General features: G+C 57.3%; 50 protein-coding genes (1 of these 50 only partly in view). 26 read left to right on the forward strand and 24 right to left on the reverse strand.

Features of this window, described 5'->3' with window-relative positions:
- The first annotated feature begins 70 nt into the window (after positions 1-70).
- From Q1K07_RS08800 to uxuA, 4 genes are read left to right on the forward strand one after another with little or no spacing between them, the layout of a single operon-like run.
- Positions 71-640: a TRAP transporter small permease gene (locus tag Q1K07_RS08800; RefSeq protein WP_300309888.1), complete on the forward strand. Its 570-nt coding sequence runs from the start codon at positions 71-73 to the stop codon at positions 638-640.
- Positions 640-1920, forward strand: coding sequence for a TRAP transporter large permease (locus Q1K07_RS08805; RefSeq protein WP_300309890.1), 1281 nt, complete (start codon positions 640-642; stop codon positions 1918-1920). The genes Q1K07_RS08800 and Q1K07_RS08805 overlap by 1 nt, the downstream gene beginning before the upstream one ends.
- A gap of 5 nt (positions 1921-1925) precedes the next feature.
- Positions 1926-3386 carry a mannitol dehydrogenase family protein gene (locus Q1K07_RS08810; RefSeq protein WP_300309892.1) on the forward strand — a complete coding sequence of 487 codons (1461 nt, stop codon included), beginning with the start codon at positions 1926-1928 and terminating at the stop codon, positions 3384-3386.
- 27 nt (positions 3387-3413) lie between these two features.
- Entirely contained in the window at positions 3414-4592 is a 1179-nt protein-coding gene (gene uxuA / locus Q1K07_RS08815; RefSeq protein WP_300309894.1) for a mannonate dehydratase, read from the forward strand.
- Positions 4593-4743: 151 nt separating this feature from the next.
- Here the strand turns inward: uxuA and betT are convergent, their stop codons facing one another.
- The gene (gene betT / locus Q1K07_RS08820) at positions 4744-6798 is read right to left on the reverse strand and encodes a choline BCCT transporter BetT (RefSeq protein ID WP_300309896.1); all 2055 of its coding nucleotides are present in this window, start codon (positions 6796-6798) and stop codon (positions 4744-4746) included.
- Between the two features lie 336 nt (positions 6799-7134).
- Positions 7135-7791, reverse strand: coding sequence for a hypothetical protein (locus Q1K07_RS08825; RefSeq protein ID WP_300309898.1), 657 nt, complete (start codon positions 7789-7791; stop codon positions 7135-7137).
- Between the two features lie 217 nt (positions 7792-8008).
- Here Q1K07_RS08825 and Q1K07_RS08830 point away from each other — a divergent pair, with 217 nt between their 5' ends.
- Positions 8009-8602 carry a LysE family translocator gene (locus Q1K07_RS08830; protein ID WP_300309900.1) on the forward strand — a complete coding sequence of 198 codons (594 nt, stop codon included), beginning with the start codon at positions 8009-8011 and terminating at the stop codon, positions 8600-8602.
- Positions 8603-8640: 38 nt separating this feature from the next.
- Here the strand turns inward: Q1K07_RS08830 and Q1K07_RS08835 are convergent, their stop codons facing one another.
- The 6 genes from Q1K07_RS08835 to Q1K07_RS08860 form a co-directional block, all read right to left on the reverse strand.
- Positions 8641-9477: an AraC family transcriptional regulator gene (locus Q1K07_RS08835; protein ID WP_300309902.1), complete on the reverse strand. Its 837-nt coding sequence runs from the start codon at positions 9475-9477 to the stop codon at positions 8641-8643.
- 11 nt (positions 9478-9488) lie between these two features.
- The gene (locus Q1K07_RS08840) at positions 9489-10193 is read right to left on the reverse strand and encodes a response regulator (protein ID WP_300309904.1); all 705 of its coding nucleotides are present in this window, start codon (positions 10191-10193) and stop codon (positions 9489-9491) included.
- Positions 10190-11623, reverse strand: coding sequence for an ATP-binding protein (locus Q1K07_RS08845; RefSeq protein WP_300309906.1), 1434 nt, complete (start codon positions 11621-11623; stop codon positions 10190-10192). Before Q1K07_RS08845 ends, Q1K07_RS08840 begins: the two co-directional genes overlap by 4 nt.
- Before the next feature lie 117 nt (positions 11624-11740).
- On the reverse strand, positions 11741-12796 hold the full coding sequence (locus Q1K07_RS08850) for a substrate-binding domain-containing protein (RefSeq protein WP_300309908.1): 1056 nt from the start codon (positions 12794-12796) through the stop codon (positions 11741-11743).
- A 96-nt stretch (positions 12797-12892) separates the two neighbouring features.
- Positions 12893-13825 carry a lysine exporter LysO family protein gene (locus Q1K07_RS08855; RefSeq protein ID WP_300309909.1) on the reverse strand — a complete coding sequence of 311 codons (933 nt, stop codon included), beginning with the start codon at positions 13823-13825 and terminating at the stop codon, positions 12893-12895.
- A gap of 226 nt (positions 13826-14051) precedes the next feature.
- On the reverse strand, positions 14052-14681 hold the full coding sequence (locus Q1K07_RS08860) for a hypothetical protein (RefSeq protein ID WP_300309911.1): 630 nt from the start codon (positions 14679-14681) through the stop codon (positions 14052-14054).
- Between the two features lie 257 nt (positions 14682-14938).
- Between Q1K07_RS08860 and Q1K07_RS08865 the strand changes: the two genes are divergently transcribed.
- The 3 genes from Q1K07_RS08865 to yghU all read left to right on the forward strand — a co-directional run bounded on the left by Q1K07_RS08865 (position 14939) and on the right by yghU (position 17135).
- A complete protein-coding gene (locus Q1K07_RS08865) occupies positions 14939-15496 on the forward strand; it encodes a DJ-1/PfpI family protein (RefSeq protein WP_300309913.1) in 558 nt (185 codons plus the stop codon).
- 123 nt (positions 15497-15619) lie between these two features.
- Positions 15620-16204 carry a TetR/AcrR family transcriptional regulator gene (locus Q1K07_RS08870; RefSeq protein WP_300309915.1) on the forward strand — a complete coding sequence of 195 codons (585 nt, stop codon included), beginning with the start codon at positions 15620-15622 and terminating at the stop codon, positions 16202-16204.
- Positions 16205-16262: 58 nt separating this feature from the next.
- Entirely contained in the window at positions 16263-17135 is an 873-nt protein-coding gene (gene yghU, locus Q1K07_RS08875) for a glutathione-dependent disulfide-bond oxidoreductase (RefSeq protein WP_300309917.1), read from the forward strand.
- Between the two features lie 84 nt (positions 17136-17219).
- Here yghU and Q1K07_RS08880 read toward each other — a convergent pair whose 3' ends face one another.
- Genes Q1K07_RS08880 through Q1K07_RS08890 form a run of 3 tightly spaced genes read right to left on the reverse strand, consistent with a single transcriptional unit; the run spans position 17220 to position 20667 of the window.
- Complete coding sequence (locus Q1K07_RS08880; protein ID WP_366945055.1) at positions 17220-18203, reverse strand: 2-hydroxyacid dehydrogenase; 984 nt, start codon at positions 18201-18203, stop codon at positions 17220-17222.
- Between the two features lie 26 nt (positions 18204-18229).
- Positions 18230-19183, reverse strand: coding sequence for a glyoxylate/hydroxypyruvate reductase A (locus tag Q1K07_RS08885; protein ID WP_300309919.1), 954 nt, complete (start codon positions 19181-19183; stop codon positions 18230-18232).
- Between the two features lie 38 nt (positions 19184-19221).
- Complete coding sequence (locus Q1K07_RS08890) at positions 19222-20667, reverse strand: PLP-dependent aminotransferase family protein (RefSeq protein ID WP_300309921.1); 1446 nt, start codon at positions 20665-20667, stop codon at positions 19222-19224.
- Between the two features lie 257 nt (positions 20668-20924).
- Here Q1K07_RS08890 and doeA point away from each other — a divergent pair, with 257 nt between their 5' ends.
- The 7 genes from doeA to Q1K07_RS08925 all read left to right on the forward strand — a co-directional run bounded on the left by doeA (position 20925) and on the right by Q1K07_RS08925 (position 29113).
- The gene (doeA, locus tag Q1K07_RS08895) at positions 20925-22124 is read left to right on the forward strand and encodes an ectoine hydrolase DoeA (protein WP_300309923.1); all 1200 of its coding nucleotides are present in this window, start codon (positions 20925-20927) and stop codon (positions 22122-22124) included.
- Between the two features lie 10 nt (positions 22125-22134).
- Positions 22135-23145 (forward strand): N(2)-acetyl-L-2,4-diaminobutanoate deacetylase DoeB, encoded by a 1011-nt coding sequence (doeB, locus tag Q1K07_RS08900; RefSeq protein WP_300309925.1) that lies wholly within the window; start codon positions 22135-22137, stop codon positions 23143-23145.
- Between the two features lie 7 nt (positions 23146-23152).
- On the forward strand, positions 23153-23644 hold the full coding sequence (locus tag Q1K07_RS08905; protein ID WP_300309927.1) for an Lrp/AsnC family transcriptional regulator: 492 nt from the start codon (positions 23153-23155) through the stop codon (positions 23642-23644).
- A gap of 262 nt (positions 23645-23906) precedes the next feature.
- Positions 23907-25376 (forward strand): NAD-dependent succinate-semialdehyde dehydrogenase, encoded by a 1470-nt coding sequence (locus Q1K07_RS08910; protein ID WP_300309929.1) that lies wholly within the window; start codon positions 23907-23909, stop codon positions 25374-25376.
- Positions 25377-25596: 220 nt separating this feature from the next.
- On the forward strand, positions 25597-27009 hold the full coding sequence (locus Q1K07_RS08915) for an aminotransferase (RefSeq protein ID WP_300309931.1): 1413 nt from the start codon (positions 25597-25599) through the stop codon (positions 27007-27009).
- Between the two features lie 86 nt (positions 27010-27095).
- Positions 27096-28109, forward strand: coding sequence for a hydroxyectoine utilization dehydratase EutB (eutB, locus tag Q1K07_RS08920; protein ID WP_300309933.1), 1014 nt, complete (start codon positions 27096-27098; stop codon positions 28107-28109).
- A 44-nt stretch (positions 28110-28153) separates the two neighbouring features.
- Positions 28154-29113: a cyclodeaminase gene (locus tag Q1K07_RS08925; RefSeq protein WP_300309935.1), complete on the forward strand. Its 960-nt coding sequence runs from the start codon at positions 28154-28156 to the stop codon at positions 29111-29113.
- 63 nt (positions 29114-29176) lie between these two features.
- On the opposite strand, the gene Q1K07_RS08930 is transcribed toward Q1K07_RS08925, so the two are convergent.
- The gene (locus Q1K07_RS08930) at positions 29177-30079 is read right to left on the reverse strand and encodes a DMT family transporter (protein ID WP_300309937.1); all 903 of its coding nucleotides are present in this window, start codon (positions 30077-30079) and stop codon (positions 29177-29179) included.
- 519 nt (positions 30080-30598) lie between these two features.
- Here Q1K07_RS08930 and Q1K07_RS08935 point away from each other — a divergent pair.
- The 4 genes from Q1K07_RS08935 (at position 30599) to Q1K07_RS08950 (ending at position 34924) form a co-directional block, all read left to right on the forward strand.
- The gene (locus Q1K07_RS08935) at positions 30599-31321 is read left to right on the forward strand and encodes a DUF4168 domain-containing protein (protein WP_300309939.1); all 723 of its coding nucleotides are present in this window, start codon (positions 30599-30601) and stop codon (positions 31319-31321) included.
- Between the two features lie 388 nt (positions 31322-31709).
- Positions 31710-32093 (forward strand): DUF4168 domain-containing protein, encoded by a 384-nt coding sequence (locus tag Q1K07_RS08940; protein ID WP_300309941.1) that lies wholly within the window; start codon positions 31710-31712, stop codon positions 32091-32093.
- Between the two features lie 208 nt (positions 32094-32301).
- The gene (locus tag Q1K07_RS08945; protein ID WP_300309943.1) at positions 32302-34197 is read left to right on the forward strand and encodes a DUF294 nucleotidyltransferase-like domain-containing protein; all 1896 of its coding nucleotides are present in this window, start codon (positions 32302-32304) and stop codon (positions 34195-34197) included.
- Between the two features lie 10 nt (positions 34198-34207).
- Positions 34208-34924 carry a 3'-5' exonuclease gene (locus Q1K07_RS08950; RefSeq protein ID WP_300309946.1) on the forward strand — a complete coding sequence of 239 codons (717 nt, stop codon included), beginning with the start codon at positions 34208-34210 and terminating at the stop codon, positions 34922-34924.
- Positions 34925-35030: 106 nt separating this feature from the next.
- Here the strand turns inward: Q1K07_RS08950 and Q1K07_RS08955 are convergent, their stop codons facing one another.
- From Q1K07_RS08955 to Q1K07_RS08990, 8 genes are all read right to left on the reverse strand, one after another.
- Entirely contained in the window at positions 35031-36698 is a 1668-nt protein-coding gene (locus tag Q1K07_RS08955; protein ID WP_300309948.1) for a BCCT family transporter, read from the reverse strand.
- A 200-nt stretch (positions 36699-36898) separates the two neighbouring features.
- Positions 36899-37168 carry a HepT-like ribonuclease domain-containing protein gene (locus tag Q1K07_RS08960; protein ID WP_300309951.1) on the reverse strand — a complete coding sequence of 90 codons (270 nt, stop codon included), beginning with the start codon at positions 37166-37168 and terminating at the stop codon, positions 36899-36901.
- A 6-nt stretch (positions 37169-37174) separates the two neighbouring features.
- Positions 37175-38338 (reverse strand): PQQ-dependent sugar dehydrogenase, encoded by a 1164-nt coding sequence (locus Q1K07_RS08965; RefSeq protein WP_300309952.1) that lies wholly within the window; start codon positions 38336-38338, stop codon positions 37175-37177.
- Positions 38339-38455: 117 nt separating this feature from the next.
- The gene (locus tag Q1K07_RS08970; RefSeq protein WP_300309954.1) at positions 38456-39337 is read right to left on the reverse strand and encodes an AEC family transporter; all 882 of its coding nucleotides are present in this window, start codon (positions 39335-39337) and stop codon (positions 38456-38458) included.
- Positions 39338-41440 carry an FUSC family protein gene (locus Q1K07_RS08975; RefSeq protein ID WP_300309956.1) on the reverse strand — a complete coding sequence of 701 codons (2103 nt, stop codon included), beginning with the start codon at positions 41438-41440 and terminating at the stop codon, positions 39338-39340.
- A 6-nt stretch (positions 41441-41446) separates the two neighbouring features.
- Positions 41447-42325 (reverse strand): HlyD family secretion protein, encoded by an 879-nt coding sequence (locus Q1K07_RS08980; RefSeq protein ID WP_300309958.1) that lies wholly within the window; start codon positions 42323-42325, stop codon positions 41447-41449.
- Positions 42326-42544, reverse strand: coding sequence for a DUF1656 domain-containing protein (locus Q1K07_RS08985; protein WP_149285871.1), 219 nt, complete (start codon positions 42542-42544; stop codon positions 42326-42328).
- Between the two features lie 211 nt (positions 42545-42755).
- The gene (locus Q1K07_RS08990; RefSeq protein ID WP_300309961.1) at positions 42756-43706 is read right to left on the reverse strand and encodes a LysR family transcriptional regulator; all 951 of its coding nucleotides are present in this window, start codon (positions 43704-43706) and stop codon (positions 42756-42758) included.
- A gap of 397 nt (positions 43707-44103) precedes the next feature.
- Between Q1K07_RS08990 and Q1K07_RS08995 the strand changes: the two genes are divergently transcribed.
- The 5 genes from Q1K07_RS08995 (at position 44104) to Q1K07_RS09015 (ending at position 50268) form a co-directional block, all read left to right on the forward strand.
- Complete coding sequence (locus tag Q1K07_RS08995) at positions 44104-46074, forward strand: ligand-gated channel protein (RefSeq protein ID WP_300309963.1); 1971 nt, start codon at positions 44104-44106, stop codon at positions 46072-46074.
- A 168-nt stretch (positions 46075-46242) separates the two neighbouring features.
- The gene (locus Q1K07_RS09000) at positions 46243-47199 is read left to right on the forward strand and encodes an iron-siderophore ABC transporter substrate-binding protein (protein WP_300309965.1); all 957 of its coding nucleotides are present in this window, start codon (positions 46243-46245) and stop codon (positions 47197-47199) included.
- Positions 47200-47218: 19 nt separating this feature from the next.
- Positions 47219-48214, forward strand: a complete 996-nt coding sequence (locus Q1K07_RS09005; RefSeq protein ID WP_300310031.1) for an iron ABC transporter permease — start codon at positions 47219-47221, stop codon at positions 48212-48214.
- Between the two features lie 88 nt (positions 48215-48302).
- Positions 48303-49427: an iron ABC transporter permease gene (locus tag Q1K07_RS09010; protein WP_300309966.1), complete on the forward strand. Its 1125-nt coding sequence runs from the start codon at positions 48303-48305 to the stop codon at positions 49425-49427.
- Between the two features lie 34 nt (positions 49428-49461).
- Positions 49462-50268: an ABC transporter ATP-binding protein gene (locus Q1K07_RS09015; RefSeq protein WP_300310033.1), complete on the forward strand. Its 807-nt coding sequence runs from the start codon at positions 49462-49464 to the stop codon at positions 50266-50268.
- A gap of 78 nt (positions 50269-50346) precedes the next feature.
- Here the strand turns inward: Q1K07_RS09015 and Q1K07_RS09020 are convergent, their stop codons facing one another.
- Together Q1K07_RS09020 and Q1K07_RS09025 are read right to left on the reverse strand one after the other, a co-directional pair.
- Positions 50347-51486: a hypothetical protein gene (locus Q1K07_RS09020; protein WP_300309967.1), complete on the reverse strand. Its 1140-nt coding sequence runs from the start codon at positions 51484-51486 to the stop codon at positions 50347-50349.
- Positions 51487-51768: 282 nt separating this feature from the next.
- Complete coding sequence (locus Q1K07_RS09025) at positions 51769-52317, reverse strand: PRC-barrel domain containing protein (RefSeq protein ID WP_300309969.1); 549 nt, start codon at positions 52315-52317, stop codon at positions 51769-51771.
- 278 nt (positions 52318-52595) lie between these two features.
- Between Q1K07_RS09025 and Q1K07_RS09030 the strand changes: the two genes are divergently transcribed.
- Together Q1K07_RS09030 and Q1K07_RS09035 are read left to right on the forward strand one after the other, a co-directional pair.
- Positions 52596-54281: a multidrug ABC transporter permease/ATP-binding protein gene (locus Q1K07_RS09030; protein WP_300309972.1), complete on the forward strand. Its 1686-nt coding sequence runs from the start codon at positions 52596-52598 to the stop codon at positions 54279-54281.
- A 121-nt stretch (positions 54282-54402) separates the two neighbouring features.
- A complete protein-coding gene (locus tag Q1K07_RS09035) occupies positions 54403-56520 on the forward strand; it encodes a TonB-dependent siderophore receptor (protein WP_300309974.1) in 2118 nt (705 codons plus the stop codon).
- A gap of 190 nt (positions 56521-56710) precedes the next feature.
- On the opposite strand, the gene Q1K07_RS09040 is transcribed toward Q1K07_RS09035, so the two are convergent.
- Entirely contained in the window at positions 56711-57148 is a 438-nt protein-coding gene (locus tag Q1K07_RS09040; RefSeq protein ID WP_300309976.1) for a universal stress protein, read from the reverse strand.
- 121 nt (positions 57149-57269) lie between these two features.
- Positions 57270-57671 carry the 3' portion of a peptide-methionine (S)-S-oxide reductase gene (locus Q1K07_RS09045; RefSeq protein WP_300309978.1) on the reverse strand. It continues 216 nt past the right edge of the window, so the window shows 402 of its 618 coding nt (coding positions 217-618); its start codon lies off the right edge, out of view; it ends in the stop codon at positions 57270-57272.

The following is a 57671-nucleotide window of genomic DNA, read 5'->3' on the forward strand; positions in this document are numbered from 1 at the left end:
GCAATCGTCACCGGGGTGGACCTCTGGATCTCACCCCGGTACTCGTCTCCTTTCATGCATGGAGAACCCCATGTCGGATCCCGCACAAGAGATACAGGAGTCTCTGGAGGTGCTGAACCGCGTCCCGAGACTCAAGGGGCCTCTCGGCAGGTTGGCCGATATACTGGACAAGACCTTGCTGTCGCTTGCGGTGATGGCTTTGCTCGGCCTGTCGCTCACGGTACTGCTGCAAGTGGCGTCTCGTTTGTTCCTGCCATTCACCATGGCATGGACAGAAGAGCTGACGCGTTATCTGTTCATTTACATGGTGTCGCTGGGGGCAGGTGTCGTGTTGCATCGCCACCGCAATGTCAACGTCGAACTGTTTCATGGTGCCCTGGGCTTTCGTGGGCGTGCTGCCTATCTGATGCTGATTTCGATACTGACCGCAGGCTTCACACTGATTGTGCTGCCAGAGGCATGGAAGTATGCCCAGATCGGTGCCTTCCAGACATCACCCACCCTGCGTATTCCGATGATCTACATCTTCCTGTCTTCCGTGGTGCTGTTTGCGTCACTGTTTTTCTACAGCGTCATCTGCACACTGGAAGGCTTCATCGCTCTGGTGCGCGGTGAACCACTTGATCATGAGGCGTGCTAATGGAAATCGCTGTTCTCTTCTCCACGTTTCTGGTCCTGTTGTTGATAGGTCTGCCCATCGCTTTCTGCCTGGGAATTTCGTCGCTGGCGTATCTGGTGCTGAGCGGGATTTCGCTGACCATTGTTCCGCAGCGCATGTTCTCTGGTATCGATTCCTTTGTCCTGTTGTGCATCCCCGGCTTTGTGATGGCGGGGAACCTGATGAATGTGGGCAACATCACCCAGCACATCGTGCGCTTTTCCAATGCCCTGGTAGGCCATATTCGCGGTGGTCTGGGGCTCGCCAATGTCGGCGGGTCGATGATCTTCAGCGGCATTTCCGGTACCGCCGTCGCCGATGCGGCCAGCATCGGCTCGGTGATGATTCCGGGCATGGCCAAGTCGGGCTATGACAAGCCCTTTGCCGCAGCAGTGACAGCGGCATCCTCTACCATTGGGCCGATCATTCCTCCCAGCGTGCCGATGATCATTGTCGGTTCGCTGTCCGGCATCTCCGTCGGACGCATGTTTCTGGCCGGCGCCATTCCTGGCTTGCTGCTCGGCATTGCCATGATGATCACCGTCTACTGGCTGGCCATGCGTCGAGGTTATCCCAAGGAAAAACGTGCCACGCTGCGTGAGCTGCTCAAGGAAGGACGCAGTGCCTTCTGGGCACTGTTGATGACGTTCATCATCCTTTACGGAATCATCGGGGGCCTGTTCACGCCCACGGAAGCCTCCATCGTTGCCAGCCTCTACGCGCTTCTGGTCGGCACCTTCGTCTACAAGGGCATCAACTGGAGCAACCTGCGCGGCATCCTCGTGGATACCGTGTTGACCTCTGCGTCTCTGATGTTGCTGGTCGGCCTGGCCAACCTGTTTGGCTGGATATTGACCAGCCAGCAGATTCCGCAACTGCTGGCCGATGGCATCCTGCAGATCAGTGATAACCCCCTTGTGGTCATTCTGATCCTCAACCTGATCCTGCTGTTCGTTGGTTCATTCATGGAAACCATTGCCGCCCTGATCATCCTGTTCCCGGCGCTGCTGGGCGTGGCGACAGGCATCGGCATGGACCCTGTGCACTTTGGCGTGATGGCGGTATTGAATCTGATGATCGGTCTGACGACTCCCCCTGTCGGTGTCTGTCTGTTTGTGGTGTCCGGTATCGGCAAGCTGCCCATGTTGCGAGTGGCGCGGGCCATCGTTCCCTTCCTGATCTGCAACCTTATCGTGTTGTTGCTGGTGTCCTATGTGCCAGCGATCTCGCTGTGGCTGCCCAACCTGCTGATGGGAGAATGATCGCCATGTCGCATACAGACGAACGACACCTTGAGCGAATCGATAGCCATTATTCCGCTGCGGATATCGGCATCGTTCACCTTGGGCTTGGTGCCTTCCACCGGGCCCATCAGGCGGTCTATGTCGAGCGTAATCTGGCTAGGCACAATGGCGGAAGTTGGGGGATATGCAGTGCCAATATCCGTTCGAACCAGACGCTGGTAACACAACTGCAGGATGTCGGAATGCGCTATCACGTCGTGGAACAGCGTGATAGCCGACACACTTCGGTGCGTGAAATCGCGTCCATTCGTGAGACCCTTTATGCCGGTCCCGACGGGCCGGACCTGGAAGCCCTGCTGGGTCGCATGAGCCAGCCCGAGGTACGCATCGTGACGCTTACGGTCACGGAGAAGGGCTATTACCTCAACCCCAGCAGTGGTGCATTGCTGCTTGATGCCCCTGCCATCGCCCATGACCTTGAGCATCCTCAACACCCGCAGACAGCACCGGGAATCCTGGTGGAAGCACTGTCCCGGCGTCATGCTGCTGGCCTTGCGCCGTTCACGGTACTGTGTTGTGACAACATGCCCGACAATGGGCAGCGTACGCGGCAGGCCGTGATTGAACTGGCGCGTCACCGTGATCTTCGACTGGCTGACTGGATTGAACAGCAAGTGGCATTTCCCTGCAGCATGGTCGACCGCATTGTTCCGGCAATGACGGAAAGCGACTTTACCCATCTTGCCGGGTTGGGGGTCGATGATCCTGCGGCGGTGGTCTGTGAATCCTTCAGCCAGTGGGTGGTCGAGGACCATTTTCCCCAAGGGCGTCCGGACTGGGAACTGGAAGGGGTGCAGATGGTAGCGGATGTGGCTCCGTTCGAGACCATGAAGCTGCGTATGCTCAATGGCAGCCACTCACTGCTGGCCTATCTGGGCGCACTGGAGAATATCAATACGGTCAGCGATGCCATTGCACAGCCTGTATTCGTGGCGTTGCTGCGCCGCTACATGCAACAGGAAGTCATGCCGACATTGTGCATGCCGGAAGGTAGCGATCTTGCCGCCTATGCCGATAGCCTGCTGGTGCGATTTGCCAATGACAGCCTGCGCCACCGCCTGCATCAGATCGCCATGGACGGTTCCCAGAAGCTGCCCCAACGCTGGTTGCAGGGCACACTCAGCAATCTACAGGCAGGCCGTGATGTGAGCTGTACTGCGCTCGGTGTTGCAGGCTGGATACGCTATACCGCAGGCAGTGACCTGTCGGGCAACCTGCATAAGGTGGACGATCCCATGGCGGATCGTTTTGCTGCGTTACATGCCACTCACGCTACTCCCGAGGCATTGGTGACAGCTTTCCTTTCCCTGGAGGAAGTGTTTCCTGCTGAACTCGCTGAGCATGCGCATTTCATCAACGCGGTGGTGGATGCCTATCACGCATTACAAACCCGTAGTGTTACTGCGACTCTCGAACATTATTGATACGAACATTATTGATAAGAGCTTTTTATGGAACATACATGGCGCTGGTTCGGTCCCGATGACCCGATCAAACTGGAAGAAGTTCGCCAGACAGGCGCAACCGGTATTGTCACGGCTCTGCATGATATTCCCAATGGGGCAGTCTGGCCGCTGGAGGCCATCCAGGCACGCAAGCAGATGATCGAAGCGGCTGGCCTCACCTGGTCGGTCGTGGAGAGCGTACCGGTTCATGAGGACATCAAGAAGGCCAGCCCGGGCCATGACGTGTATATCGCCAATTACCAGCAGACGTTGCGCAACCTTGCGGCCTGCGGTATCGACGTCGTCTGCTACAACTTCATGCCTGTCCTGGATTGGACACGTACGGACCTGGCCTGGCCATTACCCGAGGGTGGCGCGGCGTTGCGCTTTGACCAGACGGCCTTTGCTGCCTTCGACCTTTACCTGCTGGCCCGTCGTGGTGCCGAGCATGAATATGACGACGTCGAAAAGGCGCAGGCCAGGGCCTATCTCGATGCCCTGGACGAGCCTGGACGCGAGCGTTTGGTCAATACCATCATTGCTGGCCTGCCAGGGGCAGAGGAACACTACACGCTTGAGCAGTTTCGCGATGTGCTGGCGGAATATGCCGAGATCGATGCTGACAGGCTGCGCGAGAACCTGGGGAATTTCCTCAAGGCGATCATTCCGGTGGCCGAGGAAGTGGGTATTCGCATGGCCATCCATCCTGACGATCCCCCTCGCCCATTGTTGGGCTTGCCTCGGGTGGTCTCGACGCAGCAGGATGCCGACTGGATTCTGGCGGCGTCCACAAGTCCGGCGAACGGCATCACCTTGTGCACGGGGTCGTATGGCGTCAGCGCGGAAAACGACCTGGTGGCGATGGCCCGGCGTTTTGGTCCGAGGGTCTATTTTGCCCACTTGCGTTCGACACAGCGTGAACAGCCTGATCCTCGTTCCTTCCATGAAGCGCCTCATTTGACGGGCGACGTTGACATGGTGGCGGTGATTCAGGCCCTGGTCGACGAGGAACGTCGGCGTGAGCGAGAAGGTGGGCCACGGCTGCCGCTGCGTCCTGATCATGGTCACCATATTCTTGATGACCGGAGCCGCGCCACCGCACCGGGGTATCCCTTGTACGGTCGCCTCAAGGGGCTAGCGGAATTGCGTGGCGTGGAAATGGCGGTCAGGCGGCTGACGGGCTGATACGCCGTTGTCTCGGCTATCTGCGACCTGAACGCTGTATCTGTAACTCGAGCACGGCATCTACAAGCTGAATATGGAAAGACAAACCCCCAGTCCGGCATCGCCGGACTGGGGGGTTTGCATGTCAGGACTTCCTGACAGGTGGGGTGGCTCAGGCCTCCTGAGTGGCGCCTTCCGGCGGCTCGCCGACACTGCCAGGCATGGCCGGGGTGACGTTGCCATCCGCTCGGGAAATGGCCAGGAACTGCACGTGACGCTCATATTCGCCTAGCACGTCGTGAATGATCTGGCCGCGACTGTAGCCATTGAGGTTCTGGCCCAGGCTGCCTTCCGCCAGATGCACGTCCAGGCGCAGGTAATAGTCGTCATCCACTGGCAGGAAGCTGGGGGTGCGCATGCGATGCGGGCGCACATGATAGACGAAGCTCTGCATGCCCTCGAAGTCCACCTGCAGGGTCAGGCTGGGCAGGGGCGCGCCTTCTTCCTGGGCTTCGCTGAGATGGACGACCTGGCCCCGGTTTTGCAGCTCTTCGGCGAACTGCTTGAGAGCGGGACGCAGGGCATGCTCGATAGTGGCGGCGGCACCGGCCCGGTTGGAGGTATCCAGGGCATGATCCAGGCGCTCGCGCCAGTTGCCGTTGTCACCGCTCAGGGCCACCATCCGGCGGGCGTCAGCCTTGCCGGTCTCGGTGCGCAGGGCGCGGGTCAGGCCGATCATGATGGCAAACATCACCAGGGAGAAGGGCAGCGCGGTGATCACCACAGCGCTCTGCAGGGCGCTGAGCCCTCCGGCCATCAGCAGGGCAATGGTGATCAGGCCAATGACCGCAGCCCAGAAGATGCGCAGACGAATCGGTGCGTCATGGTTCACATCACTGAGAATCGAGGTGAAGTTGGCCAGTACCAGAGCGCCCGAGTCGGCAGAAGTGACGAAGAACACCACACCCAGAAGTGTCACCACAGAAGCCGTAGTGGTGATGTACGGATACTGGGACAGGAAGGTGTAAATGGTGGTCTGCGGAGTATTGAGCGCCTGTTCTCCGAGTTCGGCGAGCCCCTGGTTGGCGACCATGTCGATGGCAGAGTTACCAAAAATGGACATCCAGGCCATCATGAAGCCGAGAGGGATCAAGAGTCCGCCCACCGCAAACTGACGAATGGTGCGACCACGGGAAATACGTGCCAGGAACAGACCAACGAACGGAGTCCAGGCGATCCACCAGCCCCAGAAGAAGATGGTCCACCAGCCTTTCCATTCCTGGGCATCGGCGCCGGCATAGGCATAGGTGTCAAAACTCTTGGCAACGAAGCCAGACAGATAGTCACCAATGTTGAGTACCAGACCATTGAGCAGTGTCAGGGTATGCCCCTGGAACAGCACGAACAGCAGTAGAGCGGCGGCCAGCAGCATGTTGAATTCAGACAGGCGGCGAATGCCTTTTTCCACCCCAGTGACCACGGAGATGGTGGCCAGGATGACCACCAGTACGATCAGTACGATCTGGGTCGAGAGACTCTCGGGAACACCGAACAGGAAGGTCAGGCCGTAATTCAGTTGCATCACACCGATGCCGAGACTGGTGGCAATACCGAACACAGTGGAAATGACCGCGGTGATGTCCACGGCATTACCAATGGGCCCATAGATGCGTTTCCCGAGTAACGGATAGAGTGCGCTGCGAATGGCGAGTGGCAGGCGGTGACGATAACTGAAGTAGGCCAATGCCATGCCCATCAGCACGTACATGCCCCAGCCGGTGAGTCCCCAGTGGAGGAAGGTCTGAGGAATGGCCTGACGCAGGGCTTCCTGACTTTCCGCCGGCAGGTCAGGTGGCGCCAGGTAGTGTGACAATGGTTCGGCAACACAGAAGAACAGCAGGTCGATGCCGATGCCCGCGGCGAACAGCATGGAAGCCCAGGAGACCAGCGAGAACTCCGGGCGGGAATGGTCAGGACCGAGGCGGATATTTCCCACCTTGGACATGCTGATGACCACGACGAACACCAGGTAGGCCACGGCGGCCAGCATGTAGTACCAGCCAAAGGTGTCATTGACCCAGGCGAGACCTGCACTGAACAAGTTTCCGGCCTGCTCGGTGAAGGTCATGGTGTAGATCAGAAAGATCAGGATGCCTGCTACCGAACCGTGGAAAACGGCAGGGTTGAGGCGGTCGCGAGAAGATGAAGCATCATCGAGGATGGACATGCACGAGCCCTATTTGAGTAGGAAATGACTGATTTAGTTGTTGTTGTACCGCAATGAATCAGTGTCCCTATAAGTGAATGGTGGCCCGTGATCGCACACGGGCTTCGTGCTGTCTCGACGTCAGGGGAAGAAACAGCGTTTTATTAATTGGACGTTTAATAAAAATACAGGCGGTCATGTCGGCTTTCAACCCCAAGCGTGGATTAGCCGTTAACGATAGGTCCTGAAAGCCTTGTCACTGGGGCTGTCATCCAGAAATGCCAATGCCCGGCAGAAGCCGGGCATTGGTGAGTCGAGTAGGGGAGAAGGAATTAATGTAAGGTGCTCAAGGCAGGGTCAGGCCGTTGGCGCTTCCTGCATCGGCTTGTCTCCGTGTTTGCCGTGGTGCCCGGGACCTTTATGGTGGCGCGGAGGCATCATGGTGTTCTTGAGCTCATCGATCTGCTCGTCGCTGAGGACTTCTGCCAGTGCATCGTGATGGGTCTGGCGCAGTTCTTCCCAGGCGGCATGGCGTTCATCACGGTCTTCGTAGTCCTGGTCAGCCAGAGACTTGAAGTCGCCGCGGAAGGAAGCCAGGGTATCCTCGACCTTGCTGCGGTCATCATCGGACAGCTGCCATTCATCAAACAGCTTGTTCAGGCGCTCTTCGTGCATCTGACGGGCAGCATCCTTCAGGGCTGCGACGCCATCTTCACCCAGAATTTCCTCCCGCTGAGCACGATACTCGTCATTGAGTTCCTTCATGGCTTCACGGTGTTCATCACGGGCTGCCTTCAGGGCATCGAGGGTTTTTTCGTCGATACCAGCACGGTCGAACAGGTCAGCGCGGAACTCATGACCTGGGCCGCGGCCTTCGAAGCCTTCATGGGGCTTGTCGCCTGCCACTGCTCCCAGAGAGAAAGGCAGCAGGGCGGCAGCGATAGCGGCGGGCAGCAGGGCCTTGCGGGCAAAAGATCGGTTGGCAAAAGACCGATTGGCAAAAGATAGCTTCATGGTGTGTCTCCTTCAGCGTTGTGCGTCTTGTTTCTCGGGGCACCATGCCCCCTTGATGCTTTCCACTATCGACCCGTCTGGTGCAAATTGAATGCAGCTAATGTGTAGAAAAGAAGACAAGTTAGCTAGCTCATGAAAGTGTAATTTCCTTCAATACCTGCCATGCCATTGACGGCACTCTGTCAGTCATTTCTATAAATGACAGGGGGCTCGGGTCATGTCGTCCAGTGTGTTTCTTTCCATGTCTGCTTTTGCCATTGCGGCTTCGATCTCGCCAGGGCCGGTGAATCTGCTTGTGTTGTCCACTTCAGTGAAGTTTGGTTGGCGACAGGCTGTCCCGCTGGTATTGGGGGCGAGTCTGGGTTTCACCCTGCTCCTCTGGTTGATGGGTATCGGGCTGGTGGGTTTATGGGAACAGATACCTTGGCTGCGTCAGCTAGTGAAAGTGGCGGGTGTCTGCTTTCTCGGCTGGTTGGCCTGGCGTCTGATGTGCAGCAATGGACAACTGGCGATGGCGGGTAGCGAGCAGCCTGCCGGGGCCATGACCGGGGCTTTGATGCAGTGGTTGAACCCCAAGGCGTGGATGGCGTCTGTTGCAGGAATGGGGATGTTCGTCAGTGATGGCAATGTGACGGCTGTGACGGGGTTCGCCGTGTTGTGGGGGACGCTGTGTGCCCTGTCTATCGGTAGTTGGGCATGGCTGGGCGGGCGTCTATCGACATGGCTCGGAACACCGGGATACATGCGTTGGTTCAATCGGGCACTGGCCATCCTGCTGGCATCAAGCGCGGTGGCGATTGCACTGGGATAGAGATGTCATTGGCAAGGGAAGGTGATACAGAAGAGGGGTTAAGGAGGAGCAGGTACCTTGCTGCGGTAGTGTCCAGGGGTGGCCGCCAGAAGACGCTTGAAAGTGCGCTGGAAGTGGGCCTGGTCGGCGAACCCACAGTCCTGGGCCACGCTGGCAATGGCATCGCCCTGGCGCAGCCGTCGACGCGCCTGGCGGATGCGCAGGTCAATCAGCATGGCATGTGGTGTCATGCCATAGTGGCGGCGAAAGCCATTGATCAGGCTGGTGGCGCCGCACTCGGCCACCGTACACAGGGCTTCCAGGCTGAGGTCCTGTTGCCAGTGCTCTGCCAGGTATTCCCGTGCATGCTCCAGATGGCGTGGTGACACGGCTTGAATATGCTGAGGATGCAGCGTATCACGCAGGATGCCGGCAAGGACTTCACAATGACTTTCGAGCTCCAGGCGAGTACTGTGCATGTTCTCCAGCGCATTTCCCAGTGTCACGATGGCCTGGTGCAGCCGGGGCTCTCGGCTGGTCAGGGCACTGAACATGGGGATATCGCAGTAAGCGGCTCCTGGTGGTACCTGGCAGCGTTCAGTCAGCCAGGTGCTGTCCATGTAGAGCATGTCGTAGCCCCATGGATGTTCAGGCAGAGCGTTGCAGGCATGGCCATCGCCAGGGTTGACCACAACCACGTCACCGCTGCTGACATCGATGCGCTTGCTGCCGTTGGCATAGGACGAACGCCCCGAACGGATCGCCCCGAAAGAATGACAGTCGTGACTGTGCCGCGCATGGCTCAGGGCGTTGCCGCTGGACACCCTGCGTATCTCCACCTGCGGTAGCAGGGGGTGGCGCAGGAAGCGGGATACGGTCTGCATCGGGGCTGACATGCCGTGCCTCGTTACTCCTCGGGCTGGTACTTGTAGCCGACACCATATACCGAGCGGATGATTTCACGCTCCGGCCAGATATCGGATATCTTCTTGCGCAGTTTCTTGATATGGCTATCCACCGTGCGTTCGGAAACAATGCGGTGATCACGATACATGTGATCCATCAGCTGTTCCCGGGCGAAGATCCGGCCGGGTGACTGCATCATGACTTTCAACAGTTGAAACTCTACGGCAGTCAGCCCCAGGTCCTGGCCATCGGCCAGGGCTCGCCAGCCATTTTCATCCAGCACCAGGTCATGGTTGGCGACATCGTTGCTGACCGCCTGGCTGCGCCGCAGTACGGCCTTGACCCGGGCAACGACTTCACGTGGACTGAAAGGCTTGCAGATATAGTCATCGGCACCCAGTTCCAGCCCCAGCAGCCGATCGACTTCCTCGACCCGAGCCGTCAGCATGATGATGGCAACATCCGGCCAGCGCTGACTGATTTCACGGCACAGTGTCAGGCCGTCGGTACCAGGCAGCATCAGGTCCAGCAGCACCAGGCTTGGGAGCTTGTCGCTATCGCTGAGCCAAGGAATGACCTGGTCACCGTGATCGATATGATGAGTGCCATAACCGCTGCCATTCAGATAGTCGGTCACCAGGCGGGCGATCTTTGGTTCGTCTTCAACGACCAGAATCTGATCGATGGGAGCATTCTCTCCGCTCATTCGTCTTCCTCGAATTGTAGATGGCTGGACAGCGCTGGGAAGCGTAGTGTCCAGCATAACCCGCCAAGCGCAGAAATTGAGGGGGTCATTTCGGCATCATGAGCGCGTGCCAAGGCCGTGGCAATGGATAGCCCCAGTCCACTGCCACCACTGGCTCGATTGCGTGAGCCTTCAACTCGGTACAAGCGCTCGGTCAGGCGCGGCAGCTCGCTTTCCGGTACGCCGGGGGCACTGTCTTCCCAGCGTAGCACCCAGACATCATTCTCTCTCTCAAGGGTGACCTTGAGCTGGCCGGGGGATTGGGTATAGGCACTGGTGTTGTCGAGCAGGTTGTTCCATAGCTGGCGCAGGCGTTGCAGGTCTCCCCGAATCCATGCAGGTCCATCGATATGACGTTCCAGGGTCAGGCCGTGATCATCCATCCAGCCTCCTGCTTCTTCCAGGCGTGAATCCAGGTGTTCGGCCAGGTCAAGAGGAGCGAGCTGTACTTCCAGGGCGCCTGCATCACTTTGCGATAGAAGACGCAGGTCGCCGACCAGCCGTTCCAGTTGACCGACCTCCTGGGCCAGGGAGCGCAGGTTATCCTGATTCAGCGAGCGGATACCATCCAGCATGGCTTCAATCTCGCCACGCAGTACTGCCAGAGGAGTGCGCAACTCGTGGGCAATATCCGACACCCAACGGCTGCGGGCTTCACGACTGGTTTCCAGGGTCTCGGCCAGCACGTTGAAGTCATGGGACAGGTTGGATAGTTCGTCTCGGCCGCGTTCAGGAAGTCGCACGCTGTAGTCTCCCTCGGTCAGTCGCCGGGTGGCGGTGGCCATGCTGCGAGTCCGGCGGCCTACCCACCAGGACAAGGCGCCTGCCAGCAGCAGTGATGTCAGTGCCAGGGCAATGATGATGATCGTCAGGTTGCGTCGCTGCTGTTTCAGGAACAGGCGATCCATGCGTTCCATGAGCTGATCTGGCGGGCGATAGCCCAGAGTGCCAACCTGACGGTCATGGCTCATGACCGGAATCCAGCGTAGTTCGGCAGCGCCTTCGTCATCCTCGGGCGGCAGTCCGATGACGGGCAGGCCGTTTTCATCATGCAGCACGAAGTTGCGCGGGTTGCTCAGGTTGCCTTCGAGGCTCATCGGGCGGGGCTTGCTTCCTGGCCATAGCTGGCGGCGCACCAGCTCGTGCCAGGCGCGAGGGGATTCGCGCAGCCACTGCCAGCTCTGGCGCCCGGACCAGGCCTCGCCGAGGCTCGCAGCAAGTGTCTCGGCACGTTGCGTCTGGGAGCGACTGAGATAGTCGAGAAAGCCTTGGTCCAGGCTGCGGGAAATCGCAACGAATACCGCTCCCGCGATGGCCACATTGACCACCAGGATGATGGCAAAAAGTTTGATACCCAAGCGAGAGAACGCAGGGAGGCGCTTGGCGAACATGATAGACAGGCTCCGGGACAATACTTCCTTCAATAGGTCGCTAGCATGCCATTGCATCAAGTGAAAAAGCGGCGAGAACGAAGGAATATTTGTGCAGTTATGTGACGTCTGTCGCCATCACGGACAGCTTTCCCCGAGTATCAGCGTGGTATTGAGGCGTCGATGCTCTGGCGCGTCCAGGCCCAGGATCATACGTGCTGCTACCCGGCCTTTCTCGATACTGTCCTGGCGCACCGAGGTCAGGCGTGGAGAGCGATACTGGCCTTCTTCTATGCCATCGAAACCCGTCAGGAGCAGATCCTCGGGCACACGAATGCCACGTTGCTCGGCGAGTGTCAGGGCGGTCAGGGCAATGCGGTCAGACATGCACAGCAGCAGATCCGGTCGTTCATCTTCAGGAAGATCGAGAATCTCTTCAATCACCGGTGTGCAGACGCCATGGGTGTTTTCCTCGATATTCCATAGTGGCACCTGGTCACGTTCGATGCCGTGCTCTTTCAGGGCCCGGTAGAAGCCATCGAGGCGTGAACGGGTGATAGTCTGGGCACTATCCAGCCAGTTGTGCTGCGACTCGATACGACCGTTATGGGCCTCGGCCAGCAGGCGCAGGCAGAGGATCCCAACCCGCTTGGGCTTGTGGCGCAAGGCATGGCAGGCAATGGCATAGCAGGCCGGTTCATTATCGATATGCACGGTCGGGCGCTCACCGATATAGAAATCTACTGCTACAAGAGGGCTCTGGGGCGGGAGTTCTCCCATCAAGTGATCACCGGGCATCAGTCCGTAGACGATGAAGCCATCGGCCATGCTGGCCGAACCCGGAACATGCGAGGAGCCTGGCTGGCGTCCAGACAGCAGCAACAGCGTATGGCCATGTGCATCGAGCACTTCGGCAACACCGGTCAATAGCTCGCTGGAGACTGCATCATTGAGGCTGTATGTCAGGGTTTCTGCGAGCACCACCCCAATGATCCGCGAACGCCCTGTACGCAAGCTGCGTGCCCTGGCATCCGGTCCCCGATAGCCGAGGCGCTTGGCTTCATCGAGGATACGTCGACGCAGGGCAGTGGAGAGCTGGTCGGGGCGGTTGAAGGCATTGGACACAGTGGCTGTAGAGACACCCAGTTCACGGGCCAGGTCCTTGAGCGTGATGGGCTGCTTGGATTTGGTCACAGAGGCTTTCCGCATGATTCTGGCTCGGCCAGCATAAGCGCTGCTGGCGTGGCTGTCATTGCATAGGCTGTCATTGAATAGGCCAGGTGATGGCTGTTACACCGAAAGCGAGAGCAGAAACAGCGTCAGTGGCGGCGACAGCAAGGACAGCAGAAAACCGCTGACCACTGCAATGGGGACGCAGGCGACACCGCCGTGTTGCTGAATTACTGGCAGAGTGAAATCCATGGACGTCGCGCCTCCATAGCCAATGGCCAGAGGTGCGTGACGACGAATCACCAGCGGAATCAGAATGAAGGCCAGCAGCTCTCTTGTCAGGTCGTTGAAGAAGGCCACCCCCCCAAGCAAGGGGCCGAGATGGTCACCAATCAGAATGCCTGACAGTGAGTACCAGCCAAAGCCGGAAGCCATGGCCAATCCTTCATTCCAGTTCAGGTCGAGCAGGGGGGCTGCGAGTAATCCCCCGGCCAGTGAACTCAGTGCCAGGGTTACTGCAATCACCAGGCCGTGACGGTTGAGCAGGATCTGGCGCAATGGCATTCCAGAATTTCGCAGCTGGCAACCAATGAGCGCCAACAACAGATACAGCACCCACTCTGACAGGGATTCGGCCAGTTCGAACAGGGTGGCATCCCAGATGGTACCAAGGCCAATGCCCGCCACCATGCCGAGGAACACAACGCCGACCAGGGTCAGGGAGCCCGCCATGGCAGCCAGTTTACTGGTTGGTGCTCCGCGCACCACTCGCGGTTCGCCCAATGCCAGTTGCAGGCGCGATGACAGCCACCATAGAGCGGCAATGTTGCAGGCTGAAATGACCAGAAACAGCGTCAGGGCCTGAGTTCCCAGGCGCGACAGTTGGCTGGACAGGTCAGGCAATCCCGCAAGGCTTACTCCCATCAGTGCCAGAATGAGGTAGATGGAGGCACTGACCCCTCGGTTGATGGTGGCCATTACCATCTCGTTGCGTACTGGTACGAGATACCCCAGCAACAGAGGCAGCAGCACGATCAAAAGACCGCTGAGCATGGATTGAGCTTCCTTTCCCGAAAATAGAGAACGTGAAATTAGACAACAAGAAACCGCCCAGAAGGCGGTTAAAAGGAATTCACTCTATGCAATTTCTGCGCTTTGGGAAAGTTCTTCGCAGTGAGAAAGTTCCTCGCGGTGAGCAAGCTCTACACACTGGGAAAGTTCTGCGCGGTGAGAAAGTTCCGTGCGGTAAGAAAGTTGATTCTGAATATCGACCCTTTCGTCACTGGCTCAGCCTAGTGAGTTGCAGGCGGCTGACGCGATCGCCATCCTTGAAGAAATCCAGGCGCAGCAGCAGGCCTGGGATCTGTGGATGGAAGCTGATTCGCATGTAGCGGTCATCCTTGTCCTTGTCGCGCAGTTCCACGGTCGGAGCCTGAACCGGCTTGCCATCCACCTGGATAGAAACGTCAGCAACACGCCGCCAGATGCCATCCTCGTTTCTGCCTTTGTGGTCGACATAGTTCAGCTCACAACCGCTCTGGCAGTCATCTTCCAGAACCAGGCGAGACAGTTCCACCAGGGCGGTCTGACGGTCTGGACGCTCGGTCAGTTGCGAGCGGCTAAGGGAGTAGTCCTTACCCATGCGCAGAAAACGATAGTCACTGCGATAGCCAAGTGCACGAAGCTGGTTGCTGTTATCGCTGAATCGTGCGCTTTCCTGTCCTTTGGCGATGGCGAGCGAAGATTCCATTCTGCTGCGCCAATGGTCACCCTCACGCTTTAATGAGTGATGAATGGTTGCGTCCGGCCAGCCGTCGACGGATAGGTGATAGTTGGCATCGAAAGGGCGTAGAGCACTGGCCTGTGCCATCACCGGGAATGAGGCCAGCATGAAAACCAGCAAGGACATAGTCAGCGAGGCCCTTCTGAGCAGGCGTCCAGGCCAGGTGGACCGAGCGTTGTTCATGAGGCGAAAGAAGAAAGTGGGAAACATGTCAGTCATCTATTTCGCTGTCGAAGCGTTGTCATCTCAGAGGGCTAGCTTCGAGGAAGGTTCCATTGTGCATACCAGAGTGGCTGGCGGCAGGCTGCCTCAGTGGGTACGCTGAAGGACGGCAGGGAGATTCTTGAACCCGTGTATCGTCAAGTATTTCGGAGGAGTTGATCATGGCACGTCTGTTATTGATTGCAGGGGATTTTGTTGAAGATTACGAGGTCATGGTGCCGTTTCAGGCACTGCAGGCCATGGGACATCGCGTCGATGCGGTATGCCCCGATAAGCGCGAAGGCGATACGGTCAAGACAGCTATCCATGACTTCGAGGGAGATCAGACCTATAGCGAGAAGCCTGGGCACAATTTTGCCCTCAACGAGACCTTCGCCGATATCACCGTCGATGATTACGATGGCCTGGTGATTCCGGGTGGCAGAGCACCAGAATATCTGCGCTTGGATGAACGGGTGCTGGAGGTGGTGCGTTATTTCGTCGACCGTGAAAAACCCATTGCCGCCATTTGTCATGGTGCCCAATTGCTGGCTGCGGCAGCTCCCCTGGAGGGGCATCGTATCTCGGCCTATCCTGCCTGTGCTCCAGAAGTACGTCTGGCGGGTGGTGAGTTTGTCGACCTGGAAGTGACGGATGCCGTGACCTGTGGTCATTACGTCACGGCACCTGCATGGCCTGCGCATCCTGAATGGTTGCGGCAGTTCCACGCGCTGCTTTAAGGCATCAGGGTATTAACAGGAAAAAGACATGAGCCGTGAGTTTTCTCGCGGCTCTTTATGAAATGCTGCTTGTTATTGCATGCTGCTTGATCTTTATAGACCGACTGGTCTATTTTGGGTTTCATGACGACCAGAGCCCCAACCCGTGACCTCTTGATCGAGGTCGGCACCAACCTCATTGCCGAGCATGGCTATAACGCTACGGGCATCAATGCGGTACTCAAGGAAGCTGGAGTGCCAAAGGGCTGCTTTTATCACTATTTCTCCAGCAAGGAAGCATTCGGACTGGCGGTGATCGAGGCCGCTGCAGTGGACGATGAGGTGTCGGTTCAGGCACTGCTGGGGGATGTCCGTACGGTGCCACTGGAGAGGTTAAAGGCTTTTTTTGCGGCCAAGCGAGCCGACATGGTGGCATGCAAGCATCGTCGAGGTTGCCTGATCGGTAATCTGGGTCAGGAGATGTCAGCCCACAGTGATGTACTTCGCGATGCGCTGGATGCCATCTGGCAACGTCGGGAGCGACAGTTGGCGGCTTGCCTGCAGGATGGCCAGCATGATGGCAGCATTCGCCGTGATATGGATGCGGCGGCCCTGGCGAGCTTCATTCTGGCAGGATGGCAGGGAGCATTGCTGCGCTCCAAGATAGTTCGGGATTGCACGCCTCTGGTCGACTTTGAGTGCACATTATTGGCTTTTCTCAAACCTTGATGAGCGGAGAATACTTGTTACCCGGGTATTTGCTCTTATCAACCAGGAGAGGTAGATCATGAGTGAGCAAGCGTATCAGCCACCGAAAGTCTGGAAGTGGGAAACTCCCAATGGCGGAGAGTTTGCCAGTATCAATCGACCGATTGCCGGGCCGACCCATGACAAGGTCTTGCCGGTAGGCAAACATCCATTGCAGCTATATTCCTTGGCCACTCCCAATGGGGTGAAGGTCAATATCATGCTCGAGGAACTGTTGGCCCAGGGACACGAGGGAGCCGAATACGATGCCTGGCTGATTCGCATTGGTGATGGTGATCAGTTCGGCAGCGGTTTTGTCGAGGTCAATCCCAACTCAAAGATTCCGGCATTGATGGACCGCAGCGGCGAGACGCCAGTACGTGTGTTTGAATCTGGTTCCATTCTTTTGTACTTGGCTGAAAAGTTCGGTGCTTTCCTGCCCAAGGAGTTCAAGGCTCGCACAGAAGCCCTGAACTGGTTGTTCTGGCAGATGGGCTCTGCACCCTATGTCGGTGGAGGCTTTGGTCATTTCTATGCCTATGCGCCGGAGAAGTTCGAATACCCGATCAACCGTTTCACCATGGAAACCAAACGTCAGCTCGATGTTCTCAACCGTCACCTGGCTGAAAACACCTACATGGCGGGAGACGAATACAGCATCGCGGATATTGCCATCTATCCTTGGTATGGCGGGCTGGTGGAAGGGCGCAATTATGACGCCGGTGAGTTCCTTGCTGTGCATGAATACAAGAATGTACAGCGTTGGGCGGCCAATATTGCTGAACGCCCTGCCGTGAAACGCGGGCGCATGGTCAACCGCACCTTCGGTGAATTGTCCGAGCAGTTGCATGAGCGCCATGATGCCAGCGACTTTGAACTGCGCACTCAGGACAAGATCGGTACAGACGACTAGCCGACGGCTTGGGCAAGACCCCAAAGGGTGTATTGCATTGCGATACGCCCTTGCTTTTGTGTCGCGACTTTTATGCCGAGTGCCTCAACTGGTCAGCGCTTTTTCACCCAGTGGCTCACCACGTCCGAAGGCTTCCAGGCTGTCGAGGGTGGTCGTGGCAATTTCCTGCAGGGCTTCTTGGGTGAAAAAGCCCTGGTGTCCAGTGACGAGGACATTGGGGAAACTGATCAAGCGAGCAAATATGTCATCGAGTTGAATGGTGTCGCGCAGGTCGCGAAAGAACAACCCGGATTCCTGTTCGTAGACATCAAGACCTAGATAGCCGAGCTTGCCGCTCTTGAGCGCTTCGATGCAGGCGTGAGTATCGACCAGAGCACCGCGGCTGGTGTTGATGAGCATGACACCATCCTTCATCTGTGCGAACTGCTCATCGCTGATCAAATGATAGGTCGCCTTGTTCAGCGGGCAATGTAGGGAGATGATGTCGCTTTGCGCGAGCAGTTGCGGCAATTCCACCTGGGTGAAATCGCCTTGCTGTGGATATGGGTCATGGACCAGAACTTCACATCCAAACCCCTTCATGATGCTGGCCAATGAGCGGCCGATCTGCCCGCCGCCGATGATACCGACTGTCTTGCGAAAGAGGTTGAAACCCAGCAGACCATTGAGATCGAAATTATCCTCGCGTACCCGGTTATACGCCTTGTGTGTCTTGCGGTTGAGCGTCAGGATCATGGCGACGCAGTGCTCGGCAACCGCCTGGGGGCTGTAGGCTGGCACTCGGCAGACCTGAATGCCAAGCTGCCTGGCAGTATCGAGGTCGACATTGTTGAAACCAGCACAGCGCAAGGCAATCAGCTTCACGCCAGCATCGGATAACTGTTCCAGCACGGTTTGATCCAGCACATCGTTGACGAAGACACAGACTGCGTTCATCCCTTGGCACAAAGGCGTTGTCCGAGCATCGAGTGCCTGCTCGAAATGAATGATATTGATCCCCTCGCGAGGGTGTGCAGGAAAGAATGCCTGTTCGTATTTCTGTGAACTGAAAAAGCCTACCTTGATCATGGCCGTTGCCTTTTGCCAACCGCTATTTAATATCCTGCCCGCTGATCGATTACCTGCACAGGTTTGCCCCGTGCCAGCGCCACGATGCTTTCTGCCACTTGAGCGAGAGCGTCTCGCAGGGGCGTTGGGCCGGCCATATGAGGGGTGATCAAGACACGGGGGTGTGTCCACAGAGGATTGTCGTTGGACAGTGGCTCGACGACAAAGGCATCCAGCAGGGCGCCGCGCAACCTGCCCGGGGTATCGTGGGCACCAAGTGCTTCGATGAGAGCAGTATCATCGATCAGGCTGCCGCGTCCAGGGTTGATCAGGCTGGCGCCTGTTGAGAGCTTCGCCAGGGTGCTGGCGTTGATCAGGTGCTGGGTGTCGGGAGTATCGGGCAACAACAGCACCAGTGTTTTCACTTGTCCGAGAAGCTGGTTGAGTCCTTGCTCGCCATGATGACATTGAATGCCTTCAATACTCTTGGGGGAACGGCTCCAGCCAAGTACAGGGAAACCGTCTGCGGCGATGGCCTGTGCCACTTTGGCACCTATGGCGCCCAGGCCGAGCACACCTACCGGCCAATCCTGCTTGTCGACAAGGGCGTGAGGTTGCCAGCGACGTTCGGCCTGCTGCCGAGCATAACGATCGAAGTCGCGCTGAAAGTGCAATAGACCATAACGCACGTAATCGGCGATCAGTTCAGCCATGCCGGCATCACGCAGTTTGACGATAGGTACACCTGCTGGCAGTGCCGGGTTGGCCAATAGTGCATCGACACCCGCTCCGAGATTGATAATGCCCTTGAGGTTCGTGCAGTCACGCAGCAGGGCTTCATCAGGCTTCCATGCGGCCAGATAGTCGACACTTGTTCGCTCGGCGTAAGAGGCTTCCTGACTGGTCATCACCTCGGCATCTTCAATTCCCAGATCGTTCAGGCGCTGGCTGAGTGCATCACGCCATGCCGAGGCATCGTCGATATGAACAAGGACTTTCATCAGGGTTTCCTTCGTGTCGGTCTCAATGAATGTCAGTCTCAGTACACCATCTGCATCATCGGCGGCGGTGCGTCATTCAGCAGCTTGGCAAGGCGCTCGAGGCCTTCTTCCAGGCGGGCCAGTTCAGGCTCTGCGCCAAGGCTTATACGAATGCAGCTAGGGGCGACGGTCTGTTCGACCATGAAAGGTGTCGAGGTGGTGATGGCCAGTCCCTCCTGCTCGGCTACCTGCTGCAGTTCGTCGGCGCGCCACCCTCCGGGCAAGGGTAACCATAGATGAAGGCTGGATGGGCGTGCCATCCGGGGTAACGGGTGCAGGATCTGTGCGGCGAGGATCTGGCGTTCGGCGAGTAATTCACGTTGGGCACTGGCCATGTCCTCGACCGTTCCATCTTCGATCCATAGTGATGCGACTTCAAACATCAGCGGGGTGGCCATCCAACTGGTGGCACGCAAGCGAGGTAGTGTGTGATGGAGCTGGCTGCGCGGTACAGTCAGGTAGCCGGCTCGCAATCCAGGCACCGTGGATTTGGTCAGGCTGGTGATGTGGAAACTCTGCATCGGAATGCGTGCACTTAACGGCGTTAATCGCGTTGGTTCCAGCAGAGCATGGACATCATCCTCGATCAACCATACTCCATGGCGTTCGAGGACGCTGGCGACTTCGTTGCGACGCTGCTCATCCATGGTCGCCCCGGTCGGGTTGAGCTGAGTTGGCGTCAAGCACACGGCACGCGGCTTATAGCGAGTGCAGGCGGTATCCAATGCATCCGGCATGACCCCTCGCTCATCGATAGGCACGCCACGCAACTGGAAGCCCAGGGTACGGGAAAGCGCTATCAGGCCATGGTCGGTCAATGCCTCCGTGAGTACCAGGTCGCTGTGCTGGACAACGGTGGATACCGCCAGCATCAGGGCGTGGGCACCGCCGTTGCATAGCACGCGATCGTCAGCCTCTCCTGGCATGCCTAACCGTTCAGTCAGCCACAGGCTGGCCTGTTCACGCTGGTGGGAGAGCCCGGCAATCGGGCGGTTGGCGGTGACGACTTCCGGATGGAGGTTCTCGGAAAGTTGGCTAAGTGCCTGTCGAAAGCGCAGGTGATGGGAGGGCGGGCAGACGGGATGCGCGATGGACAGGTCGATGATCGCGGTTTCAGGATGGGGTTCTCTCGCACGTAAATATGCTGATTCGCGATTATCGTCGAGAGCATTGACCCAGGTTCCACTACCGATCCTGGCCTGGATCAGGCCCATCTTCTCGGCCTGGGCGTAAGCTCGTGACACGGTCTGCACGCTGACGCCGAGTTGGTCGGCCAACTGACGGTGAGTGGGCAAGCGAGTGCCCGGGATCAGTTCACCCGCGTGAATGGCACGTGACATGGCCCGGGCAATTGCCAGGTACTTGGGCTGTGTCGAGGGCGACGTTCCACCCTGAGGCCAGCCAGATTGAGGGTCATCGAGATAGGGTTTCAGATCAATTGTCATGATTCAATAAAGCCTTTGACTGCGGGCTTGGTAGCAATGCTAGTATCAAGCTAACGACATTGGCTCGATATTGTCATGATATGTTGGTTTGGTGGGTCATGACAATTCATAGCTGACCAGGCATCGCTACCCAGGTTCGACAAGGGACAGGCAAAGCACGGGAAGGCCTTCACGAGGCAACGTCGTTTCAATGGCGCGCCGGGCCTCCTTGTCGTGAGTGCCCGGGTTTTCGTGGTGATATTGTGGTGAGTGGTTTCATGATTCAGGTATCTCTGCCGTTCACTCGCGAGGAATACGCCGAGCGACTGCAAAAAGTGCGCACTGAGATGGCCATGCGTGGCATCGATGTGTTGATCGTCAGCGACCCTTCCAACATGGCCTGGCTGACCGGCTATGATGGATGGTCTTTCTATGTGCATCAGTGCGTACTGCTCGGGCTTGAAGGTGAGCCTGTGTGGTATGGCCGTCGTCAGGACAGCAACGGAGCCTTGCGCACCTGCTGGATGGACCCGGAAAACATTACCTATTACCCGGATTACTATGTCCAGAATCCGGACATGCATCCCATGGAGTACCTGGCCCAGTCGATCATGCCGGACCGCGGCTGGTGCGAAGGTGTCGTGGGCATGGAAATGGACAACTACTATTTCTCGGCCAAGGCGTATCAGAGCCTGTTGCAGGAGTTGCCTCATGCGCGTTTTGCAGATGCCAACTCCCTGGTCAACTGGTGTCGGGCAATCAAGTCTCCACAGGAAATTGCCTACATGCGCGTTGCTGCGCGCATCGTGGAGGGCATGCATTCACGCATTCTGGAGATGATCGAGCCAGGGCTGCCCAAGTCGAAGCTGGTCTCGGAAATCTATCGAGTTGGCATCGAGGGCTGGACCGATGCTGATGGCCATACCCATGGCGGTGATTACCCTGCCATTGTGCCGCTGCTGCCTACTGGCAGTGACGCTGCGGCCCCGCACCTGACCTGGGATGACACGCCATTTCGCAAGGGGGAGGGTACATTCTTCGAGATTGCGGGTTGCTTCAAGCGCTATCACTGCCCTCTGTCACGCACCGTCTTCCTCGGGACTCCTCCACAGGACTTCGTGCGTGGCGAGTCGGCACTGCTTGAGGGTATCGAGAATGGCCTGGCCATCGCCAAACCCGGCAACCGCACGGCGGACATTGCTCTGGCCCTGGGAGCAGCGATGGACAAATACGGCTTTGACCGTGGCGGTGCTCGCTGTGGTTATCCCATTGGTATCAGCTATCCACCAGACTGGGGCGAGCGGACCATGAGCCTGCGCCCTTCGGATGAAACCATCCTGCAACCCGGCATGACGTTCCATTTCATGCCGGGCATGTGGATGGACGACTGGGGGCTGGAAATCACCGAAAGCATTCTGATCACCGAAAATGGCGCGGAGCCTCTAGCCAATTTCCCGCGCCAGCTGTTTGTCAAATGATGGAGACACCATGAGCAAGCGCAAGAGCCCGATTTCGGCCACCGTTGACTTCGATGCCCAGGGCGTGCAGCACGGTTTTCTGAAGCTGCCGATTTCCAACGATGAATCAGCCTGGGGTGCTGTGATGATTCCCGTCACGGTGGTCAGCAATGGCGAGGGTCCCACGGCATTGATCACTGGTGGCAACCATGGTGATGAATATGAAGGCATTACTGCGCTGCAGAAGCTAGCCTGTTCACTGAAGGCCGAAGATGTACATGGCCGGGTGATCATCGTGCCGATGATGAATACGCCGGCAGCCCATGCGGGTCGACGTACTTCGCCAATGGATGGTGGCAACCTCAATCGCAGCTTCCCCGGAGACCCGGATGGCAGCGTGACCGAGAAGATCGCCGACTATTTCACTCGTGAGCTGGTGCCTATGGTGGATGTTGTGCTGGACCTGCATTCTGGTGGTCGTACCCTGGATATCATTCCTTTCGCGGCCTCTCATGTTCTGGAGGATAAGGACCAGCAGCACCAGGCATTGCAAGGAGCTAAGGCATTCGGTGCTCCTTATGCCATGATGATGTTCGAGCTGGATGCAGAAGCGCTGTTTGATACAGCGGTGGAGCGTCAGGGCAAGGTCTTCGTTGCCACCGAGCTGGGCGGCGGTGGTACCTCGACACCGGAGAGCATTGCTCTTACCGAGCGTGGTATCGACAACTTCCTGATCCATTTCGGCCTCAAGGAGGGTGAGCTCACGCTACCCGAGAAACAGGTCTACCTGGATATGCCGGACGCCAGCTGTTATGTACAGAGCGAGCATGCAGGCCTGCTGGAACTGACTCTGTCGCTGGGTGATGAAGTCAAGACAGGTGACGTGATTGCGCGGGTCTATGACATGAATCGCAGCGGAGCCGCTCCGGTGGAATACCGAGCCCAACGTGATGGCCTGCTGGCTGCCCGACGCTTTCCAGCCCAGGTCAATATGGGGGACACCATCGCGGTGATCGCCGAGGTGGTGGACTCCCTGGACTGAGCTTGTCATGAAACTCGACCGATACGACCTCAAGATACTTTCGATCCTGTCCCGGGATGGGCGCATCACCAAATCGCGCCTGGCCGAGTCCATCAATCTCTCGGTGAGCCCCTGCTGGGAGAGGGTTCGGCGCCTGGAACAGGCAGGCATCATCGAAGGCTACAGTGCCCGGATCAACCCTCGAGTCCTGGTGCACCGGACACCGGTGTGGATGCAGGTCGAGTTGAAACAGCATAATGCTGAAAGCTTTCAGCGTTTCGAAGCCCTGGTTCAGTCGACTGACGCCGTCACCGAGTGTGTGGCGGTGGGGGGAGGTGTCGATTACCTGATCAAGATCGAGACCGAGTCCATCGATGCTTATCAACGTCTGATAGACAACTGGCTGACTTCTGATGCCGATATCGAACGTTACTTCACTTACATCGTCACCAAGACAGTCAAGGCTCCGCGCCAGGGGTTTGATGTCGAAGACCTGGCGCCCAGGAGCGAGGTTCCTTGAGCCTGTGATGCTCCTTTAAGCCACTGTGCTCCAGCCTCTTGCCTGGCTGGAGCACAACCATCAGAAAAAAAACTAACTTCTTTGCAGGCAACAAAAAAAACACCCTCTACTTCCTGTTGGTTCAAAAAGTCCTGAGCTCGCATCTCCCTTAGCATGAAGGCATGGAAAGCATGAAAGTATCGAGTGGCTGTGGAGGGACCTCCCGGGCCATCGATCATTCTTTTTCGTGGGCCGGATGCCCAAGTGGTCAGGAGGTGTTGTGATGAAGCTCAATGATCCGCGGCTGTTTCGTCAGTACGCATACATCGATGGCAAATGGACCCACGCTGATGGCGGTCGGGAAGCGCCGGTCGTTAATCCGGCCAATGGCGAGGTCATTGGCCATATCCCTCTGCTTGAGGCCCATCAGATTCGAGCCTGCGTGGACGCCGCGGATACGGCCTTTGCTGCATGGCGTGCATTGCGTGCCGACGAGAGGTATGAGCAGCTGATGGCCTGGCATGATCTGATGCTGGCCCATCGTGAGGATCTGGCTCAGATCATGACCCATGAGCAGGGCAAGTCGTTGGCGGATGCCCGCGGCGAGGTGGACTATGGCGCCAGTTTTGTGCGCTGGTTTGCCGAGGAGGGCAAGCGTGCCCTTGGCGAGACCATGCCCAGCCACATTCCCAATGCGGCACTCGGTACCATCAAGGAGCCCGTGGGGATCGCTCTACTGATCACGCCCTGGAATTTCCCTCTGGCGATGATCACGCGCAAGGCGGCGGCAGCCCTGGCAGCAGGATGCCCGGTCATCGTCAAACCTGCCAACGAGACGCCATTCTCCGCCTTGGCCCTGGCAGAGCTTGCCGAGCGCGCAGGGATTCCTGCAGGCATTTTCAATGTCGTGCTGGGTGAAGCCGCGGAAGTTTCAAGCCTGCTGTGTGCTGAGGAAAGGATCAAGGCACTGTCCTTTACCGGCTCTACCCGGGTAGGACGACTGCTGCTCGAGCAATCTGCGGCCACCGTCAAGCGTGTGTCCATGGAGCTTGGCGGTAATGCGCCTTTCATCGTTGGCCCGGACATGGATCCGAAAGACGCTGCCGAGGCAGCGGTGGCAGCCAAGTTCCAGACATCCGGACAGGACTGCCTGGCGGCGAACCGCATTCTGGTGCACGACTCGATTCATGATGATTTCGTCGAGCACTTTGCGGCACGCATGCTGGAACTCAAGGTTGGTGACGGGCTGGAAGAAGGGACCGACCTGGGACCATTGATTCACCGTCGTGCAGTGGAGAATGCCCTCGGCATCATTGATGATGCGCTCTCCAAGGGAGCCAGCATGATCGGTGGTGATCAGGCGAAGGCTCCTGGCGAAAATTTCTGCATGCCAACGCTTCTTACTGGTGTCACCCCGAAAATGCGGGTGTGGCGTGAAGAATGTTTCTCTCCAGTTGCTGGCATCACGGCATATTCGGATGAAGATGAAGTCATCCGCCTGGCCAATGATACCGAGTATGGGTTGGCAGCCTACGTCTATACCCATGACATCCGTCGTATCTGGAAACTGCTGCGAGGTCTGGAGTTTGGCATGGTATCGGTGAATTCCGTGAAGATGACCGGGCCCCCCGTGCCTTTTGGTGGCGTCAAGCAGTCCGGCCTGGGCCGGGAAGGCGGTACGACTGGTATCGACGAGTACCTGGAAACCAAGTACTACTGTCTTGGTGGATTGGCATCAGTTTCTGGTAGCTGAACGGAGCTCCGTTGAATGATATTTCGGCGGAGCCAGGTATCCGTTGGGTCAGACACCAACTGAATCAGATAGCAGCTCAAATAGGTCGCAGTTGAAACAGATTACAGTTGAATCAGATTGCAGTTGAATCAGATTGCAGTTGAATCAAGAGATAGACAAGATCACAAACATGAACTCGTTGGCAGGCTGTCAGCGAGCCACGGAAAAAGGAAGAGTCGATATGAGCAACATCCATCAGGAACTGATCGAGCGCGACCGCAAGGTCACCTTTCATGCCTCTACCCACCTGCGTGACTTTGCCCATGGTGATGCACCGGGCCGCGTCATCACCGGTGGCAAGGGCATCAGCATCGTGGACAAAGATGGCCGCGAGTTCATTGATGGATTTGCCGGGTTGTACTGCGTGAACATCGGCTATGGCCGCACCGAGGTGGCCGAAGCGATCTATCAGCAGGCTCTGGAAATGTCCTACTACCACACCTATGTAGGCCACTCCAACGAGCCGCAGATCGCTCTGTCCGAGCAGATTCTCAAGCTGGCAGGCCCCGGCATGTCCAAGGTTTACTATGGCCTTGGCGGCAGTGACGCAAACGAGACCCAGCTCAAGCTGGTGCGTTACTACAACAACGTGCTTGGCCGCCCGCAGAAGAAGAAGGTCATTTCTCGTCAGCGTGGCTACCATGGTTCTGGTCTGGCGACGGGGTCCCTGACAGGGCTCAAGGCTTTCCATGACCAGTTTGATCTGCCCATGGCGGGTATCCTGCACACCGAGGCGCCTTATTATTACCATCGCGCCGCGGAGCAGCATGGCATGAGCGAGCAGGAATTCTCTGCCTACTGCGCCACCAAGCTGGAAGAAATGATCCTCGCCGAAGGGCCGGATACCGTTGCAGCCTTCATCGGTGAACCGGTGTTGGGTACCGGTGGTATCGTGCCGCCGCCCGAAGGCTATTGGAGTGCCATCCAGGCAGTACTGGACAAGTACGATGTCCTGCTGATTGCCGATGAGGTGGTATGTGGTTTCGGCCGTATCGGTGCTGACTTCGGCAGCCATCTGTACGGTATCAAGCCGGACCTGATCACCATTGCCAAGGGCCTGACCAGTGCCTACCAGCCGCTGTCCGGTGTCATTGTCGGCGATCGTGTGTGGAAGGTGCTGGAGCAGGGGACTAGTGAGCTCGGTCCCATCGGCCATGGCTGGACCTATTCTGGCCATGCCCTGGGCTGTGCCGCAGCACTGGCTAACCTGGCGATCATCGAGCGTGAAAAGCTGACTGAAAATGCTCGTGATACCGGTGCCTACCTGCAGCAGCGTATGCAGGATGTGTTCGGTGACCACCCCATTGTCGGTCAGGCTCGTGGTATCGGCATGCTGGCAGCGCTGGAATTCTCCCCAGAGCCAGAGGCGCGTCGTCACTTCGACGCCAGCCTCAAGGTTGGACCGCGTATCTCCGCAGCAGCCCTGGAAGAGAATCTGATTGTCCGCGCCATGCCTCAAGGCGACATCCTTGGCTTTGCTCCGCCGTTGATCACGACTCGTGGCGAAGTGGACGAGATTGTTGCCCGAGCCGAACGCGCGGTGAACAAGGTCACGGATGAACTGGTTCGTGAGGGTGCCTTGCAGACCGCTTGATGCCATCAAGTGACATTGACGAGGCCGCTCCTGTGGGGCGGCCTCTCTAGGTTTGTACTGAGTCAGGTGGCAGCAAGGAGAACATCATGCCTCATGCTTCTATTCATGATGCGGCTCACGGAGTGACGCTCGATGAGATATACCATGCTCGAGCACGTATAAAGGGCCAGGTATCACGGACACCCTTGTGGCACTCGCGCGCCTTGTCGGAGCGCTTTGCTGCCGAGGTGTACCTCAAGCTGGAGAACCTCCAGCCGACCGGGGCTTTCAAGTTGCGTGGCGTGACCAACATGATTGCAGCATTGATCGAGCGTCATGGTCACGACGCTCTGGCCAAGGGGGTGACCACCGCATCCACCGGTAATCATGGTCGGGCTGTAGCCTATGCTGCTTCGCGCCTTGGAGTTCCGGCAGTGATCTGTCTATCCACGCTGGTGCCTGCCAACAAGGTGGCTGCTATCGAGGCCCTGGGGGCGACAGTCACGAGAATTGGCCAGAGTCAGGATGATGCCTTCGAGGAAGCCAGGCGCCTGGTAAAAGAAGAAGGCATGACACTGATCCCTCCCTTCGACGATCCTCTGATTGCAGCAGGACAGGGCACTATCGGTCTGGAATTGCTGGAAGATCAGCCGGACCTGGACCGTGTCATTCTAGGGCTGTCCGGTGGTGGGTTGCTTGGTGGGACCGGTGCGGCGCTGAAGGCGATTCGCCCCCAGTTGAACGTTACCGGTGTCAGCCTGTCTGCCGGCGCCGCCATGTTCGAAAGCCTTACCGCAGGGCACCCGGTGGCAGTGGAAGAAGTCGAAAGCCTGGGAGATTCCCTGGGGGGCGGCATTGGCCTGGACAACCGTTGTACCTTTGCTCTGGTTCGCGATGTCATGGATGACCACTTCCAGGTGTCAGAAAACGCCATTGCCAACGCCATGGTCGACATGCTGGAACAAGAGAAAATGCTGGTCGAAGGTGCTGCAGTGGTCGGGCTGGCAGCCTTGGAAGAACATCAGATCGACATCAAGGGCCAGAAGGTTGCGCTGGTACTGTCCGGCAACGGAGTGTCATTGGAGACACTGGATCAGGCTCGACAACTCGTCAAACGCTAGCCGCCCGATAGCCCAATAGCCTGTATCTATGCAGGGAGACATCTATGCAGCTCTATCAACGTGAACAGATTGCCGCAGCGGTGAGCATCGACCAGGATGCCCTGAATGCGGTGGAACAGGGCTTTGCCGCCCTCGGCCGTGGCGACGTGGTACAGCCTCCGATCCTGTCCATGGCTATCGAAGAGTCCAATGGAGAGGTGGACGTCAAGACGGCTCATATCCGTGGCAACTCGCGCTTTGCCATCAAGGTCAGCCCCGGTTTTTTCGATAACCCCAAGCTTGGTCTGCCTAGCCTCAATGGGTTGATGATGGTGTTTTCGGCCAAGACTGGCCTGGTGGATGCCGTATTGTTTGATGAAGGTTACTTGACGATGGTGCGTACGGCGTTGGCGGGCGCCATTTCGGCAAAGCACTTGTCCCGGGAGAACAGTCGGCGGGTTGCGGTACTCGGCGCCGGAGAACAGGCCGTCAAACAGATTGAGGCGTTACGTCTGGTACGTGACATCGAGGAAGTGGATGTATGGGCTCGGCGTGACTCAGCCGCACAAGACTATGCCGAAACGATGCGTAATCAGGGGCTCGAGGTCCATGTGCACGGAAGTGTGGCAGAGGCCTGCCGCCATGCGGATATTATCGTTACCACCACGCCATCCCAGAGCCCGATTCTGACTGCCGATGATCTTCCGATGGGGGTTCACGTCACTGCCATGGGGTCCGACGCACCAGGCAAGCGCGAGCTGCACGAAAGTGTCATGCTCAGGGCCGATGCCTTCGTATGTGACACGCGCGCCCAGAGTGAACATAACGGTGAGCTCAAGGCCTTCGTGACAGCGACAGGAAAGAGTGACGTGCCATTCACGGTGCATGAGCTGGGTACGTTGATTGCCCGGGGTGAGCAGGTGCGAAGCTCGGAAACCGACATTACGGTCTGCGATCTGACAGGTACAGGGGTGCAGGATACCGCCATTGCAGGGTTTGCCCTGGAGAGACTCGCAGAACGGTGAGTCCTCGCCTTCCGATTATTGCTGCCTTCACCACCCTCGCCTCTGGTGAGGGCGGTGGATTCATCAACGTCGGGCTCCCTTGGCGGTCAAGGCGACGCCGATCACCGTGAGAGCCATGCCGGCGAGGGAGGCGAGTGGCAGACTTTCATCGAACAACCACCAGGCCTCCAGAGCGGTAACGGGAGGGACGAGATAGAAAAGGCTGGCCACCCGAGAGGCTTCGCCGCTCTTGATCAGCAGCATCAGCAGTACGATGGCAGCAATGGAAAGCACGAGGACCAACCAGGCCAGGGTCAGGATAAAGGTGGTTGACCAGGTGATCTCGCGGGACTCGAACAACAGGCTGCCGAGCCCGAATACGATCAATGCACCGAAATATTGTACGACGGTGCCTCCGAGCAGGGGCATGCCGGTACAGTAGCGCTTCTGATAGAGAGTACCCAGAGTAATGCCTGCCAGCGCAAGCATGATGCAGGTGAGGGCTGGCCAGCCAAAGTCATGGAAGGAGAGTGCGGTAAGATCCATCTTGCCACCCAGCACCAGGGCAACACCCAACAATCCCAATGCCAGTCCAAGCCACTGCAATGCTGACAGGCGCTCATTCAGCAGTGGTCCCGCCAGAGCAGCAGTGACCAAGGGCTGCAGGCCTACCAACAGAGAGGCCAGCCCTGCAGGCATACCCAGGTAGATGCCGTAGAACACTCCGCCTAGATAGGCACCATGCACCAGGCAGCCTGAGACGGCGATATGCCCCCACAGACCCGCGCCTTGGGGCCATTTCATGCGCATCATCAATACCATGGGCACCAGAATGGCGATGGTGGCCAGTACACGCAGAGCGAGGAAGGTGAAAGGTTCTGCATAAGGTAGGCCGAACTTTGCCCCGATGAATCCGGTACTCCACAGCAGAACGAAGAGTATGGGCATCGCGCCCAGCAGAAATGGGGGGTGGTGCTCCTGTGTCATGGGTGTTCCTGTTCCCTAGTCATAAACGTTCCCCGGTCATGAACGTTCCGTGGCCATGAACGTTCCTCGGTCATGAGTGTTCCTGGGTCATGCAAATAGTGCTGAACCGATGGGGGCAGGATGCCTATGATGGCGTGCACAGCCCGTGGCTGCCAAGAAAAAAGTCATACTTTCAATACGGCTTACCTGTCTGAGACCGGCAGGCTTTCGTCATCTCCATGCACACTGTGAAGCCTTCTCCATGGATGGGCAGTGAGTACAGACTTTTCCTGCATAGCATATATTGGGCTTTCTCATTGAGGGAAAAGAAGTGATCGAGGGAATGCTCATTCTTAGTGCGTCACGTATACATGTAATGGAATTGACAGGGAAAAATGACAATTGATGTGTCGCTATTTGGAGGCACCCCGCTTGCACTCGGTAACACGAAAGTCGGGAACCCTTGGTAAAAACCTGACGTCACACTATGCGAGCGATTGATGAACTCATTGCCGAGATAACGACTCCCTGGAGGTTGATATGCAACGATTGACGACAGTAATTTCTGCTACTCTGCTGTCCGCTGCTTTGGCAAGTACGACTGCTAATGCTCTGGAAATCGGCAGTGATACTTCTGCTGATGTCGGTGTCGGCACGAGTGCCGGTGGAGCGGATGTCTCTGCGCAAACCAGTGTGGGCGCATCCACTCAAAGTGGGGTGGGCAGTGCGCTGCAGTCTGGCGCTGATGCGGCCATGGATGCAGGTTCCAGTGCCGTCGACAGTGTAAGTTCCACAGTGGAGTCCGGTGCTGATGCTGCCATGGATGCGGGTTCCAGTGCTGTTGATGGTGTAAGTTCCGCGGTCGAGTCCGGCACTGATGCTGCCATGGGTACCAGCAGTACGACTGAAGCGGGTGCAAGCACATCCATGGAAGGCTCCATGGACAGCAGTGATATGGCTGCTGGTGCCAGCACTTCAGCAGGCGTTGATGCCGCAGCAACCCAGGATTTCAGCGATGAGGATCTGCAGAAGTTTGCCGATGCCTCCAGTGAAGTTGCTGGAATTACCCAGGACTACTCTCAGCAGCTGCAGGCTGAAACGGATGTCGAGGCCCAGCAGGCTCTGCAGGTCGAAGCCAATCAGAAAATTTCTGAAGCGGTACAGAGTAGTGGTCTGGATGTGAACACTTTCAACTCCATCGGCATGGCCGTGCAGCAGGACCCTGAGTTGCTGCAGCGTGTACAGTCAATGGTTCAGCGCTGATCATTACCGCCTTGTCCTGGAGACTCATGAGCTGTATCGCTTGAGGTTACCGCGAGCACTGTCTCCAGGACCATCTCCGGTGCCATCGGTACCATTTCAAGTGCCAGCTTCCAGTACTATTTGAAAATCTACCCGAAAGCTATCCTCAGGAAGCCTTTCAAGTTCCATTCCTGAGGCCATGCACCCGCCGGCGGTGCCAGCGGGTGTACATAGCTCGATTGCCATGCATCAACATCTTTGCCTATGGTCATGTGGCACACTCAATGAAAGTCGCAATTCAAGGCCACTTTTTGAGTTTATCGACATGACGTTTGGAACCTAGGGCAGAAGTCGTCGTCTCATAGGACGAGCGATTGATGAACCTGAAACGAATCCATTGGAGGATTTCATGCAACGACTGACTTCACTGATCACTGCTGCTCTGCTGTCTGCGGGCCTGATGAGTGCCACTGCTCATGCTCAGGATGCATCCGCACCAGCTGATGCCCCAGCGGCAGCGCAGGCCCAGAACTTTACGGACGAGGATCTGCAGAAGTTTGCCGATGCTTCTCAAGATATTTCTGCGATCTCGCAGGACTACACCCAGCGCCTGCAAGAAGCCGAAGGTCAGGAAGCTCAGCAGGATGTGCGTGTCGAAGCCAACCAGAAGATGGTTGAAGCAGTCCAGCAGAGTGGTCTGGAAGTGGATACCTTCAACTCCATCGGTCAGGCTATCCAGCAGGATCCTGAGATGATGAAGCGAGTTCAGGAAATGGCGGCTTCTACAGAGTAAGCGAGGCCCGGATCAGAGTGACCTCTTCTGGATAGATGTGGCGCTCTAATATGATATGGCCTTATGTAAGCTGCAAAGACCCCGTGGGCAGAGTGCTCACGGGGTTTTTTATGCCTGTTTGCCGGTAAGGGCGGCATAGAGGGAACTGCTTTACAGCCTGTCGATCGCCCCCCAGACTTTGGGGTAAAGCAGAGCAGGAAGGATGAGCATGCAGGCAGAATTGCTGGAAATCAGTCAGCATCTGGGGCGTTACCCTCCCTTCGAGGGCCTCCCGGAAGCGCTTCTTGACGAGGTAGCTGCCCAGGTTCAGGTCAGCTATTTCAAAGCGGGCACCCCGATCCTTGAACTCGATGCGGAGAACCATGAGTTCTGCTATATCCGCAGTGGCGCTGTGGAGGTCACCCGCCGCAACGGTGGATTGTATGATCGCCTGGGTGAGGGAGACATCTTTGGCCATTTCGGGCTGATGCGGAATCATCGGGTGCGCTTTCCTGCCCAGGCCATGGAAGACACCCTGATCTACTTCATTCCCGAAGCGATGTTTCATCGCCTGTGTGATCTGGATGAAGATTTCGCAGACTTTGTTGAAGTGGATCGCCCGCGGCTGGAGAGCGCCGTGGAAAGCCGCAAGCGCGAAAATGACATGCTGGCGACGCGAGTACGCAAGCTGGTGACTTTCACGCCACTGTTGGTGAAAGCCAATGCCTCGGTGCAGCAGGCCGCATGCCAGATACGTGACGCTCAAAGGTCGGCGGTACTGGTGCTTGATGAGCCAGGAGACAGGCCTCGCTATACCGTCGAAGATGAAGAGGGAAAGCTGTGGCAGGTGATCGGCATTCTCACCGACAGCGATTTTCGCACCCGCGTAGTCGCCGAAGGGCTATCGCCGGATACGGCAGTGAGCGAAATTGTCGAGCGCAAGCTTATCGCGATTCAGTCGGATGAGTCGGTGCAGGAAGCCATGTTGTGCATGCTGAGCAACAATATTCATCATTTGCCGGTGATGCAGCGCCGTTCTCCGGTAGGCATACTGCATCTCTCCGATGTCGTCCGTCACGAGACACAAAGCAGCCTGTATCTGGTCAACAGTATTTTCCATCAGACCAGCGTCGAGTCCCTTGCCCAACTGGCTCCGGATGTCCACACCGCGGTAATCCGCATGGTTCATGATGGTGCCGATTCTCATATGATCGGTATGGCGCTGTCGGCCATTGGCCGCAGTTTCATGCGCCGCCTGCTCGAACTGGCCGAAGAAGAGCTAGGGCCTCCCCCGGTGGCCTACTGCTTCATGGCCCTGGGATCCATTGCACGTAATGAGCAGACTGTCGTCACCGATCAGGACAATGCCCTGGTATTGTCCGACGACTTCGATCCAGCGCTCCATGATGACTATTTCAAGTTGATGGCCCAGCGTGTGAGCGATGGCCTGGCGGCCTGTGGCTATGCCTACTGCAAAGGCGACATCATGGCCACCAACCCACGCTGGCGGCAGCCCCTTTCCGTATGGCAGCGCTATTTCAGTGAATGGATAGAGCAGCCCTCGGCAGAGGGGTTGCTGCACAGTTCCATCTTCTTTGACCTGGACCCCGTGCAAGGTGAGGACTCACTGGTTGAAGCGCTGCAGGACCTGGTGTCCAGCAAGGCGCCACAGCACCCGCGCTTTCTTGCTGCCATGGCGCGCAATGCCTTGGGGCGCAAACCACCACTGGGCTTCTTCCGCACTTTTGTGATGGAGAAGGATGGCAAGCACAATAACTCGATCAATCTCAAGCGCCGAGGCACGGCGCCGATGGTAGATCTCATTCGTGTGCATGCCCTGGCTTGTGGTTCTCGTGCCCAGAACAGTTTTGAACGCCTTGATGATATTGATCGTACCCAGTTGCTGGCTTCGGGCGTCAGTGATCAACTGCGTTATGCCATGGAGTTTCTGTCCATGTCGCGGATCCGTCATCAGGTCATCGATCTCGAGAATGAGCAGGAACCGGACAACAACATCGAACCGGAGAATGTCACCAGTGAGGAACGCCATCATCTCAAGGACGCTTTCCAGACGTTGAGCAATGCGCAGAAATTCCTCAAGTTCCGTTACCCCATGACCAGGTAAGGTAGAACTGATGCGTTTGCAGCGTTCCCGGAAAGTACCCGACTGGCATGAATATCTCGCCTGTCGGCGCGAATCAACCGAACATGCCATTCTGGCGGATTTCTTTGCAGGTGCCGATCTTTCACCAGACCTGCCGATCAGCGAGGCACCGTTGATGGCGCTTGACCTGGAAACGACTGGGCTGGATCCCCGAAAGGCCGAGATTGTTTCCATTGGTCTGGTGCCGTTTTCATTGTCGCGCATTCACTTGCCAAAGCGGCGCTACTGGGTGGTGCGTCCTCATCGCGTGCTCGAACCTGCTTCGGTGACACTGCATCACATCACCCATGCGGATATCCAAGGTGCTCCACGCATAGAAGAGGTGCTGCCAGAGGTGCTCGAGATCATGACCGGGCATCTTCCGGTGGTGCATTACCGCCGAATAGAACGGCCTTTCCTCGGCGTGGCGGCCCACTCTACCTGGGGTGAGGAACTGAGCTTCCCGGTGATCGATACCATGTCACTGGAAGCGCGCATTCATCGCCAGTCCCTGGTGGCCCGTTTCAATCGCTGGATTGGCCGACCGCCGGCTTCCATTCGACTGCATGACAGCAGGCTGCGTTACGGGCTTCCGCACTACCATGGTCATCACGCCGTAATAGATTCCCTGGCCACTGCCGAATTGCTGCAAGCCCAGATTGCCGGTCATTATTCTCCTGATACTCCGATCAGCCTGCTGTGGAGCTGAGCCATGCAGTAGGGGCTGGCTGAAAGAAAAACCTCCGCGGGGTGTCCGCGGAGGTTTTCTTGTCAGTGTAGTGCGCTCTTGTTGGCTGGCTTGCAGCCTTTGAGTGTCACACCGATTTTGGCTCGCTCATCAGCCCCTTGATGATGGTATAGCAGGCCACCATGAGAAGCAGGATGAAGGGGAAGCCAGTGGATACCGCAGCGGCTTGCAGGGCATCCAGGCCGCCGCCGAGAAGCAAGGCGATGGCGATAGCACCTTCGATGATGGCCCAGAAGACACGCTGTGGTTTCGGGGCGTCGACCTTGCCTCCTGCCGTGATGGAATCGATCACCAGCGAACCGGAATCCGATGAGGTGATGAAGAACACGATGACCAGCACGATACCGATGGAGGAAGTAATGGTGGTCAGCGGAAGCTGTCCCAGCATGGTGAACAACTGTAGCTCCAGCGCCGCGCTTTGTACGCCCTCGAAGCCATCGGCGACGACCTGATGGATGGCAGTGCCACCGAAGGCGGTCATCCACAGTACTGATACCAGCGTAGGAATCAGCAGTACGGCGATGAGGAATTCACGCACGGTGCGGCCCCGGCTGACCCGGGCGATGAACATACCGACGAAAGGTGACCAGGAGACCCACCAGGCCCAGTAGAAGGCGGTCCAGCCCTGACTGAAGTTGGCATCCTCACGGCCGAAGGGATTGGACAGGGCCGGGAGGTCCTTCACATAACTGAACAGGTTCTCGAAAAAGCCGGTAGCAATGGCCAGTGTCGGGCCTACGGCAATGACGAAGGCCAGCAGCAGGAAGGCCAGTACCATGTTGATCTCGGACAGACGTCTCACGCCCTTGTCCACCCCGGCAACCACGGAGAGCAGGGCGACGGCGGTAATACCGCAAATCAGCAGCACCATGGTGGTATTGGTAGCAGGGGTGTCGAACAGATAATTCAAGCCTGCCGTTGCCTGCGAGGCACCCAGGCCGAGGGATGTGGCCAGGCCAAACAGGGTGGCAAAAACGGCAAGGATATCGATGACATGACCCGGCCAGCCCCAGACGCGCTCACCGAGGATCGGGTAGAACACCGAGCGCATGGTCAGCGGCAAGCCCTTGTTGAAGGCAAAGATGGCCAAGGACAGGCCGACGATGGCATACGTTGCCCAAGGATGCAGGCCCCAGTGGAAGATGGTCGCCGCCATGCCCAGGGAAATGGCGGCCTGTTCATCTCCCGCAGCCCCCCCTAATGGTGCCCAGTCGGTGCGAACGCCCCCCTCTACGGTAGTACCGGCGAGAGAGGTGGAAAAGTGGGTGATCGGCTCTGATACACCGTAGAACATCAAGCCAATACCCATGCCTGCAGCGAAGAGCATGGCGAACCAGCCGCTATAGCTGAAATCAGGCTTCGAGTGGGCGCCACCGATACGGACCTTGCCCAGCGGTGAGACGATCAATCCCAGGCATACCAGCACGAAGACATTGCCTCCTAGCAGGAACACCCAGGTCAGGTGTGTCGTCAGCCAGTTACGCACATCGCCGAATAAGGAACCCACTTCCTGTTGCAGGGCGAGTGACAGGATGACGAAGACGAGAATTACCAGAGACGATATGGTGAAAACCTTGCCATGCAGGTCAACATTCACCCCGAAGGTTCGGGTGGTGATATTGTCCTGGCCAATGACGTAATCCGTGTCAATCAGATTGGCAGGTCCTTCCGGGGCTGGGACACCCTCGCTGGTGCCCGGCGCCGTGCCGGACTCATCGGGCGCGTGCTTTTCCATTGAGTTACTCCCTTGCATTGTTTGAGTCTTTGTTTCTTCCAGTGTGGCAAGACCCACAGGAAATGCCTCGTTGAATGGTCAACGAAGACAAGAGATTCGAGCAGTGAAAGCCAACCCACGGTTCTGCTTTCACTGCTCGATTCAGCTTTCTCTATTAAAGGGTAACATGGGTGACAAGCGGTCTGCGCGCCAGGGAAATATCAGCACAGATCAGGTAGTGCCATCAGGTCGTCACGAATAAAGTGATATTGCTGCTGCCTGACGAGTTTCTGCTCAATCGTCATATCCAGATTGAGGCAGTCCTGAACGGTAGGGTTGATATCATCATGCACGATTCGATTGCGCAGACCTATGGCCGCGTTCCAGGCATCAAAGTCTGATGTGTTGATCTGTTGATGCCTGGCCAGTGTTGCGAAGGCATCGTAGGCGGAAACGGGTACGGGTTGGCCGAGAGCCAGGTCTCTTATCACGCGTACCTAAGGTGATGTTTCGGGCCGCAGGCGCAACAGTCTTCCCGGGTCGGCATCGGTCAGCAGGTAAATCGAGCCATCTGGCCCCTGGCGCACGTCTCGGATGCGGCCGACCTCGGCATCAAGTATCACTTCGTGGTCAACGACTCGGCCTTGGCTCACCTGGAGGCGTATCAGACGTTCGCTGCGCAGGCCCCCCGCAAGCAGGTCTCCTTGCCACTGTGGAAACTGTTCGCTGGTCACGACGGCCAGTCCGGAAGGGGCGAAGCGACCTTCGAAGACATGTACAGGATCACGCATGCCGGGGGCGCTGTCGCGTCCAATGGGTTGGTTGGTGGCATAGTCCCGGCCCAGGGTCACTTCAGGCCAGCCATAATTCTCTCCGGCAACGATGTGGTTGAGTTCGTCCCCGGTACGTGGCCCATGTTCGGATGACCACAAGATACCATCGGGCGCCAAGGCCAGTCCCTGGGGATTGCGATGCCCCATGGAGTACACTCCCGGGGCTGCGTCGGGCAATGCAGAAGATGTCTGAGGCTTGCCCAGCTCATCCAGATGAATCAGGCTGCCGGCATGGTCGCCGGGATCCTGAGAGCGTGGAGGATCATCACGTTCACCGACGGATAATATCAGTGTGCCGTCCTGTAGCCACACCATGCGCCCCCCATAGTGTTTACCCGGAGTGGCTGGTTTGTTCTGCATGAACAGATGCTCCATGCGCCCAAGACGAGTGCCATCGAACCAGACTCTCGACAGGGTTGTCGCGTCGTATCGTCCATCGGCTGTGTCGGCAGGTTGCGCCCAGCTGAAGTACAGCCAGTCATGCTCACCATCCCCGAATCGGGGGTGAAGGGCGAGGTCGAACAAGCCCCCTTGAGCGACCGCAGATACCTCAGGTATGCCATCAAGCCTGCTCACCTTGCCCTGATCCACCAGAGCCAGAGCGCCGGCGCGTTCGCTGACCAACAGACGGCCGTCAGGAAGGAAAGCCATGGACCAGGGATAGGAAAGCTCATCGGTCACCACCTCCAGTTGCAGGGCCAGGTCTCGAGTCTGGACGCTACCAAGAGCCAGTTGGGCCTGGGCTGTCGGCGCAGTCAGGAACAGGGCCAGCATCAGCCACTTATGTGGTGCCAGTACCTTCTGCCGGAATTCATGCGGTAGCGACATGGTTGCCTCCCGGAGGTGGACAGGGGCTATATCTCCAGAACTACATCACTAGAACTACATCATCAGAGCTATATCACCAGAACCATCTTCAAAACGGGATGTTCGGGAAGGATGCCATCAAAGTTGCATCAAGAATGCGAGCAGTGCCGGTAGATACAGCAGTGATAGCAGCGTGGAGCAGAATACCAGGCTGGCGACATAGGCCGGTTCACGCTTGGCTTTCTGGGCGAACAGATAATTGAACACGGCGACTGGCATGCTCATCTGCAGTATCAATACTGACAGTGCCAGAGTTGGTAGTTCAAGCCAAGTGCCAATCCCCCAGGCGACAGCCACCACCAGAGGCAAGCGCACCAGACTGAAGCCTACGCCTGATCTCAGGCTCTTGACCTGGATACTGGCCAGAGAGACGCCCAGAGTGATCAGCATCAATGGCACAGTGAAGCCGGAAATCAGATCGACACTGTTGGCCAACCATAGCGGCAGGTCGGTGCCAGTGAGCAGTAGCACCAGGGCAATGACGATGGCATACATCGTGGGAGTCTTGGCCAGGGACTTCAGTGGATTGCCACTGCTGGCCAGGATGGTCCCTAACGTGAACTGAAACAGTGAGACCGTTACCATCACGGTGATGCCATAGGCAAAACCGGCCTGACCAAAGGCATACAGCACGACAGGAAGGCCCATGTTGCCCGTGTTGGGATACATGGTGGGGGCCAGCAGTACCCGCCAGTCCTTGCGCAATACCTTGGCCAACAGAAAGGCCACGGCTCCCATGCAGGTCAACACCAATGCAGTGGCCAGCATGGTTCGACCAAAGCTGGACGCATCGATCTCGGCAGAGGAAAGGGAAGCAATGACCAGAGACGGAGTACCAATGTTGAATACCAGCCGGGTAACGAAAGCCACCGGGTAGTCCATGCCCCGTCGAACCCATATGAAGCCCAGTCCGGCACCGGTGATGACGGGGGCCATGACGGCAAAGAGTTCCGCGAGCATTCAGTGGCTCTCCTGTGATGAGGGCGGGGTAACGGCTTCCGGCGTAGACGCCTGAGCCAGGCCGAGCGCATTGCGTGAACGCTCGGATTGCCATTCCAGGGACAGATGCAAGCGTGCGACCAGACCGTTGATCAGGTGACGCTGATCCACCGCGATATGGGGATCATGCTCCATCGTCGAGCCTAGCTGCTTGCCCTGTTCGAGAGAGGCACTGGGAGGCAGGCCTCTTACACTGGCCTGGTAGTCATCGGCCAATGCCTGAATCAAGGCGCGTGCCTCCTTGATGGTAGAAGCCGAGGCACTGTCCAGGCGTCGGCGAAGATTAAGGATTGCATAACCGAGGTCAAGTGCTGTCAGGCCGAGGCTGAACAGATAACGGCGGTTTTCCGGCATGAGGTCATCATGACGCGCCAGGCGCAGCATGCGGTCGGCCATAGCGCCACCGAAGCGTGATTCGGCTTCATGAGGACTCAGGTCCTTCAATGCACGCAGGTCATTCACCGTGGCCTTGACCAGCCTGTGCTTGCGGAAACCTGCGGGAAAGCCAGGCAGCAGGCGAAATGCCATCACTACCGTACCAATACCTATCAGTACGGCAATGGCACGGTTGGCAAAGGTATCGAAGGCCAGGTCCATGTCATTGCCAGGCATGGTCAACAGGATATTGCCGATGGTGAACGCCAGGCAATATCCTGCCAGTTGAGGGGTGCCCGAGCCCAACAACCCAAGGAATAGAGGTGGCATCAAGGCCAGAGCCAACATGGGAAATCCATGAGCGGAAGACAGCAGCACATGGCCAAAGACAAAGGCGCTGGGGACGGCCACCAGTATGCCCTTGAGGAACATGCTGGCAACCACTACGGAATTGTCCCGGGTGGCGAACATGGCAGAGAATAATGTGCCGAGCATCATGGCTGTCTGGCCATTGTCCCAATTGGTCTGAACCCAGAACGTGGCAATCAGGGCAAATATCAGTCCTGATCGGCAAGCGTTGAGCAATGCTTCGAGATGGTCTCGATGCCAGGCCAGGGCAGGAGCACGCAGCTTGCGGTCACCAGGGGTATGAATCGCTTCCCTGGCATCGAGGATCACGAGCGCATGCCCCAGTGCTTCACGAAGACCCAATGTCATGCGACGGGGAATGTCATTCTGAGGTGAGTCGCCGGCGGCCTCGGCTTCCCATTCAATGCATCTCAGTGCCCGGTGGCGCAAGTCCTGCAAGCGCTCGCGGGCTTGTTCGGTCCCTTCGTGTTCGGCACTTTGACGCAACCCGTCGGCAATATCATCGACCAATGCCCGTGTAGGAGCCGACAGGTGTTGGCCATAGGCGCGTAGCAACTGCTGGAGAACTCTCAGAATGGCCAGCAGGCGTACGGTGCGCTGGGTCAGCACGTGACTGGCACGAATGCGGCCGCTGCCTTCGGGGCCTTCGTAACGAGCCGATTGGCTGTCCGACTCCAGTTGGTTGAGAGGTGTCAGGCTGGCATTCAGGGTGCGCACGATCTCAGCGATATCATCGCTGTTTTCCAATCGCAGGCTGCCATGAAGAAAAGCATTGTTGACGACCTCATTGGCCAATCCGGTCAGGTGGTCGCGTACCTGTATGGGCCATAGCAATGAACTGACCAGTGTGGCGCACAATGCCCCCAGCGATAGTTCGGTCAGGCGTGCCACGGCGACATCGAACAGTTGGCCCGGGGCACCGGCTGTGATGATCACGATCAGCATGGCGGTTACCGCAGCAATGATGCAGCCATAAGAGGCATTGTTGCGCGTCAGGCTGGCAGCATAGGTACACAGCATGATCCAGAGAGTAAGGCTGGCCAGGGCAGGAAAAGGGGCCTGGACGAAGAATGCCATGATCACGATGCCTGCCAGACAGCCTACCGCGGTACCCACCAACTGGCTCAGGCCCTTTTCGAACACCATGCCGGTCATGGGCCGGGTTTGCAGGAAGGCCGCAGAGATCAATGCCCAATAGGGGCGCTCCAGGTCGCATGCCAGGGCAATGAACAGCGCCAGCAGCATGGCCAGGCTGGCCTTGATGGCGAACTGGACCGCGCTGGAAGAAGGCGTCAGATAAGCCTGCCACCATATGGACATACGGGCTTACTCTGTCTCTGCTTGTTCAATAGTGGGCTCGACGCGTACCGTCGCTGTCATGCCCGCGCTCAGATCAATGCTCTTGGGAAATTCGTCCAGAGCGATACGCACCGGAATACGTTGTGCCAATCGTACCCAGCTGAACGTCGGCTGAACCTGGGGCAACAATTGATTGTTGGGGGTGGTGTTATCGTTGGCGATACCATAACCGATGCTCTCGACATGACCATCGAGTTCGATGTTGCCGCTCATCAGGATCACCTTGGCGGGGTCGCCCTGTTTGAAGGCAGTACGTTTGGTCTCTTCGAAATAGGCGGTGACGTAAAAGGAATCCTTGCGCACCAGTGCCATGACCGGGGTGCCTCGGGTGACGTAATTACCCTGGACTAGTTGCAGGTTGAGCAGGTGGCCGTCCGCAGGAGCCTTGACCTCAACGCGTGACAGGTCGAGCTGGGCGCTGGCCAGATCACTCTGGGCTTCCTCCAGTGACGCCGCTGCAACATGACTGTCGATCGTGGCGGTTTCCCGGTCTTCCACGCTGATCGCTCGATTACTCAAGCGCTGGCGCCGGGAGGCTTCATGTTGCGCCAGTTCCAGTTGTGCCGAACGTTGGTTGACGATGGCCTTGGCTTTGTCCACTGCGGCTTCATAGCGTGCTGGATCAATACGGAACAGAAGATCTCCAGCCTGTACCTCCTGATTGTCCGTGATAGGGAGGTCCAGCACCCAGCCAGATACATCCGGGGCGATGGTGATGACATCGGCACCGACTCGAGCATCCCGCGTCCAGGGAGAATAGAGGTAGTAGCGCCATAACCACATGCCGGCAGCAACAGCTGCGGCGACAATCAGCAGGGTGATGATCAGGCGAAAGGCTTGGCGCATTCAAGCGGCTCCAGTAGCAGTGGCACCAAACCAGGCGGTAGCAGCGGTGCACAGGACAAACAAGGACGCATCCACCCAAGCCTGATACCACAGACGTCGGGAGCCGAGCAGGCGGTGGACGAGAAAACGGATGATGATGGTGGCGGTGAGTCCCACCAGTGCATAGAGCAACAAGGGGCTGTAATAGATGCCACCAAGCGCGTATTCCTTTAGCGCCATGCCACCTCCGCAGGTCCCTGGGCATTGGAAAGAATTCGAGGGATATACCTGATAGGGTAGCAAATTACGCTTTCCCATATCACTAGACACGATTCATCACTTTCGCTTTTGCATGACCGACATGCAGGTTCAAGCGGATGTAACCGGCTTTCCTACCCTTGACCAATCGTCAGGAATACTCGGTGCTCTAATGCTGCCTTGGTGTCGCTACTCAGGTGCTTTCTTCCAGTGCAGCGTTCTGCTTTGGGGTGTTGTTGTTGGCCGAAGCTGCCCAGGCGGCGGGACGGGCCTGGCGTAGATGCGAAAGCAGAGCGCTGATCTTGCGCGGTTGATGACCAAAACCGTAGATCAATGTCACAGGCAGGGCGTTTGGTGACCAGTCTGCCAGGCAACGTTCCAATTGCCCGGGGTGGGCGACATTGCGTGCAGCCACCTGCCAGCAGGGCAATAGCCCCAGTCCACGGCCTCTGGCGATGGCATCGATATGCAGTGCAGGTTGATCGACGCGAAATCGTGAGCTGGGCGGCTGGAAGTGCTCCTGACGGCCATCTACATGGTAGAGATTGATACCACCATGAGTGGCACCCATCAGGTCAACCCAGGAATGCCGGGCCAGGTCTGCTGGTTCCTGGGGGGCACCATATTGCGCCAGGTAGTCTGGATGGGCATAGATGCCAAGTTTCAGGCTGCCGATTTCTTCGTGTCGCAATCCTGACTCGGGAATCTTGCCCAGCCATACACAGACGCCCGGAAACTCGGGATCCTGGGCGGGTTTCTCTCCGGTGCGCAGGGTAATGCGGATACCGGGATGCTGTTCCAGGAAATCTTCCATGGCACGTCCCAACCAGGCGCGGGTGAGTGTCCTGTGGGCTTCGACGACAATGTCTCCGCTGACCTCTTCACGTAGCGAGTCCAGGTCACGTTGGCCGCGCTGGGCGAGGTCGAGAATCTGACGGCTGATGGCGTAGTAGCGTCTACCTGCCTCGGTCGGCAGAAGTTGATTGGCCTGGCGCTTGAGCAATGGCTGTCCAAGGCGGGCTTCGAGCTGGCTGATACGCCGGCTCAGCGTGGACTTGGCCAGGCCCAGTTCAGCAGCACTCTGCGTCAGACTGCCTGTTTCCATCACGCGATTGAAGGCATGCAGGGCATTGAGATCAGGCATGAGCCAAGGCCTCCTGTGGCATTGTCATGTGCTGGGAGCAATGAATGGGAGAGGGAAAGTATAACATTTGCGCATGTTAATGATTAGCGTTCTGATGAATTTGTCCCAATCTCATCGACTTATCCTCAATGTTATTTCTTTATCCTTGATTTCATCTGCCTATTTCCACTGTCATCCGCCACACGCCACGACGGTATTCCTTTCTGAACGGTATTCCTCTCTGTATATCGGCTGGACGTGTTGCGAGATACGCAACGCTCCGTGCAAGGACATGAGGGAACTTTTTAGCAACAATGCTAATGAGAAATATTAGTATTTGCTCCTCGTAAACTATTACAGCGACCGTCAGAAGTCGCCGGCGTGGAGCGCTATTCCCTCGCAAGGAGATCATTGCCTCATGTCGCGTTTATCGCCCCTCCCCTGGGCCAAGGGAGCATTGCTGTCGCTGGCAGGTGCTTCTGTCATGACACCTGCTCTGGCTCAGGATGCCCAGGAACTTGAAGACACTGTCGTGACTGCATCCGGTTTCGATCAGCAAATCATTGATGCACCAGCATCGATCAGTGTGATCACTCGGGAAGATATCGAGAAGCGCTTTTATACCGATATCACCGATGCTCTGCGTGATGTTCCTGGCGTCATCATCACCGGTGGGGGCGGTGGCGATGGCGGGGCGGATATCAGCATGCGTGGCATGCCGTCTCAATACACGCTGATCCTGGTCGATGGCCGTCCCATGAGTACCCGTGAATCCCGCCCCAACGGCAGTGCTGGCTTTGAACAGGATTGGTTGCCCCCGCTGCAGGCCATCGAGCGCATCGAGGTAGTGCGTGGCCCCATGTCGACGCTGTATGGCTCTGATGCCATAGGGGGGGTGATCAATGTCATCACCCGCAAGGTCGACAAGCAGTGGAGTGGCAATCTGCAGCTCGACACCGTAATGCAGGAAGACAGTGCCTCGGGCAATAGCCATCAAGCCAATTTCTACGCTTCCGGACCGGTGGTCGAGAACCTGCTGGGCCTGACGGTGTACGGGCGTGCTTTCCATCGTGATGAAGATGACATCATCAATGGCTACGAAGACAAGGACCTCGGCAGTCTGACAGCACGCCTGACCCTGACGCCGAATGCCAGGCACGATTTCTCCCTGGAAGCAGGCAAGACGTCCGAGGAGCGTGAGTCACTGATGGGCAAGTCGGCACCATCAGAAGGATGTCGTGGCGGCTGCTCCGACAGCTTCAATGAGTTTACCTATGAGCATGTGGCTCTGAGCCACACCGGGCACTGGGCGATCGGTACCAGCGAAACCTTCATCCAGAGGGAAGAGGCCGACAACAAGTCCCGGGACATGCAGATCAGCAATACCACCGCCAAGAGCAGCCTGGTCATGCCGCTGGGTGATCACATGGTCACGATAGGAGCCAGCTTCGAAGAAGAAGAGCTGAATGACAGCACGTCCAATCAGTTGTCGGACCAGGATCGTATTCGCAACAGCAGCCTGGCGCTGTTCGCCGAGGACGAGTGGTGGTTGACCGATGACTGGTCGGTCACTGGTGGTGTCCGGGTGGATGATGACGAGAACTATGGCAGTCAGGTCAGTCCGCGTCTCTACAGCATCTGGCATATGACGCCGACCTGGACACTGAAGGGAGGTGTATCCACGGGGTATCGGGCACCAAGCCTGCGCGAAATCACGCCAGGCTGGGGGCAGACCAGTCGGGGCGGCGATGTCTATGGCAACCCGGATCTCGAGCCGGAAACCTCGTTGAACAAGGAACTGGGGCTACTGTATAACGCTGCCAATGGCTTCTCTGCCAGTGCCACGCTGTTCCATAACGACTTCGAAGACAAGATCACCCGTGTTGCCTGTCCGGCGTCCATCTGCCCCGGTGGCCCCAACAGTTACGGTTCTGACCCGACCACACGCATCAATGTCGATGAAGCTGTGACTCAGGGCATCGAGTTGTCACTATCTTCTCCGATAGGAGAGTCTCTGGAGCTGGGTGCCAGCTACACCTATACCGACTCTGAGCAGAAAAGTGGTGAATACGAAGGCGAACCCTTGACGCAACTGCCCAAGCACCAGATTTCAGCGACGCTGGACTGGGACGTCAATGACAGGCTTTCCCAGTGGACACGGGTCACTTATCGCGGCAAGGAAAGCAACCCGACCACGGGACCGTCATCCAGCACTATTACGGCACCTTCCTACACCTTCGTCGATACCGGCATTGGCTACCAACTGACCAACAACGCCCAGGTCAAGGTCGGCATCTATAACCTGTTCGACGAAGACATCACCTATGACGAGTATGGCTATGTCGATGATGGGCGGCGTTATTGGCTGGGGTTGAATGTGGCTTTCTAGGGCAACCTGGAAGTACTCAGCCCATTCATGTTCTCCGGGCTGTTTTCACGCAGTGTCGAACGGCTTGTTCGACACTTCGAGACGAGAAGTTAAGGCTTTTGTTAGTACGACTCATTATTATCTTCTGTCGGTGTCCGGAACGGATGCTGGATGAAAAGGATGTTATTCATGTCGATTGCACGTCGTCTTTCCGTTGGGGACAGGGGCAAGCCCCTTGGCCTGTTGAGCGCCTCACTTGTGGCTCTGACTCTGTCTCTGAACGTTCAGGCCCGTACCCTCGATACCGCCTATGGCGAGGTCGAGGTCAACGATGACCCGGAACGTGTCGTGACCTTGTATGAAGGGGCACTGGATACAGCACTTGTCGCAGGTGTTACGCCTCTCGGTGCCGTGGCCACGCGTGGCGGGCAAAGTGTTGCCAACTACCTGCAAGATGAAGTGCCGGATATTCACATCGTGGGGTTGGTGTCTGAACTCAATATCGAGCAGATCGTTGCTTTGCAGCCGGACCTGATCCTGGCCTCTTCACGCTTGCCCAAGGAACAGTACGAATTGTTGTCCCAACTGGCACCTACTGTCGTGCCGAACACTCAGAATCTTTCTCCGGATGCCTGGAAAATGGAGGCACGTCTGTTTGGCGATGCCCTGGGACAGCGCGACAAGGTCGAAGAGGCCATCACTGCGGTGGAAGAGCGGGCCACGGAGCTGCAAGACAAGGTCGCGGAGGCTGGGCCGAAAGGTGCTCATCTGGTGCGCTGGATGCCGCGAGGCCCGTTGGTGATGTCGACTCAGCTGTTCTCGACCGGTCTGCTCAGTGCCGCTGGCTTTGATGTCAGCGACGAAGCGCTGGTCAAGCAAGGTCGCCCACATAGTGATCCACTGAGTCTCGAGGCCCTGTCCCAGATCGACGGCGATTGGCTGTTCCTTGCGACTCTCAATGAGGATGGTGAACAAGCGTTGGCAACGGCCAAGGACAGCGATGCCTTCAGGCGCCTGAGCGTGGTCGAGAATGATCGGGTGGTGCCCGTGGATGGTCAATTGTGGACCAGCGCTTCCGGGCCCATGGCGGCGCAGGCGGTGCTTGACAATATTGCCGCGGCTATCGAAGGTGCTTCCCAGCTGTGATGAGCCTGATCTTATGAACATGCTGGCCAGTGATATCCGCCGCCCAATGTGGGCGGCGGTCGCGTTGCTGCTTGGCGTGATCTTGCTGAGCCTGATCGTCGGTGCTGGTGATGTCGGCGTGCTGCGTTCCCTGTCGGTCCTGACGGGTAGTCAGGATGCTGATGGCCGTTTCATGGTCTGGGAGCTGCGTCTGCCGCGGACTCTGGTGGGTATCGTCGTAGGTGCAGCGCTGGGGGTATCGGGGGCATTGCTGCAAGTGGTTTCACGTAACCCTCTCGCTGAACCCGGTTTGCTTGGAGTGAGTGCAGGTAGTGCCCTGGCGGTGGCGATCGCATTATCGCTGGGGGTGAGCATGCTGGAGCTGCGCATCGGTGTCGCTCAACTCGGAGCCTTGCTGGGGTGTCTATGTGTGCTGGGTGTCGCGCGCGTACGAGGGTTGGGTAGTGATCCGGTGCGCTTGGTACTGGCGGGTGCTGCGTTTTCTACCTTGTTGTCAGCTGTGACATCGTTGCTGTTGATGATGGATCGGCGTACGGCCGACGAGATTCGTTTCTGGGTGGTTGGCAGCCTGTCCGGTCGCCGCCTGGATGATCTGGCGGCGGTATTGCCCAGCCTGTGCATTGCGGCCCTTGTCCTGCTCATGCTGGTACGGCCCATGGCCAGTCTGACTCTGGGAGAGCGGGCCAGTGCGGGGCTCGGTCATCATCCAGGAAGATTGCGCCTGCTGGCGATACTGATTGTCGCCTTGCTGGTTGGTGGTGCCACGGCGGTGGCTGGTCCCATCGTCTTCGTAGGACTGGTGGTGCCGTTCGTTGCACGGGCTCTGGGCGGGCCGGAACTGCGGCGTACGTTATGGTTATGCTTGCCACTGGGGCCGTTGCTGGTACTCAGTGCAGATGTTTTGTCGCGAGTGCTGGTGGCGCCTTCCGAGCTGCCTATTGGTGTACTTACCGCGATATGTGGAGCACCGGTATTGATTGCGGTCGTGCGGGCGCGGCGACTGCCGACCCTATGAACATTTCCCTGTGAACACCAGCATGCCCTTATTACCTGTTCAATCTTCATGTACCCAATCTTCAGGTGCTCGAGTCGTAGAGCCTGCCATGGCTTCTGATACGGAAGAAGAGAAAGTAAAAGCGGCGGCAAAGGAAGTAGAGAGGGGAACTGTCGCTTCCTCACCCGCCGTGAAAGCCCCTTCAGGTGCCTGGCTGATTCGCATCGGCGCGATGAGTGTCCTGATCGAGCGTCGCAGCATGGCCGCTACCTGTGGCTTAGGTATCGCACTGTTGCTGGCCTGTGTGGCTTATCTATGCGTCGGTAGCTTGCAGGTTACCCCTGGAGAGCTATGGCAGGTGATGAGTGGGGAAGGTACTGCCATGGCGGAGTTCGTGGTTGGCCAGTTGCGCTTGCCTCGCCTGGCAGCCGCTCTTGTCACCGGCGCTGCTTTCGCCCTGGCAGGGTGCCTGATGCAGACCCTGGCACGTAATCGTCTGGCAACGCCTGGCATCATTGGTATCGACAACGGTGCGACAGCGTTTGCAGTGGCATCCGTCGTGGCAACAGGCTTGAGCCTGGCGCCTTCCGCCATGGCCCTTGCCGGTGCGGCGACGGCAGCTGCGTTGACCTTTGGCCTGTCACTAGGAGGAGGCGCGAGAGGCTACCGTTTCATCGTGGCGGGTATTGGCGTTGGGGCGGTTTTTGCTGCCATTACCCAATTGATGCTGTCACGTACGGATGTCGACCTGGCCAATGCTGCCTACCCCTGGACGGTAGGGAGCCTCAACAGCCGACCGTCAGGCGCGACCCTGATACTGGTGTCAGGGCTGATCGTGGGTATTCCGCTGTCCCTGTGGCTGGCTCGTTCTCTCAGCCTGATGCGCTTTTCCGATGCGGTAGCCTCTGGCCTGGGCGTAGCGCTCAAGCAGCGGCGGATCCAGGTGCTTGGCGTATCCGTCATGCTGACAGCACTCGCTGTTGCCGTGGCAGGTCCGGTGGGAATGGTCGGATTGATTGGTCCGGAAGTCGCCCGCCATCTGAGTTCGCCGCGTCGAGTCCCTGTTGTGGCGACCTGCTTGGCTGGTGCTCTGGTCATGGTGCTGGCCGACCTGCTGGGGCGGGTCATGCTGGCCCCGCTGGAGCTGCCGGTAGGAATTGTCACGGCGGTGGTCGGTGGACCGTGGCTGATATGGATACTGGTGCGTCCATCGTCGCGCCCCGTTGCATGCTGACGACGATGACGCCTCAATACAGGAAGACAGAATGATGTCTGGTGACTCGATGATGCCCTATGAAACTCGTGACCTTGCCTTGAGTCATGGAGCGCGAACGGTCATCGATGCTCTCGATCTAAGGCTGCCGAGAGGGCAGTTGACGGCCATTGTTGGACCCAATGGCTGTGGTAAGTCGACACTGCTTGCAGGCCTGGCACGCCTGCATGCTCCGACAGCAGGACAGGTGCTTCTCGAAGGTCGTGAGATCCAGCACCTGCCGGCCCGGGAGTTGGCTCGACGAGTGGCATTGTTGCCTCAGGAGGCCCTGGCACCAGAGGGACTGAGTGTGGCGGACCTGATTCGCTTTGGTCGCCAGCCTCACCAAGCCTGGTATCGCCAATGGAGTGAAGAGGATCAGCGCGTAGTGAGTGGTGCCATTGCCGCTGCCGGGCTCGACGAACTGGCCGAACGTGCACTGGATACCTTGTCTGGCGGACAGCGTCAACGAGCCTGGATTGCCATGACCATTGCCCAGCAGACACCCATCATTCTGCTGGATGAGCCAACCTCAGCACTGGATCTTGGTCATCAACTGGAGGTCTTCGAGTTGCTGCGGGAACTGGTGGCACAAGGGCGGACCATTGTCATGGTGGTACACGACCTTTCCAGTGCCTGTCGTTATGCTGATCACCTGGTCGCCATGCGCGATGGCAGGGTCATTGCCGAGGGCTGTCCCAAGCACGTGGTGTCCACCGAGCTGGTGCGTGATCTTTATGATGTGGAGTGCACCCTGATACATGACCCTGTATGCGGTACCCCGTTGTTGGCAGGGCTGGGGCGTATCGCTGGTACGGCTTGAAGGACGACATGTCTGGTCCCGGATTGACATGATATCGCCCGACCAGTTGGCCGGGCGATGAATGTGGCAGGTCAAGACTCAGTTGGCTGCCTTGTCGGCTGCTTTCTGCAGAGCTTCACTTGCTGATTTCAGTGCATCCGCGGTGGCATCCCTGGTAGATTCCCACGCGCTCTTGGCGCCTTCCTCTGTCTTTTCCCAAGCCCCTTGGGCGTGTTCGCGTGACTGGTTCCACCAGGTGTTGGTGTATTCAGACTGAGCCTTGATCTCTTCCTCGGTCAGCTTCAGGTGGACCCGATATTCGAGACCGTCAAGGTTGTCGCCTTCCATGGTATCGACGCTGAACTCGCCTCGGTTGATCACATGCTGAGGTTGGCCCAAGCTCAGCAATCCGCCAGGCCCGACCACAATGGCCTGTAGCGTCAGATCGTTGTCGAGCAGAACATCCTGGACTTTGCCCACGGCCTTGTCGGCAGAGTCAGTGGAATAGACTTTGGCATCCATCAGTTGGTTGATGGAATACAGCCCTTGGTTACTTTCATCGGCCACTGCCGCTTCCGTGTTCTCGGCTGTTGCAGTGTCAGCTTCATCGGCCACCGCCGCTTCAGTGTCCTCGGCTGCTGTAGTATCAGCTTCATCGGTCACTGCCGCTTCAGTATCCTCGGTTGTTGCAGTGTCAGCTTTATCGGCCACCGCCGCTTCAGTGTCCTCGGCTGCTGTAGTATCAGCTTCATCGGCCACTGCCGCTTCAGTATCCTCGGCTGTTGCAGTGTCAGCTTCATCGGTCACCGCCGCTTCAGTGTCCTCGGCTGCTGTAGTATCAGCTTCATCGGCCACGGCCGCTTCAGTGTCCTCGGCTGTTGCAGTGTCAGCTTCTTCGGTCACTGCCGCTTCAGTATCCTCGGTTGTTGCAGTGTCAGCTTCTTCGGTCACTGCCGCTTCAGTGTCTTCGGCTATTGCAGTGTCAGCCTCTTCGGCCTGCGACTGAGCTTCACCGGTTAGTGCCTGGGTGACTTCATTGAGCTGTGCCTGAGCTTCCTCTTTCAGCATCCGAGCTTTATCGGCCAGGGTCTGAGTTACCTCATCGGCTTGTACCTCAGCCTTGTTGTCCAGGGGCTGGACAGTGTTGTCTTCAGCCTGTGCCTGGAAAGCGAGTCCTAGGCTACCGGCCATGGCCAATGCAGAAACAGCGTGAACCAGTGGTTTCTTGGAGATCATCATTCCTTGGTACCTCATGCAATCCATGTAAGTCGCGCGGGACGAATTGAATTGTGCGGGAGGAGAGAGCATGTGCCCATAATAGTTGCTCGTTATAGTCTAGTGTCTATTTGTTATATAAGTGTATGGAATTTCTCGTCTTTCCGTTTAATGCATGAGTACCTGAAGGACTTGTGAACGTACCGTGATGGACGACAGGTCCTTGGCATTTCCCGCGAATGGCATGGTCTGGAGAGGGACACTGCCCAGCTTGTCAGCTGGGCAGTGTGAATGAATCATGGAGGCTTAGTTGGCCGCCTTGTCGGCTGCATTCTGCAGGGCTTCACCTGCGGACTTCAGCACACTGGAGGTCGCGTCTCGCGTTGTTTCCCACGCGCTCTTGGCCCCCTCGGCGGTCTTGTCCCAGGCTTCTTGGGCGCGTTCCCGCGACTGGTTCCACCAAGTCTCGGTATATTCGGGCTGATTACTGATATCCGCCTTGTCCATGCCGAGATATACGACATATTCGATGTCCGAAAGGCTGTCACCTTCGAGAGTGTCGACGCTGAAGTTATCCTTGTTGATGACGTACTGCTTTTCGTCCAGGTGCAGCAACTCATCTGGAGCGATGACGATGGCCTGCAGCGTCATGGCATTATCGAGCAGAATATCCTCGACCTCAGCCACCGGCTCTTCCTGTGAATCACTGGTATAGACCTTTGCATCGATCAGTTCATTGGCAGAGTACAGTCCCTGGTTGCTGTCATCAGCCTGGATCTGAAATGCAATGCCAAGGCCTCCTGTCATGATCATGGCTGAAATAAGGCGGGTCAGTGGGGCCTTGTGGGTCATCATTCCTTGGTTCCTCTTGCGTTATTCGTATATTGCGTCTTGTGCGACTCACATGGATGTGGGAAGTGCGTTTGTTCGTCGGGAACGAACATAGCCCCCATCCCGCTCGTTTATGCAGCATGCCCATATTCATACACCTTCATGTCCATGAATCCATTGGTTTTGTGTAATCCCTTGTTCATATAGGAATTGCTGCGTAATGAATGAGAAACCTTTTCATGATCAGGCGGGTAAGGGAGAATGCTCACCATTCGCATAATACCGCCTGATGAGGAAATCCCTTGGAGCTGCTGCACGTTGTCTATCGCCATTATCGATGGCCGTTCATCACGGTGATGCTGCTGAGCCTGGCCAGTGCTGCGCTGGGGATCGGGACTATCGCTTTCATCAATGATCGATTGATTGAACATGTCGGTGCGCCGATGGGAGTATTGCCGGCATTTCTCGGGATCATCGCGGTGTTGCTGGCGATTACTCTGGCGTCCCAACTGGCCTTGACCACGCTGGGCCATTACTTTGTCTACGACTTGCGCGGGCGCCTGGTCAAGCAGATTCTGGATACCGATATCGAGCAGCTCGAACGGCTTGGTAGTGCGGATCTTCTCGCCAGTCTATCCAGCGATCTACGCGCAATCACCTTGGCTTTCGTGCGCTTGCCGGAACTGGTGCAGGGGGTGGTGCTGACGCTTGGCTGTGCCCTGTATCTTGGCTGGCTTTCCCCGGGGATGCTTGCAGTCACTTCGTTGTGGGTGGCTGTCACCATCGGTGGCGGCTCCTGGTTGGTCGCCAAGGTCTATCGGCACTTGGCCAAGGCCAGGGCGACCGAAGATCGTCTCTATCGTGATTACACCGCCGTCATTGATGGGCGCAAGGAACTGGCACTCAACCGTGGCCGTGCGCGGTGGATGTTCGAAGAGCAATACAAGCGTGACGCGCTGGATTTTCGCCATCATGTGATTCGTGCAGATACCTATCACCTGAGTGCCGTCAACTGGTCGAACATCATGATGCTGGGCGCCATCGGCGTGGTGTTCTTTCTGGCCAATGGGCTTGGCTGGGCGACCACCGGAGTGGCGGCGACGTTTTCGCTGACGTTGTTGTTTCTGCGTACCCCCCTGATTTCAGCGGTAGGAGCGCTGCCGACGCTGCTCAGCGCCCAGGTCGCGTTCCACAAGCTGCGCCAGTTGTCTCTGGCTGATCCGCGCGAGAGTTTTGCTGTGCAGGAGAGTGCTGGAGATCAATGGCAGCGCCTGACGCTCGATGGGGTAAGTTTCTGCTATCAAGGAAAAGAAGCATCGGAAGGGTTCGCGGTAGGCCCTATCGATCTCACGCTGCGTCGCGGAGAGCTGGTGTTCCTGATCGGTGGTAATGGCAGTGGCAAATCGACGTTGGCCAAGTTGCTTACCGGCCTCTATCGCCCCCAGGCTGGCACGATTCGTGTAGATGACCAAGAGGTGGGCACGCCAGAAGAATCCAGGGAAACCTATCGCCAGCGCTTCTCGGCGGTGTTCACCGATTTTCATCAATTCGATCGCTTGATGGGGCCTGATGGCGATAAGGCCGATCCGGCCCTGGTGGAAGATTGGCTGGAAGCGCTGGGGCTGCGTGAAAAGCTTCACTTCGATGGACAGCAAGTGACCAACCCGGAGCTTTCCCAAGGGCAACGCAAGCGCCTGGCGCTATTGATGGCGGTGGCCGAGGAGCGTGACATCCTGCTTCTCGATGAATGGGCGGCAGACCAGGACCCACAATTCCGGCGTTTCTTCTATCGCGATCTGCTGCCGCGCTTGAAGGACATGGGCAAGACAGTGTTCGCCATCAGCCACGATGACCACTATTTTCAGCATGCCGACCGCCTGTTCGAGATGCGGGCTGGACATCTCACAGAATTGACTGGCCACCATCGTGAATTGGCCTCAAGAGATGCCGTGGCACGCCTGGATGGTCAAGTGTCATCTGAGAGTTGAATTCAAAAATGTAAAAGGGATGGATTTGCGCCTTCAAATAAAAATGATTAGCATGCCGGAAAAATGTAACAAAACGTCAAGTTTTCGCTGTCGCATTTCCGGCTATCGAGGCGCTCCTCCAATGAACTTTCTTGCTCCTGGTCCAAAGCTGCATCCACTAAGTGTGGCCGTTCGTCGTGTTCTGGGGATGTCCCTGCTAAGCCTGACTGCACCGGTCCTGGCCCAGGATGCGGATGTCACTGACGTGGAAAGTGACACCATCGTAGTGACAGGAACGGCACTGAAAGTTGCCATGCCTGTTCTCGAGACCCCGCGTTCCACTTCTCAGGTGTCCCGGGAAGAGCTCGACGACCATGCCGTCAACAAGTATGACGAGGTCTTTCGCTATCGCAGTGGCGTGCTTTCTGCCCCCTACGGCCAGGACAACAAGGCGGACTGGTTCTTCATTCGCGGTTTCAATGCGGAAGACTCCACCTATCAGGATGGCCTGCGCCAGTTCCGCGAAGGGGGGTATTTCTGGTGGACCACGGAGCCCTTCGGCCTGGAGAGCGTCGAGCTGCTCAAGGGACCGGCCTCGATCCTCTATGGTGAAGCGCCTCCCGGCGGCATCATCAACGCCATCAGCAAACGGCCGACCGAAGAACAGCAGAACATGATCGAGCTGCAGTATGGCACCAATGATCATCAGCAGGTGGGCATCGACAGCTCCGGCCCCTTGGCCGACGATGGCAGCGTGCGTTATCGCGTGGTAGGGCTGTTCCGTTCAGAAGACGGTGAGATCGACGACACCGACAATGAGCGGGTCTATTGGGCACCGAGCCTGGCGTGGGATATCAATGAAGATACTTCGATCACCTTCCTGGCCAGCTATCTGAAGGACCATGGCACCCCGACCAATGGCTTCAAGCTGCCCTATGGCACAGTCAACGATACACCATTCGGGCGCCTCGACCCGGAAGACAACCTGGGCGAACCCGATTATGAGCGTCAGGAGCACGAACAGTGGTCGCTGGGCTATGAACTGACCCATCAGCTCGATGATACCTGGGAGCTGCAGCAGAACCTGCGCTACAGCGAGCTGAGCCTGCTTGAGCGCGACGTGTACGTCTCCTTTATAGACCGAAAATATGACCCTACTGGCCGTCATGCCCAGCGTGGTTTGACCTATCGTGATGGCGATTACGATGCCCTTACCGTCGACAACCGTGCCATCGGGCGCTGGTATACCGATCGCCTCGAGAACACCCTGCTGGTAGGGGTGGATTACCAGCACCTCGATATCAATTACGACAACCTCGACAATTTTGCCTTTGGCGATCCCTTCGATATCTTCGACCCACAGTACGGCAACTTCACGCCAGCGGATCGTGATTCGGCCGCCGAGCATGAGGAAGGCAAGCAGCAGATTGGGGTGTATCTGCAGAACCAGCTGCGTCTGGACGATCGCTGGATATTCCTCGCCGGCCTGCGCCATGACAGTGTCGATACCAAGAACCGCATCAAGAATGGGGCCAATCAGGATGCCTCAGACGATAATCTGTCGTTCTCCGGCGGTGTGATGTACCTGGGTGATTACGGTATTTCCCCTTACCTGAGCTATAGCGAGTCTTTCAGTCCCCAAATTGGCAGTGATCCAGATGGCAAGGCTTATAGCCCCAGTGAGGGCAAGCAGTGGGAGCTGGGGGTGAAGTATGCACCGGACTGGCTGGACGGTTATGTCACCGCCGCGGTGTTTGACCTGACCGAAAGCGATACGCTGTATACCAGTGGCGAATCCAGTAGCCGCCAGGGTGGGGAGCGTCAGTCACAGGGATTTGAAATCGAAGGTGTGGGTTACTTGACCGACGACCTCAAGCTTACTGCCGCCTATACCTATAACGACGTACGGGTCGACTTGGGCAGCGAAAGCGAAAACAAGGACCTGCGTGCCGGTCTGATTCCGCGTAATCAGGCTTCGGTGTGGCTGGATTACGCTTTCCCGGGCGCCCTGCATGGCCTCAATGTCGGCGGTGGTGTGCGTTACGTCGGGGAGAGCGTGGACAATCCGGCCTATTCGGACACCAAGGTGGACAGCTACACCCTGGTGGATGCCAAGCTGCGCTATGACATCACACCGAGCTGGACGGCTCAGGTCAATGTCAACAACCTGACCGATGAAGAGTATGTCAGCGGTTGTGACTACTGGTGCTACTACGGTGAAGGTCGCAGTGTGGTTGGTAGCCTGAGGTACAATTTTTAAAGGGGACAATTTCTTTTAAAGGAGACGACTTCGCACGGAGGATCGTTTCCCCAAGGAAGTACCCGATATCACCTGAATAAAAGACCGGCCCTGAAATTTCAGGGCCGGTCTTTTTTATTGTGTCGCTTTTCCCGGACATCATCATCTCTGTTGCCATGGATGGTGGTATGCCATGAATCTGCGGTAATGACTAGTGTACGGTAATGACGTGGCAATCAGCAGAGTGACTGACTTTATGGGCAATACTGCCGACCATCAATCCCTCGATATCACTGAGGCCGCGGCTACCCATCACGATGGCCTCGACGCCTTTTTCCTTGGCTGTGGATACAATGACCAAGCGAGGATCCCCTTGGGTCAGTATGGATGTGGTGTCGATGCCTTGAGTTCTGGCTGCATCGGTAGCTTTTTCCAGCAGCTCTCGTCCAACCTGGTCTCGTTGCTCTTGCGTGGCCCCCATAGGAACGGCAGCCAATCCCCATATCAGCAGGGGTTCGTTGGGCAGAGGTTCAGGGATATGCAAGAGAATGATCTGGCCACCCTCTGGCGAGACAAGTTTGCAGGCGACGCTGAGCGCCAGGCGTGAGTATTCAGAACCATCTAGAGGGACAAGAATGGATGTGAACATGACCCGGGTACCTCCCTTGTCGGTCAATGGTTCTTTGAGTCTAGTTGGCTTGTTTGGGCACAAAAGTGGGCTGAGCAAGTTCTCTGGGTAAATTCCCTGACGAAGCTCCTTGAAGACAGGATCAGTCCTTGTCGATATCAAGCCCGGCATTGGCTAGCCGCTGCTGGTCTACCTGCTGGCTGAACCTGTCCAGGAGAATACGCAGTTTGGGCGTGATCCAGCGTTCACAGAAAGGACGCTGGGGGTTGCTGTAAAAATAGTTCTGGCATCTCTCCTTGGAGGGGCGAAAGCTGGCAAACGGCAGTACCTGCGTAATGATGGGGGCACTGAAGTCTGCCTGTAATGCATCCAAGATGTGCTGGGCTTCAAGACCTTGCTGCTCATCAAAGACATACACGGCAGAGCGAAACTGCTGGCGCATGCTGTGCTGGGCAGTGCAGTGATGGGTATGCAGGTGGATCTCGATAAGGGTCGTGAGAGAAATCGCCGAGGGGTCGAAGTGGACGATGACCGCTTCGGAAAA

The sequence above is a fragment of the Halomonas sp. genome, assembly GCF_029263665.1.
Taxonomy (GTDB): Bacteria; Pseudomonadota; Gammaproteobacteria; order Pseudomonadales; family Halomonadaceae; genus Halomonas.

Coding starts and splice junctions, on each gene's coding strand:
- Q1K07_RS09025 (WP_300309969.1), bottom strand. CDS start 52,317: ATGATGACCCACAAGGCCCCACTGACCCGCCTTATTTCAGCCATGATC.
- eutB (WP_300309933.1), top strand. CDS start 27,096: ATGCCTCATGCTTCTATTCATGATGCGGCTCACGGAGTGACGCTCGAT.
- Q1K07_RS08990 (WP_300309961.1), bottom strand. CDS start 43,706: ATGCCTGATCTCAATGCCCTGCATGCCTTCAATCGCGTGATGGAAACA.
- Q1K07_RS08940 (WP_300309941.1), top strand. CDS start 31,710: ATGCAACGACTGACTTCACTGATCACTGCTGCTCTGCTGTCTGCGGGC.
- Q1K07_RS09005 (WP_300310031.1), top strand. CDS start 47,219: ATGCTGGCCAGTGATATCCGCCGCCCAATGTGGGCGGCGGTCGCGTTG.
- Q1K07_RS09040 (WP_300309976.1), bottom strand. CDS start 57,148: ATGTTCACATCCATTCTTGTCCCTCTAGATGGTTCTGAATACTCACGC.
- Q1K07_RS08865 (WP_300309913.1), top strand. CDS start 14,939: ATGGCACGTCTGTTATTGATTGCAGGGGATTTTGTTGAAGATTACGAG.
- Q1K07_RS08810 (WP_300309892.1), top strand. CDS start 1,926: ATGTCGCATACAGACGAACGACACCTTGAGCGAATCGATAGCCATTAT.
- Q1K07_RS08995 (WP_300309963.1), top strand. CDS start 44,104: ATGTCGCGTTTATCGCCCCTCCCCTGGGCCAAGGGAGCATTGCTGTCG.
- Q1K07_RS08800 (WP_300309888.1), top strand. CDS start 71: ATGTCGGATCCCGCACAAGAGATACAGGAGTCTCTGGAGGTGCTGAAC.
- doeB (WP_300309925.1), top strand. CDS start 22,135: ATGAGCAAGCGCAAGAGCCCGATTTCGGCCACCGTTGACTTCGATGCC.
- Q1K07_RS08955 (WP_300309948.1), bottom strand. CDS start 36,698: ATGGAAAAGCACGCGCCCGATGAGTCCGGCACGGCGCCGGGCACCAGC.
- Q1K07_RS08825 (WP_300309898.1), bottom strand. CDS start 7,791: ATGAAGCTATCTTTTGCCAATCGGTCTTTTGCCAACCGATCTTTTGCC.
- Q1K07_RS08845 (WP_300309906.1), bottom strand. CDS start 11,623: ATGTTCGCCAAGCGCCTCCCTGCGTTCTCTCGCTTGGGTATCAAACTT.
- Q1K07_RS08860 (WP_300309911.1), bottom strand. CDS start 14,681: ATGTCCTTGCTGGTTTTCATGCTGGCCTCATTCCCGGTGATGGCACAG.
- betT (WP_300309896.1), bottom strand. CDS start 6,798: ATGTCCATCCTCGATGATGCTTCATCTTCTCGCGACCGCCTCAACCCT.
- Q1K07_RS08805 (WP_300309890.1), top strand. CDS start 640: ATGGAAATCGCTGTTCTCTTCTCCACGTTTCTGGTCCTGTTGTTGATA.
- Q1K07_RS08980 (WP_300309958.1), bottom strand. CDS start 42,325: ATGCGCCAAGCCTTTCGCCTGATCATCACCCTGCTGATTGTCGCCGCA.
- Q1K07_RS09015 (WP_300310033.1), top strand. CDS start 49,462: ATGTCTGGTGACTCGATGATGCCCTATGAAACTCGTGACCTTGCCTTG.
- Q1K07_RS08905 (WP_300309927.1), top strand. CDS start 23,153: ATGAAACTCGACCGATACGACCTCAAGATACTTTCGATCCTGTCCCGG.
- Q1K07_RS09000 (WP_300309965.1), top strand. CDS start 46,243: ATGTCGATTGCACGTCGTCTTTCCGTTGGGGACAGGGGCAAGCCCCTT.
- Q1K07_RS08890 (WP_300309921.1), bottom strand. CDS start 20,667: ATGACAATTGATCTGAAACCCTATCTCGATGACCCTCAATCTGGCTGG.
- Q1K07_RS08885 (WP_300309919.1), bottom strand. CDS start 19,183: ATGAAAGTCCTTGTTCATATCGACGATGCCTCGGCATGGCGTGATGCA.
- Q1K07_RS08880 (WP_366945055.1), bottom strand. CDS start 18,203: ATGATCAAGGTAGGCTTTTTCAGTTCACAGAAATACGAACAGGCATTC.
- uxuA (WP_300309894.1), top strand. CDS start 3,414: ATGGAACATACATGGCGCTGGTTCGGTCCCGATGACCCGATCAAACTG.
- Q1K07_RS08925 (WP_300309935.1), top strand. CDS start 28,154: ATGCAGCTCTATCAACGTGAACAGATTGCCGCAGCGGTGAGCATCGAC.
- Q1K07_RS09020 (WP_300309967.1), bottom strand. CDS start 51,486: ATGATGATCTCCAAGAAACCACTGGTTCACGCTGTTTCTGCATTGGCC.
- Q1K07_RS08975 (WP_300309956.1), bottom strand. CDS start 41,440: ATGTCCATATGGTGGCAGGCTTATCTGACGCCTTCTTCCAGCGCGGTC.
- Q1K07_RS08835 (WP_300309902.1), bottom strand. CDS start 9,477: ATGTCAGCCCCGATGCAGACCGTATCCCGCTTCCTGCGCCACCCCCTG.
- yghU (WP_300309917.1), top strand. CDS start 16,263: ATGAGTGAGCAAGCGTATCAGCCACCGAAAGTCTGGAAGTGGGAAACT.
- Q1K07_RS09035 (WP_300309974.1), top strand. CDS start 54,403: ATGAACTTTCTTGCTCCTGGTCCAAAGCTGCATCCACTAAGTGTGGCC.
- Q1K07_RS08855 (WP_300309909.1), bottom strand. CDS start 13,825: ATGCTCAGCGGTCTTTTGATCGTGCTGCTGCCTCTGTTGCTGGGGTAT.
- Q1K07_RS08965 (WP_300309952.1), bottom strand. CDS start 38,338: ATGTCGCTACCGCATGAATTCCGGCAGAAGGTACTGGCACCACATAAG.
- Q1K07_RS08930 (WP_300309937.1), bottom strand. CDS start 30,079: ATGACACAGGAGCACCACCCCCCATTTCTGCTGGGCGCGATGCCCATA.
- Q1K07_RS08915 (WP_300309931.1), top strand. CDS start 25,597: ATGAGCAACATCCATCAGGAACTGATCGAGCGCGACCGCAAGGTCACC.
- Q1K07_RS08910 (WP_300309929.1), top strand. CDS start 23,907: ATGAAGCTCAATGATCCGCGGCTGTTTCGTCAGTACGCATACATCGAT.
- Q1K07_RS08830 (WP_300309900.1), top strand. CDS start 8,009: ATGTCGTCCAGTGTGTTTCTTTCCATGTCTGCTTTTGCCATTGCGGCT.
- Q1K07_RS08985 (WP_149285871.1), bottom strand. CDS start 42,544: ATGGCGCTAAAGGAATACGCGCTTGGTGGCATCTATTACAGCCCCTTG.
- Q1K07_RS08840 (WP_300309904.1), bottom strand. CDS start 10,193: ATGAGCGGAGAGAATGCTCCCATCGATCAGATTCTGGTCGTTGAAGAC.
- Q1K07_RS08970 (WP_300309954.1), bottom strand. CDS start 39,337: ATGCTCGCGGAACTCTTTGCCGTCATGGCCCCCGTCATCACCGGTGCC.
- Q1K07_RS08935 (WP_300309939.1), top strand. CDS start 30,599: ATGCAACGATTGACGACAGTAATTTCTGCTACTCTGCTGTCCGCTGCT.
- Q1K07_RS09010 (WP_300309966.1), top strand. CDS start 48,303: ATGGCTTCTGATACGGAAGAAGAGAAAGTAAAAGCGGCGGCAAAGGAA.
- Q1K07_RS08870 (WP_300309915.1), top strand. CDS start 15,620: ATGACGACCAGAGCCCCAACCCGTGACCTCTTGATCGAGGTCGGCACC.
- Q1K07_RS08945 (WP_300309943.1), top strand. CDS start 32,302: ATGCAGGCAGAATTGCTGGAAATCAGTCAGCATCTGGGGCGTTACCCT.
- doeA (WP_300309923.1), top strand. CDS start 20,925: ATGATTCAGGTATCTCTGCCGTTCACTCGCGAGGAATACGCCGAGCGA.
- Q1K07_RS08950 (WP_300309946.1), top strand. CDS start 34,208: ATGCGTTTGCAGCGTTCCCGGAAAGTACCCGACTGGCATGAATATCTC.